The following is a 56,026-nucleotide window of genomic DNA, read 5'->3' as shown; positions in this document are numbered from 1 at the left end:
ACGCCGCACGATATGTCAGTGTGCGAAGCCCAGCAGACCCCCGACGCGCAGTTCAGTGTGCGCAGGCCCAGGGCGCCTTCGCCGTCGCGCTCGCCGCCTGCGCCCGCAGGGTCCGGACGGCCTCCGCCGGGTCGCCCGCGCCGTAGACGGCGGAACCGGCCACGAAGACGTCGGCGCCGGCCTCGGCGCAGCGCTCGATGGTGGTCGCCGAGACACCGCCGTCGACCTGGAGCCAGAGGTCGAGGCCGTGCTTGGAGATCAGCTCCCGGGTGCGGCGGATCTTGGGCAGCATGATGTCGAGGAAGGCCTGGCCGCCGAAGCCGGGCTCCACCGTCATGATCAGCACCATGTCGAGCTCGGGCAGCAGGTCCTCGTACGGCTCGATCGGGGTGGCCGGCTTGAGGGCCATCGAGGCCCTGGCGCCCTTGGCGCGGATCTCCCGGGCCAGCCGGACGGGTGCGGCGGCCGCCTCGGCGTGGAAGGTCACCGAACCGGCGCCCGCCTCGACGAACTGCGGGGCCCAGCGGTCGGGCTGCTCGATCATCAGGTGGCAGTCGAGCGGGATGTCGGTGGCCCGGGACAGCGACTCGACGATCGGGACACCCAGGGTGAGGTTGGGGACGAAGTGGTTGTCCATCACGTCCACGTGCAGCCAGTCCGCGCCGCGTACCGCCTCCGCCTCCTCGGCCAGGCGGGCGAAGTCGGCGGACAGGATGCTGGGGTTGATCTGCGGCATTTCCGGGTACCTCACAGCTCGGTGCGGACGGCGGGAGCGGCCGCCTCGTCCATCATCCTCCCTGCGGCCCGGGACGGGTGAGCCGCGCCCCCTCGCGTGACTCGCGTCACAACACCCGTGCGCCGCCACCGCTCCGGTGCATAGTCACAAAACCAGTACGCAACACCGACAGGCAACACCAGTACGCAGCGGCCGCACCAGCACGACCCGGAGGCGGCCACGACGACCGGAAGGTACCCGATGGCCGAGCTCGTGCACCCCGCCCGCGCACTCTGGTGGCTCTTCGAGCCGGTGCACGCCCTCACCTACTTCTCACCCGAGGGCAGGGCGGCGTACGAGGCGGCGGGCCTGCGGGGCAGCTGGCGCGGGTACTTCGCCGGGCGGTCGGCGCCGCTGGGCCCGGTGGGGGCCACCCCGGTGATCGCGGCGTTCTTCAACTTCGCGCCCGGCATGGTCGAGCGGGCGCTGCCGGACATCTGGCAGCGCGCGAGTCCGGAGGACGCCCTCCGGGCCCGGGTCTCGGGCGCGACGGCGGCGCTGGAGCGGGTGCTGGAGACGGTGAAGCCGGAGCTGATCGAGCGTTCGGTGACGCTGCTGGAGCGCGCGGTCGACGGGCTCGACTGCTGCGGCCGGGTGCTCGCCGCCGCCAACGCCGCACTGCCGCGCCCGGAGGGCCAGTTGGCCCGGCTCTGGCACGCGACCACGGTGCTGCGTGAGCACCGGGGTGACGGGCACATCGCGGCGCTGATCACCGAGGGGCTGGACGGCTGCGAGGCCCTGGTGGTCCGCTCGGCGCTCGACGTCCGCCGCGAACAGCTCCAGCCCTTCCGGGGTTGGACGGACGAGGAGTGGGACGCCGCCACCGAGCGCCTGACCGCCCGGGGCTGGCTGCGCCCGGACGGTTCGATCACGCCCGAGGGCCGCCGCCGTCACCAGGCCCTGGAGGCCGGCACCGACCTCGCCGCCGCCCGGGTCTGGTCGGACTTCCGCCGCAGCGAGCTGGACCAGCTCGCCGCCGCCCTCACCCCGATCTCCACGGCCTGTCGGGCCGAGCTGCCCCCGGTCAACCCGATCGGCCTCCCCAGCAGCAGCTGACCGGCCGACCCGCCGGACCGGAACCGCGTGCGGCCCTCCGCGCGTGTAGGAGGTCGGGCCCGGGGATCGACAGGGGGAACGATGGCACCGGACAGGGATCGGATCTGGCGGCTGACCGCCGTGCTCCTCGCGCTGGCCGGAGCCGTCGGCGGCGCACTGTTCTTCTGGTCCTGGGGCTCGCCCGGGGCCGCCCTGCCCGTGCTGCCGCTCCTGCTGGCGAGCCCGGCCGCGCTGATCCTCGCGTTCCTCTGCTCTCTCGTGGGCTGGAACGACGACGAGGCGATCTCCGGCCGTGTCACCGTCACCCTGCTGCTCACCGCGCTGCTCTGCGTCTCGGCGGCGACCGCGAACTACGCCTACGCCTCCGTCCACGACTGGCAGCGCACCCCGCTCGCCGTCACCGCCACCCTGACCGAGTGCCGGGTCGACGTCAGCCACGGCGACGGCGACTCCGGCCACACCGAGAAGGACAGCTGCGTCTACCACTGGACGGTGGACGGCCAACAGCACAGCGAACGCCGGGAATCCCCCGGCGCGGAGCAGGACGGCAACCGCCTCCGGATCTGGCTGAACCCGCAGACCGGTGAGATCGCCGACCACTCACTCACCGACGTCGTCCTGTGGTGCGCGCTCGCCTTCCTCACCGGAGGCCTGGCCCTCCTCGGAGCGTGGGACCGGGTGCGCGCCAACCTGCGTGGACCCGACCCCTCCTGACGCTGCGCCAGTGTCTCGTGGCAGTACCGGGATGCACCCGAACCACCCGCCGAACCGGGCCCTGCGACCGTCTGTTCGGCGCGGACTTGAAGGCGTATCGTCACATCCCGCACGTGGCAAGATACCTACCAGTAACCGGGGGAATCATGGCACTGGACCTTCCACCTGAACTGCAACCCGTACTCGGCCTGTTGGGGGTCGAGTGGCCGCAGGTCAACGAGGACGAGATCAACCGCTTCGCCGACGAGATCCGCAAGCTGGCCTCGGCGATCGACTCCACCCAGATGGCCGCCGACAAGGCCGTCGCCAAGCTCGGCGAGGTCTACCACGGCTCCTCCGCCGACCAGTTGACCCAGGCCTGGGGCGCAATCTCGAAGTTCTCCGGCCTGGTCGTGGAGGCCTGCGGCGTCATCGCCAACGCTCTCAGCGCGGCCGCCCTGGTGGTCGAGCTCTGCAAGGGCGGGGCGATTGCCCAACTCGCCGTCACCAGCGGCGGATTGGCCACCGCTGCGGCCACCGCGCCGTGGACCACGCCGGCCGTGCTCGCAGCCGGCAAGCAGATCGTCTCGCAGGTCCTGGAGACGGCCGTCACCGAGCTCGGACACGCCCTCGCCCAGCCCGTCGCCGACCTGGTCGACACGGCCGTGAAGGCGGTCACCGGCGGTGACTCCGGCAAGTCCGGCAGCTCCACCGGCCAGGGCTTCGGCGTCGATCTGGCCCAACTGGCCTCCTGCGCCCTCGAACTGCGCGGCCACGCCGACGACGTCGACTCCAACGGCAGCGCCTTCCTGCAGATCTTCGACGGTATGGACCTCGGGCAACCCGGGGAGATCATCGGCAAGGTGGTGATCGAGGCGGCCGAACAGATCGCCACCACCGTCGGCACCGAGGTGATCAAGCGACTGCTCAGCTCCCTCCGGGGCACCGCCGACGGGATGGACCAGGTCGGCAAGAACCTCACCGAGAACGAGGACGCGCACTCCCAGCTGATGAGCAACCTGCTCACCTCGCCGACCCCCACCGCCGCTCTCAGCCCGCTCCAACTCACCGGCGGGGCAAAGACACTCGATGCCTCCGGCACGCACCCGACCTCCCACACCGGCATCGACAGCCTTCACCCCCAGGTCGACCTGGCCGGTGCCGACGGCACCGTGGACCCGAGCCCGGCGGACGGCACACCGGCCACCGTCGCACTCCAGCAGGAGCACCCGGGCACCGGCCCCGCCATGCCGCCCGGCGGTCGGCTCTCCCCCCAGCCCACCCCGGAGACGGGCCCGTCCCACTCCACCACCGGGTCGGGCACCGTAGGCGCCAGGAGCACGGCCGCCGCACCCGGCTCGGCCACCCCCGGTGCGTACGGCCAGCCGGTCCCCGCCACCGGAACCAGCACCGGCACACGGCCGGGGCAGGGCACCGGCACCCTCACCCGGGCCGCCCTCACCCGGCCGCCGACGGACGAACGCGAGGACGAGGACGAGCAGACCGCCGCCGTCCCCGACCTCCCGACCGACCCCCCGGCGGAGGACCCCGACTCCGAGTACTGAGCCCGCGGCCCCCTGACCTCCGGCCGGCCCCGGGGGTCAGCCCGGCAGCCGGAGGTGCGTGCGGCCGCCCTCGTGGTCGAGGATCGCGAGCAGCTCGGCGGGGCCGCCGTGCGCACCGAAGGCGTGCGGGATCATGGTCGAGAACTCGGCCGCCTGACCCGTCTCGACCAGGATGCGGCGGTCGGCGAGGGCCAGCTCGACGGTGCCGGAGAGCACGGTGAACCAGTCCCGGCCGGGGTGGGCCTTCAGCTGCGACGTGCCGGCCGGGGCAGGGCGGGTGAGGCGCATCTTGGCCACCGTCACGGCGGGCTCACGCTTGAGCATCCAGAGCGTGAGCCCGCGCGCCGCGTCGTGCCGGGCCCGGATCACCACGTCACTGTCGTCGACGGGCTCCACGAGTTGGTCCAGCGTGGTGTCGAGCGCGCGGGCGATCGCGGTGAGCTGGTCGAGGCCGATCCGCCGGTGGCCGGTCTCGATCCGGCTCAGGGTGGACGGGCTGAGGAAGCAGCGGGCCGCGAGGTCGTCCAGCGAGAGGCCCATGGCCACCCGCAGGCCCCTGATCCGCTTGCGCACGAGGGTGTCGACGTCGCTGTCTTCTTGCTTCATACGCAAGATGTTATGCGAGAGGCGCAAGTGGCTCGTAGGGTCGAAGCATGACCCACTCCCACGCATCCCACTCGCACGCATCTCACTCGCACGCATCTCACTCGCACGGCGCCGTCCCGCACGGCGCCGTCCCGAACGACGCCGAGCTCGCCCCACTGCTCGACCTCGACGCCGAGGTGCTGCACGCGTACTACGCCGAGCTCTCCGACTGGCTCACCGGCCACGCCGCCGAACTGCCCGGCCTCACCGTCCGCCGGGCGGTCGACCTGGGCGCCGGGACCGGCACCGGCACCTTCGGCCTGCTGCGCCAGTTCCCCGAGGCCGAGGTGACGGCTGTCGACGGCTCGGCCGAGCTTCTCGGCCGCCTCGCCCGCCGGGCGCAGCAGTTGGGCCTCGCCCACCGGGTCAGCACCGTCGAGGCCGACCTGGACGGCTCGTGGCCGGAGCTCGGCGAGCCCGACCTGATCTGGGCCTCCGCCTCCCTGCACCACCTGGCCGACCCGGGCCGGGGTCTGCGCCAGGCGTTCGCCGCCCTGCGGCCCGGCGGGCTGCTGGCCGTGGTCGAACTCTCCGGCTTCCCCCGGTTCCTCCCCGACGACATCGGCCTCGGCACCCCCGGCCTCGAAGCCCGCTGCGACGCCGCCCTCGCCGAGCAGCACGCCGAGGGCCTCCCGCACCTGGGCGCCGACTGGGGCCCACAGCTCACCGAGGCCGGGTTCACCCTCACGGCCGAGCGGCACTTCACCATCGGGCTCTCCCAGCCGCTGCCCGAGGCCACCGGCCGCTACGCCCAGGCCCGGATGCTCCGCCTCCGCTCCGCACTCGACGGCCGCCTGGGCGCCGACGACCTGGCCGTGCTGGACCGACTGGCCGACGAGCACGACCCGCAGGGCGTCCTGCACCGCACCGATCTCACCGTGCGCACCGACCGCTGGGCCTGGCTCGCCCGCCGCCCCCTCGACTCCTGAGCCACTCGCGGACCTACTCGTCGAGGGCCTGGTACGCCGAGGTCCAGAAGTCCCGGAAGACCGGCGGAGGTTCGGGGGAGGCCAGCAGACGCTGGGTCATCAGCACACCCACCAGGTCCTCCGTCGGGTCCGCGTAGCCGGAGGTGCCGATGCCGCCGTCCCAGCCGAACCGGCCGGGGGTGGCCCAGACGTCGTCCCGCCGTACGGTGACGCCGCAGCCGAAACCCCAGCCCCGGCCGTCCCCGAGGAAGCTGTCGGCCCGCTGCTGGGGCGTCAGTTGGTCGCTGGTCATCAGGTCCACCGACGGGCGGGAGAGGATCCGGCCGGAGCCGTACCGGCCCTTCGCCAGTAGCATCCGCGAGAACGCGAGGTAGTCGTCGACGGTGGAGACCAGGCCGCCGCCGCCGGAGGCGAAGACCGGCGGGCTCGCCCAGGAGCTGGACGCCGGGTCGTCGTGCAGGGTGAGGGTGCCCGTCCGGGGGTCGGCCCAGTAGCTGGTGGCGAGGCGCGGCAGGCTGCTCGCGGGGACGTGGAAGCCGGTGTCGGCCATCCCGAGCGGCCCGAGGATCCGCTCCCGCAGGACGTCGCCGAGAGGCTGCCCGGTGGCCCGCTCGATCAGGATGCCCAGCACGTCGGAGCCGGTGTGGTACTGCCAGACCGTGCCCGGCTGGTGCATCAACGGCAGGGCTCCGAGCCGCCGCAGCCACTCGTCCGGCTCGATCTGCGGCGGGCGCTCACCGGGCATCAGCCCGGCCTCCGCCATCGCGCGCTGGATCGGGTAGCTGCCCGGCGGGGCCATCACCACCCCGAAGCCCATCCGGAAGGTGAGCAGGTCCCGGAGGGTGATCGGGCGCCGGGCCGGGCCGGTCTCGTCGAGCGGGCCGTCGAGGCTCCTGAGCACCTGACGGTCGGCGAGTTCGGGCAGCAGCGGATCGACCGGGTCGTCGAGCCGCAGTCGGCACTCCTCCACCAGCGCCATCGCCGCGACCGCCGTGACGGGCTTCGTCATCGAGGCGATCCGGAAGAGCGTGTCCCGCCGCATCGGCGGGCCGTCGATCGCCATCCGCCCGACCGCCTCGACCTGCACCTCGCCCTGCCTGCTCACCAGGGCCACCAGGCCCGGGAGTTCGCCGCGATCGACGTGCCCCGCCAGCACCTCGCGCAGCCGCCCGCGCCGGGCCTTCGAGAATCCTCGGCCACCCATCATGTGCGCCTCACCTCTGACCAACTCCCGTCCCCTGCCGACACACCAGGACCAATCCCTGACAACTACCCGTCCACCACCAGGTCTCGCACCGTCGCGATGGTGTCGGCCTCCGCCGGTGTCTTGTCCGCCCGGTACCGCACGACCCTGGCGAAGCGCAGCGCGAGCCCGGCAGGGTAGCGGGGGCTGCGCTGGAGGCCGTCGAAGGCGATCTCCACCACCAGTTCGGGCCGCACCCGGACGACGTCGGCGCCGCGGCTGCGCTCCGTCCCGGTCTCGCGGGCGAGCAACTGCTCGGTCTGCCAGGCGAGTACGTCGTCGGTGAGGCCCTTGAAGGTCTTGCCGAGCATCACCCAGGGCTCCAGCGCCGGGTCGTCGTCGTTGCGCGCGCCGAGGTGGAGATTGCTGAGGCGGCCCCGGCGGCCGCCGCTGCCCCACTCCGCCGCGAGCACCACCAGGTCCAGCGTGTGCCGGGGCTTGACCTTGATCCAGCCCGCACCGCGCCGCCCGGCGGCGTACGACGCGGCCGGGTCCTTCACCAGCACCCCCTCGTGCCCGTGCGCCAGCGCGTCCTCGAAGAACGCCGCCGCCTCTCCGGGGTCGGCGGTGACGGCGTGCGGCACCCGCAGCCCCTCCGGGGTCACCTCGGCGAGGGCGGCCCAGCGCAGCTCGCCCGGGAGGTCGATCAGGTCGGTGCCGTCGCGGTGCAGCAGGTCGAAGAAGAACACCCGCAGCGGGGTCTCGGCGCGCAGCCGTTCCGGGTCCTGCCGGGAGGCCGTCCGGGCGGCGGTGACCTGGAAGGGGCGCGGGCGTCCGTCGGGGCCGAAGGCGATCGCCTCGCCGTCGAGCACCGCCGACCGTACGGCCAGGGCGCGGGCGGCCTCCACCACCTCGGGCACCCGGGCGGTGATCTCGTCCAGGCTGCGGGTGAAGACCCGCACCTCCTCGCCGTCCCGGTGCACCTGCACGCGGATGCCGTCGAGCTTCCACTCCAGCGCCGCGCGCCCAGTGCGTTCCAGGGCAGCCGTCACGTCGGGCGCCGAGGCCGCGAGCATCGGCCGTACGGGGCGGCCCACTTCGAGGCCGAAGGCGCGCAGCGCCGGTGCCCCGCCCGCGAGTGCGGCGGCCGCGACGGCCCGCGCCGAGCCCCGGAACATGAGCGCCCTTCGCACCAACGCCGCCGGCACCCCGGCTGCCTTGGCGACGGCGTCGGCCATCACCGCGTCGAGTGCGCCCTGCCGCAGTTCGCCGACCAGCACGGCCCGCAGGAAGTCCTGCTCCTCCGCCGTGGCGCGCCCGAACAGCCCGGCCAGCAGCCGGTGCCGCTCGGCCTGCGCGCCCTTCCCGTGCACGGCGGCGATCTCCACCAACGCGTCCTCGGTCTCCGCCACCCCGAGGGTCGCCTCCCCGGCAGGCTCGGGCAGCTCCTGCAACCCGGCGTAGCCGACGCCCACCCGCAGCCGCCGCGACTCCCCCGACAGCAGCGCCACGGCCGCCGGCAGCTCGTCCGCCCCCAGCTCCGCGAGGCACTCCGCGAGCAGCGCGATCTTCACATTCCGCGCCGGCTCACCGGCCACGGCCCGCGAGGTCCCGGCCAGACGCTCCAGCAGCATGCCTCCATGCTCCGTCACACTCCGCCCACCGGCGCGGGGGACTACGCGAAACGGAGAGCCGCCGAGCGGCTGCTACCCGAACTCGTCCAGCAGCCGGTAGAACGCCAGCCGCGAGGCGTCCGGCACCGGCCCGCCGTAGCGGGCCAGGAAGCGGGCGGCGCTGCGCTCGCCGTACTGCGGGTTGAGGCGGGTGTCGGCGAGGCTGCGGGCGGCGACCGCGAGGTCGGCGGCGCGGTCGGCGACACCCAGACGGCCGAGGTCGATCAGGGCGGTGACGGCCAGCCTCCGGGGGTCGAGCAGGACGTTCGGCACGCAGAGGTCCCCGTGGCAGACCGCGAGATCCTCACGACCGGGGGCGGGGGCGGTCCGCTCCAGCTCCGCGAGCAGATCGGGGCGCTCCCCCGAGGCCCGCGCCGCCGGGAGCGTCACCGCGAGCGGGGAGTCCGCCTGCGGACCGACCAGTGAGTTTCTACTTCCCGTACGGGCCGAGCACGATGCCGCGCCCGGCGAAGAAGCGTGGCAGGTCGTCCCAGGGCACGGGGGCGAACTGCTGGGAGTCGCCGGGGAAGCCGGACGGGTTGTGGATGACCAGGGCGTCGGGGGTGCTGCCGACGGCGAGGACGAGGTGGCCACCGAGGCGCGGCGGGTGCGGGTCCAGGGTGCGGATGGAGGGGTGCACGGAGAGCATCACGAGCTGCCCGGCCGCGAGCAGTCCGGGCAGTTCGTCGGCGGTCAGCGGCGCGCGGGCCTCGGCGTGCAGGCCCCAGCGCTCGCGGGCGTACGTGGCGAACGGGGCGTGGATCAGCCCGTCGAGGCGCCCGTCCGGATGGCGTACGTAGGCCCCGGCGGCCCGGCACTCCTCGGCGAGGGTGACCGCGGGCGGCGCGATGCCCCACCAGTGGTCGAGGGCCATCCGCAGGCAGGCCACGCCGCAGATCCGCCAGGACCAGTACTCGTACTCCTCGGCGCTGACGGCGCCGGAGCGCTCCCAGCGGGGGTCGTCGGCGGCGAGGCTGGTGCCGGCCAGGATGTCCGGCACCAGCTCGGGTGACTCCCACTGGGCGTAGTAGGGCACCTGATGGACGGTCGTGTCATTGGTAGGCGGCACGCCTCCCATTCTGCGGGAGGCCCCGCCGTGCGGCGCTTCCGGGCCTCTTCGACCGACCGGCTACCAGGCGTAGTCCTCGGGGGCGGTGCGGCGGCCGGGGAAGATCTCGTCCAGCCGGTCGAGGGTCTTCTGGTCGAGCGTGAGGTCGACGGCCCGGACGGCGGCGTGCAGCTGGTCGAGGGTGCGCGGGCCGACGATCGGGGCGGTGACGGCGGGGCGGGAGAGCAGCCAGGCGAGGGCGATGTCGCCGGGCTCCTGGCCGAGCTCGGCGGCGAAGTCCTCGTACTGCTGGAGCTGCTCGCGCCGGGCGGCGAGGGCGTTGGCCGCGTGGCCGGAGGTCCGCCGGACTCCCTCGTTCTCCTTGCGCAGGACGCCGCCGAGCAGGCCGCCGTGCAGCGGCGACCAGGGGATCAGACCGAGGCCGTAGTACTCGGCGGCGGGGATGACCTCCAGCTCGATGCTGCGCTCCAGCAGGTTGTAGAGGGACTGCTCGCTGGTGAGGCCGAGGAAGTTGCGGGAGCGGGCGGCCTCCTGGGCCTGGGCGATGTGCCAGCCGGCGAAGTTGCTGGAGCCGACGTAGATGATCTTGCCCTGGGCGACCAGCACCTCCATCGCCTGCCAGATCTCCTCCCACGGCGTGGACCGGTCCACGTGGTGCATCTGGTAGAGGTCGATGTGGTCGGTCCGCAGCCGCCGCAGGCTGGCCTCGACCGCGCGGCGGATGTGCAGGGCGGAGAGCCTGCCCTCGTTGGGCCAGTCGCCGAGCTGTCCGTAGACCTTGGTGGCGAGCACGGTCTTCTCGCGGCGGCCACCGCCCCGGGCGAACCAGCTGCCGATGATCTCCTCGGTGTGCCCCCGGTGCTCGGCCGAGCCGTAGGTGTTGGCCGTGTCGAAGAAGTTGATGCCCTGTCCGTGGGCGGCGTCCATGATCAGGTGGGCGTCGGCCTCCTCGGTGTGCGGGCCGAAGTTCATCGTGCCGAGGCAGAGACGGGACACGTTAAGGCCGGTACGGCCGAGGTTGGTGTACTCCATACCCGTCACCCTCAGCCGTACCGGTCGGTACTGTCCAGCAATTACCGCCCCGGACGGCCCAATGGCCCTTCGCGCCAGAACAATTCGAGCCAACTACGCATGCGTGGACGGGTGGGCCGTCGGCCAGGAGCCGATCTCCCAACCGGCATACACCCCCACCCTTGCATCCTCCAGGCACCGCAACCCCACGGTCACCCGGCGGACCGATCCTTCGCCGGCCTGCGAGAACGCGACAGCCGCCTCGAACTCCTCACCCCCGCACGGGCACATGACCCAATCAGGATCCACGTCCTCCCAGAAATCCTCGCTGTCCGCGATGAACATCCGAATGCAACAAGCCGAGCAATCAAGCGCAACACCGCCCTCGACGCCACCAACGAGAGGGAGGAACTCGCGGCCGCTGCATCCGCACACGCAGTGCACGATCTTCACGGCACGGCCGTCGCCAGCAGCCCGAAGGAGCTCAGCGAGCTCCACCGAGACACCCTCGCCAACCTGGTCATCAGCATGCACGAGCGCATCCTCCAAGACTCTTCGTACCGGCGGTTCGGTGTGCGGATCAGGCGTAGTAGCCCTGGAGGTCCGCGACGATGTCGGTGCGGCCGCTGTGGTTGTAGATGTTGATGCAGCCGTCGCTGTCGAGCGGGACGAGTGTCAGGTTGGCCACCGTCGTTCCCGGGAGCAGGTTGAGGCTCGAGGTGGTCGGGCGGGCGCCGCTGCCGTAGGTGGTCAGGTAGGTGCCGGCGGTGGCGCCGGTGCCGGTGAGGTTGAGCAGGACGGCCTGGGCGTTGGCCGGGACGCCGTTGGTGCCGGCGATCTTCAGGCGCAGGGTGCTGTCGGGGCCGACCGGGGCCGTGGGGGTGCCGATGTCGTGGCGGGTGTCCAGTACGCGGACCGGCGACTGCGCGATGTACGAGGAGCTCGGGGAGGCGACCGTCCCGTACCAGCCCTGGAGGTCGACGATCAGGTCCGTGCTGCCGCTGTGGTTGTAGAAGGTGGCGTTGCCCTTGCTGTCGACGGGGACCACGACCAGGTTGGAGACGGTGGAGCCGGCGGACGGGTTGAGGTTCGAGACGGTGGGGAGCGCGGTGCCGGCGGCGTGGGCGGTGATGAAGGTCTCGGCGGTGGCGTTGGTCGCCGTCACGTGGGCCAGGACGGCGGTGGTGTAGTCGTCCAGGCCGAGGTGCACGGTCAGCGAGCCGCCGGGGCCGATCTTGGCTGCGGGCGCGCCGGTGCCGTAGCGGGTGTCGACCACCCGCTTCGGGCCGTTGGCCTCGAAGTAGCCCGCGCCGGTCACGTACGCGTCCGGGGTGTAGTAGCCCTGGAGGTCGGCTATCAACTGGATGTTGCCGAAGCGGTTGTAGAGGTCCACGTAGCCGTCGGCGCTCACCGGCACGGTGACCTGGTTGACCACGGTCCTCCCGGCGGGGAAGTTCAGGTTGGACACGGTGGGGCGCTCGGTGCCGTCCGGGTACGCCGCGACCCAGCCTCCGGCGGTGGCGCCGGTCTCGGTCAGGTTGAGGGTGACGGCCGTGACCCGGGCCGCGTTGACCCCGTTCGCCCCGGTGACCTTGAACCGCACGACGCTGTCGGGGCCGACCGCACGGGCGGGCGCGCCGATGCCGTAGCGGGTGTCGACGATGCGCACGGGTGTCACGGGCACGAACTGGGAGCCGACCGTTATCGGCCGGGAGATGGTGGCCGTCTGTCCGCCCTGGTCGGTGATGGTCGCGGTGACGGTGTACGAGCCGGGCGCCCGGTAGTCGTAGTCGGCGTAGAGGTCGGAGCCCGCCTCCTGCGGCGGCCTGCCGTCGCCGAAGTCGAGGAGGGCATGGGCGATCGGCCACGGGGCGGTGGTGCCACCGAGGTTGACGTACACGGAGAGCGGTCGGCTGACCTGGCCCCCGCCGACGAACATCGCGGGCCGGATCGGCCCCGGCTGCGTCACGCTGAAGTTGGTCGCCGCCGACCGCACGGCCCCGAACGGCAGGTGGGCAGTGACCTTCGGGGAGGCGTAGGTGCCCGCCGTGCTGAAGGCGTGGGTGACGGTCGGTACGGCCGAGTCCACCGTGGGGGTGCCGTCGCCGAAGTCGAAGGTGTAACTGACGGGCGAGTTCCACGGGTTGCTGACCGCAGCCGTGAACGTGACCGGCGCCTGCGCCGGTCCGGACGCGGCGGACGGTGTCAGCGACGTGATCTGGAACGGGTCCTGCATCTCGACCGCGCCCCGGTCGTTGTAGCCGACGCCGGTACCGGTGGGCGCCTGGCCGGGCACGCCGATACGCGGGTTGCCGTAGAAGTCGGTGTCGAGCTCGCCCGGAGCAGCGGCGTCGGCCGAGTCCAGGGCGGGCGAGCCCGACTGCGGCGCGTACGGCTGGATCCCGCCCGCGTTCAGCTTCGGGTCGCCCTGAGCGTCGTGGGCGCCCTGCCCGGTGGCCGAGGCCAGCGCGAGCGGGTCGGAGTAGTCGGCTCCACCCCAGGAGTACGGCTTCAGATCCGCGTTCGGGAAGACGACGTTGTAGTCGAGCGTGCTACCGGGAGTGGACCCGGCGGCGACGGACACCTCGGGCCCGCCGGGCGGGCAGCCCTGCCGCACGGCCCCGTCCTTGCGGAACACGTTGTTCTCCACCACCGAGCCGGTGGACGCTCCGGCCAGGACGACCCCCGAACCGCAGTTCCCGAAGGTCGTGTTGCTGGTGACCACCGTGCCCGGCGCGTCGGCGACGCTCACCCCGCCACCGGAGTTGCCGAGGAGCAGACTGGTCGTCACGGTGGTGGCGGTCGCACCGGAGACGTACACGCCCGGCCCCAGCGCCGAGGCGATCTTGGCGCGGGACACGGTGACGTGATCGGACCCCGCCCCGACCAGGACACCGCTCGGCGCCCTCGAACCTGCGGGCACCGGAGCGGCGTTGCTGCCGGTGAAGACCCCGTCCAGTGTCACCCGCGAGGAGTTCGACACCACGATGTCGTCGGAACTGGTCGTCAGGTTGAGCGCCTTCAGGAGGACGTCGTGCACGCCGTCGAGGACGAAGGCGTGCGCCCCACGGTAGTTGACGTACGTCGCAGGCTGGTTCGACCCCCACCTCGTCCCGCCGGTGATGGTGATCGGCCGACCGGGGGCACCGGACCGCGTCAGATCGACCTCGCCGTCGTACACGCCGGCGGCTATCTGCACGGTCTGCCCCGGCTCCGCGACGGCCACCGCGGCGGTGACGGTGCAGTACGGGGTCTCCCTCGACCCGGCGGCTGCTGCGGTGTCCGAACAACGGACGGACTGGCTGTCGTTGTTGACGTACAGCGTGCTGCCGTCCGCGTGAGCGGCCTGAACCACCGTCACGGAACCGGCGGTCAGCGCCGCCGTGGCGACGCCGAGAAGAATCTTCCTGCGCAAAAGTTGGTCCCCCTGGGAATGCGCGTGCCGCCGACCTGACCGATCAGCCCGAGCCCGACACCGAAAACGATCAGATAGTACGCCGCAGCAGCGCCAGGTACATCGCGTCGGTCCCGTGCAGGTGCGGCCAGAGCTGAACGTCCGGGCCGTCGCCCAGTGCGGGGACACCGGGGAGCAGCGGGCGGGCGTCGATCCACTCCAGACCGGCGTCGGCCCGCATGACGTCGTCGACGACGGCGCGGGTCTCGGCCAGGTGCGGCGAGCAGGTCGCGTAGCCGACGACGCCGCCGATCCGGGTGGCGGCCACGGCCGCACGCAGCAGGTCGCGCTGGAGCGGCCCGAAGGCGGGGATGTCGTCGGGGCGGCGGCGCCAGCGTGCCTCGGGCCGTCGGCGCAGGGCGCCCAGGCCCGAGCACGGCACGTCGACCAGCACCCGGTCGAAGGCCTGCTCCTGCCAGGCGCGCTTGGTGCCGTCGGCGGCGATCACCACGTACGGCCCGGGGTTGCCGTCCAGCGCGCGGGCGACCAGGCGGGCGCGGTGCGGCTGCTTCTCGCTGGCGACCAGCGCGGCGCCGCGCTCGGCCGCCAGGGCGGCGAGCAGGGCGGCCTTGCCGCCGGGCCCGGCGCAGCCGTCGAGCCAGAGCCGGTCCGGCCCGTCCAGCGGGGCGGCGGCGAGCGCGGACGCGACGAGCTGGCTGCCCTCGTCCTGCACCCCGGCCCGGTTCTCCTTCACCGCGTCCAGGCCGCCCGGGTCGCCGCCCTCGGCGAGCCGCACGGCGTACGGCGACCAGCGCCCGGCCTGCGCCTCGGGCAGCGACGCGAGCAGTTCGGCCGCGTCGGAGCGGCCCGGCCGGGCGACCAGCGTGACCTCGGGGCGTTCGTTGTCGGCGTGCAGCAGCTCCTCGATCGCGGCCCGGCCGGACGCGCCGGGCTGCCAGCGGCCGAGCGAGTCCCAGAGCGCGGAGACCACCCAGCGCGGGTGGGAGTGCACGACGGCGAGGTGGTCCTCGGCGTCCTGCTCGTACGGCGGCGCGACCTGCTGCACCCAGGCGTCGAGCTCCTGCGCGCTGATCTTCCGCAGCACGGCGTTGACGAACTTCGCCCGCCCGTCGCCGAGCACCACCCGGGCCAGCTCGACGGTGGCGGACACCGCCGCGTGCGAGGGGATGCGGGTGGTGAGCAGCTGGTGGGCGCCGAGCGAGAGCACGTCCAGCACCGGCGGGTCGACCTCGCGCAGCGGGCGGTCGATGCAGGCCGCGATGATCGCGTCGTAGGTGCCCCGGAGGCGCAGGGTGCCGTAGACGAGTTCGGTGGCGAGGGCGGCGTCCCGGCGGTCCATGCCCTTCTGCTCGGCCTCGCGCAGCAGCGAGGGGAGGATCAGGTTGGAGTACGCGTCACGCTCGTCGACGGCCCGCAGGGCCTTGAAGGCGACGATCCGGGCCGGGTCCTTCTTCGGACGGCGGTGCGGGCGGGCGGGGCGCTTGGCGCTGGGGGTGGTCACGGGGAGCCTCAAAAGGTGCTGGCGGATTTACGGGTGTACAGAAGTGCAGTGGTATCAGACGAGGTGTTCGCCGGAGTCGATCCGGACGCCTCGGGCCCAGTCTGCCGCGCGCATCGGCTTCTTGCCCTGCGGCTGGACCTCGCCGAGTTCGATCTCGTGGCTGCCGGTGCCTACGCGGACGCTGTTCTTGCCGACGGCCAGCTCGCCGGGGGCGAGCTCGGTGGCGTCGACCAGCAGCTTGACGGGGCCGGAGAGCTTGAGCCGCTCGTCCCGGAAGGTCGTCCAGGCGCCCGGCGCGGGGGCGCAGCCGCGTACCAGGCGGTCGATCCGCAGGGCGGGGTGGGCCCAGGTGATCCTGGCATCCTCGACGTTGATCTTGGGGGCGAGGGTGATGCCGTCGGCGGGCTGCGGCACGGCGTGCAGGCTGCCGTCGGCGATGCCGTCCATGGTCGCGGTGAGCAGGCGGGCGCCGGCGTGCGAGAGGCGGGTGAGCAGCTCGCCGCTGGTGTCGGTCGGGCGGATCTCCTCGGTGATGATGCCGAAGACCGGGCCGGAGTCGAGGCCCTGCTCGATCAGGAAGGTCGAGGCGCCCGTCACCTCGTCACCCGCGAGCACGGCGTGCTGGACGGGTGCGGCGCCGCGCCAGGCGGGCAGCAGCGAGAAGTGCAGGTTGACCCAGCCGTACTTGGGGATCTCCAGCGCGCCGGGGCGCAGCAGCGCGCCGTACGCGACCACCGGGCAGGCGTCCGGGGCGAGCTCGGTGAGCCGGGCCAGGAACTCCGGGTCGCTCGGCTTCGCGGGCTTGAGGATCTCGATCCCGGCCTCCTCGGCGCGCTGGGCGACGGGGCTGGCGACCAGCTTGCGGCCGCGCCCGGCGGGGGCGTCGGGGCGGGTGACCACCGCGACGACCTCGTGCTCGGAGGCGAGCAGGGCGTCCAGGGCGGGAACGGCGACCTCGGGGGTGCCGGCGAAGACGAGGCGCATGCAGGTGCCTTACCTGTCGGGGTGTCGGGGACGAATGTGGGAAGGGTGTGGGACGGCGGTCAGCGGACGGCGCCGAAGGTGCTGTGCGGGGAGATCCGGACGGTGGGCGCCGGGCCCTCGCCCCACTCCGCCTCCCGGATGGCCTTGAGCGCGGCCTTGCGGCGCTCACGGTCGAGCCGGTCGATGAAGATGATGCCGTCCAGGTGGTCGGTCTCGTGCTGGAGGCAGCGGGCCAGCACCTCGGTGCCCTCGATCGTCACCGGGTCGCCGTACATGTTGAAGCCCTTGGCGACGACGCCGTACGCGCGCTTGGTGTCGAAGCGCAGACCGGGCAGCGAGAGGCAGCCCTCGGGGCCGTCCTGCTCCTCGTCGCTGAGGCTCAGGTCGGGGTTGATCAGGTGGCCGACGACACCGCCCACGTTGTACGTGAACACCCGCAGCGAGATGCCCAGTTGGGGGGCGGCGAGGCCGGCGCCGGGGGCGTCCAGCATGGTCTCGGTGAGGTCCTTGACCAGGCCGCGCAGCTCCTTGTCGAAGGTGGTCACGGGCCGGGCGGCGGTACGCAGCACCGGGTCGCCGAAGATCCGGATCGGCTGGATCGGCATGGCGGCTGGCTCCTGTGTCGACGTCGGCGGGGAGATGCGGGGACGCCACAGCTCACCGGGAAGTCTATGCAATCCGCGCCGCCCGTTCGGCCGCACTTCTGGCATGCCCCGTCATCTGGCATATCCCTTATCGCCTGCGCGCGTGACCCCGGCCCCTGGTCCGGCGTTGGTCAAGTGAGATTGACCGGGACGCGCGGCGTCCCGTCCGGCAGCACCCTACGGAGAGGTGGCACCACGGCCATGGCCGAGCAGATCAACCACGACGCGCGGGCGAGGGCCAGCCTGCACCTGCTGGTGCGGGACATCGAGCGGGTGCGGCGCCAGGTCGACGCCCTGCGGACGCTCACCGCCCAACTGGGCAACGTCTACCGGCCCCGGCGGCCCAGCACCTCCGCCGGGTTCGTGGTCTACGGGCGCGCCCCCGCGCCGACGGTGCGCCTGGCCCAGGAGCTGCGGGAGAGCGTGGAGACGCTGGTCGGCGCAGCGGTCGAGTTCGACCGCGCGCTGGGCTTCTCCTGGGACTCCGTCGGCTCCGCGCTCGGTGTCACCAAGCAGGCCGTGCACCGCCGCTACGGCATGCGGCGCCCCACCTCCGAGCTCCTCACCGGCGCCGTGCCCGCCCCGGCCCGCCCGGTCGAAGAGGCTCCTCCTGCCCTCGCCCGCACCGTCCCCGCCGCCCGCCAGGGCGGCCTCGACCGCCCAGGCATCCCCCTCCGGGGTTAAGGGCTCGACGCAGCCGGTGAGCCCCCAGGGGCGCGGGGCCATGCTTGATCTACTGCGTGCACGAAACGGGAGAGACGGGGCCGCACCTTCCGTACTCGTGCACGCAGTAGATCAAGCATGGCCCCGCGCCTCTGCCCACTAGCCGATGTCCGTCGGGTCGATCCGGATCTTCACCACGTCCGGCGTCCGGAGTGCGATCCGCGCGATCTGGGCCGCCTTCAGGGCGGCCGCCAGCGCTGCGCCCTGGCCGGGAGCGACCCGCAGCAGTGCCCGCTCGACCTCCTCGCCGCGTCCGCCCGGCACCGGCACGGGCCCCAGCACGTCCGTCCCCTCCGGCAGCCGGGCCAACGCGATCAGGTCGGCGACGGCGTGCGGGGCGCCCGTGAGCGAGGCCATCCGGGAGACCGGTGGGAAGTGCAGCTGGGCCCGCTCCTCCAGTTCGAGCGCCGCGTGCCCGGCCTGATCCCAGCGGACCAGCGCCTGCACCGGCCGGGCGGTCGGCTCGGCCACCACGACGACCGTCCCGCCCTCCCCGGCGGGGCGTACCAGCGAGGCTGCAGCCGTCCAGAGCCGCAGCGTCTCCTCCCCGGCCCGCAGATCGGGCCGGGTGAGCAGCGCCCAGCCGTCGAGCAGCAGCGCCGCCGCATAGCCGCCCTCGGCGACCGGCTCGGCACCCGGCGTCGCGATCACCAACGCCGGCTCCCCGCTCACCACGGCGAGCACCGCATCGCGCCCGGACGTCCGCACCGGCACCCGGGGGAACGCCTTCCCCAGCTCCTCCGCCGTCCGCTTGGCGCCGACCACCTGCGCCCGCAGCCGGAACGAGCCGCACTCGACGCAGTGCCACTCCCCCTCCGCCTGCCCGCACCAGGCACAGGCCAGCACCGCGCCCGCGCCCTGCGCCTCCAGCGGCCCGACGCAGTGCCGGCACCGCGCGGGCGTCCGGCACCGGGCGCAGGCCAGCCGGGGCACGTAGCCGCGCCGGGGCACCTGGACGAGCACCGGCCCGCTCGCCAGCGCGTCCCGCGCGGCCTCCCAGGCGGGGCGCGGCAGCCGTGCGGTCTGCGCGGCGGCGTCCCGCCCCTGGTCGAGGTCGGTGACCGTCCGCACCCGGGGAGCGACCGCACGGACGGTCTCCCGCTCGGCGGCCAGCGGCCGGGCCCAGCCGGTGCGCAGCAGCTGCGCCGCCTCGACCGTCACCGAGAGACCGCCGAGCAGCACGCCCGCGCCCTCGTCGGCGGCCCGCAGCAGCGCGACCTCGCGGACGTGCGGGTGCGGGGCGCGCGGGTCGCTGTGGTTGCCGTCGCCGTCGGACCAGATGACGACCAGGCCGAGATCACGTACGGGGGCGAACATCGCCGCCCGCGTCCCGATCACTGCCCGCACCGAGCCCCGGCTGGCGGCGAGCCAGCGGCCGTACCGCTCCTTCGGGCCGAGGTCGGCCGACAGGGTGGCGTGCCGACCGGGGCCGATCAGCCCGGTCAGCGCCTCGTCCACGCGAGCCGCCGCCTTGCCGTCGGGCAGCACGACCAGCGCGCCGCGCCCGCCCGCGAGCGTGGCGGCGACCGCGCGGGCGATCTCCTCCGGCCAGGTCGGGCCGGGGAGCGCGGACCAGACCGCGCGGGGCGCGCCACCGGCCGCGAGCGCCGCCAGATAGTCGGGGCCCTGTGGGTAGCGCTGCCAGCTGCCGGGCTCGGGGGCGGCGGGCGGCGGCAGCGGCGCCGGGGAGGGCTCGGCCTCGGCCTTGGCGTGCCGGGGCGGCACCGCGAGCTGGAGCACGTCGGCCAGCGAGCCCGCGTACCGGTCCGCCACGGTGCGGCAGAGCCGCAGCAGCTCCGGGGTCAGCACCGGCTCGGGCGAGAGCACCTGCGCGAGCGGGGCGAGCGGGCCCTTGTAGTCGCTCTCGGCCAGTCGCTCGACGACGAAGCCGTCGTGCAGCTCCCCGCCCTCGCGCCGCCCGGAGGCCACCACCCGGGCGCCGAAGCGCACCCGCACCCGCACACCGGGGCGGGCCTCCTCGGCCATCGTCGCGGGCACCGCGTAGTCGAAGAACTGGTCGAGGTGCAGCAGACCCTTGTCGACCACCACGCGGGCGACCGGCAGCTCCTCGGCCAGCTGCGCGCCGCGCCACGTCCGGGGCTTGGCCTTCCGGACCGTCTCCCGGATGAAGGCCAGCTGCTCACCATCTCCGCTGCTGCTCACGGCCCCAGTCTCCCCTACCCCACCGACACCGAACGGCGGCCACCCCCACCAGGGGGTGACCGCCGTTCGGATGCGGAACCTATGTGGAACCTAGCCCTTGACGGCCTTCTTCAGAGCCTCGGCGCGGTCGGTGCGCTCCCAGGTGAAGTCGGCGTCCTCGCGGCCGAAGTGGCCGTACGCGGCGGTCTTGGAGTAGATCGGGCGCAGCAGGTCGAGGTCGCGGATGATCGCGGCCGGACGGAGGTCGAACACCTCGCTGACGGCCTTCTGGATGTCCAGGACGGGCGCGGTCTCGGTGCCGAAGGTCTCGACGAACAGACCCACGGGCTCGGCCTTGCCGATGGCGTAGGCGACCTGGACCTCGGCGCGGCGGGCGAGCCCGGCGGCGACGATGTTCTTGGCGACCCAGCGCATCGCGTAGGCGGCCGAGCGGTCGACCTTGGACGGGTCCTTGCCCGAGAAGGCGCCGCCGCCGTGGCGGGCCATGCCGCCGTAGGTGTCGATGATGATCTTGCGGCCGGTCAGGCCGGCGTCGCCCATCGGGCCGCCGATCTCGAAGCGACCGGTCGGGTTGACCAGCAGGCGGTAGCCCTCGGTCACGAGCTTGATGCCCTGGTCGGCGAGCGCCTTGAGCTCCGGCTCCACGACGAACTCGCGGATGTCCGGGGTCAGCAGCGAGTCGAGGTCGATGTCGCTCGCGTGCTGCGAGGAGACCACGACGGTGTCGAGGCGGACGGCCTTGTCGCCGTCGTACTCGATGGTGACCTGGGTCTTGCCGTCCGGGCGCAGGTACGGGATGGTCCCGTTCTTGCGGACCTCGGAGAGGCGCTTGGCGAGGCGGTGCGCCAGCGTGATCGGCAGCGGCATGAGCTCGGGGGTCTCGTCGCTGGCGTAGCCGAACATCAGGCCCTGGTCGCCGGCACCCTGCTTGTCGAGGTCGTCCTCGTCGCCCTCGACCCGGGCCTCGTACGCGGTGTCGACACCCTGCGCGATGTCCGGGGACTGCGCACCGATCGAGACCGAGACGCCGCAGGACGCGCCGTCGAAGCCCTTCTTCGACGAGTCGTAGCCGATCTCGAGGATCTTGTCGCGCACGAGCTGCGCGATCGGCGCGTACGCCTTCGTCGTCACCTCACCGGCGATGTGCACCTGGCCGGTGGTGATGAGCGTCTCCACGGCGACCCGGGAGGTCGGGTCCTCCTTGAGGAGAGCGTCGAGGATGGTGTCGCTGATCTGGTCAGCGATCTTGTCGGGGTGTCCCTCGGTCACGGACTCCGAGGTGAACAGGCGGCGAGACACAGCGCTCCCTGATGGTTGCAGCGGCTGCTGACTGAACGCCCAGGGCAGTCCCCTGGGCATCCGGAAAGACTTGATGCTGTGGAGTGTAACGGGCAGGTACCTGCCTGCGGCACTCCTTCTTGCACCTTGGTCATTTCCGTGAGACGTGACCCGCCCCACGTGACGGCTCAGGCCAGGCGGGCGGCGACCGCGTCCCAGACCGTCTCGGCCAGTGATTCCTTGGGTCCGTCCGGGATTTCGGTCTCGCTGCCGTCGGCGCCGAGCAGCACCGCCTCGTTGGTGTCCCGCCCGAAGGCCTTACCTGCGCCCACCTCGTTGACGACCAGCAGGTCGCAGCCCTTGCGGGCGAGCTTGGCCCGGCCGTTGGCGAGCACGTCGTCCGTCTCGGCGGCGAAGCCGACCACCAGCTGGCCGGGGCGCGCGCGGTGCGCGGAGAGCTCGGCGAGGATGTCGGGGTTGCGGACGAGGGCGACGGGCGCGGGGTCGACGCCGTCCACCTTCTTGATCTTTCCGGAGGCGTACTCCGCGGGGCGGAAGTCGGCGACGGCCGCGGCCATCACCACCGCGTCGGCGTCGGCCACCGCCTTCAGCGCGGCCTCGCGCAGCTCCAGCGCGGTGGAGACGTGCACCACATCGACCCCGGCCGGGTCCGGCAGGGTCGCGTTGGCGGAGAGCAGCGTGACGCGGGCCCCCCGGGCGGCGGCGGTGGTGGCGAGCGCGTAGCCCTGCTTGCCGGAGGAGTTGTTGCCCAGGTAGCGGACCGGGTCGAGCGGCTCGCGGGTGCCACCGGCGGAGATCACCACGTGCCGACCGGCCAGGTCGGGCGCCTGTACGCCCCGGGCGAGGACCCGACGGCATGCCTCGAAGATCGCGGCGGGCTCGGGCAGCCGGCCCTTGCCGGTGTCGACACCGGTGAGCCGCCCGACGGCGGGCTCCAGCACGATCGCGCCCCGGCGGCGCAGGGTGGCGACGTTCTCCTGGGTGGCGGGGTGCTCCCACATCTCGGTGTGCATCGCGGGGGCGAAGACGACCGGACAGCGCGCGGTGAGCAGCGTGTTGGTGAGCAGGTCGTCGGCCAGGCCGTGGGCGGCCTTGGCCATCAGGTCGGCGGTGGCGGGGGCGACGACGACCAGGTCGGCGGTCTGCCCGATCCGCACGTGCGGCACCTCGTGCACGCTCTCCCAGGTCTCGACGGCGGCCGGGCGGCCGGACAGCGCGGCCCAGGTCGCCTCGCCGACGAAGTGCAGCGCGGCGGCCGTCGGCACGACCGTCACCCGGTGCCCGGATTCGGTGAGGCGACGGAGCAGCTCGCACGCCTTGTACGCGGCGATCCCGCCGCTGACGCCGAGGACGACACGGGGTGCGTCGGGCCGGTCCGTACTCATGCTTCGTCCTTCTCCTCCGGTCGAGCTCCGGTCGAGCTCTGGTCGGGCTCACCGCAACATTACGGCGCATCAGCTTCAGGACGCACTGTGGCCCGGCGCACACCCGGGAACACCGGGCACAAATACGAAAAGGCCCGCCGGAACGAATTCCGACGGGCCCTGACGACGACGATCAGGCAGCCTCGATGGCCTCGGCCGTGAGCATGCCGGCGTTGATCTCGCGGAGCGCGATCGACAGCGGCTTCTCGTGCACGTGGGTGTCGACCAGCGGGCCGACGTACTCAAGCAGACCCTCGCCGAGCTGCGAGTAGTACGCGTTGATCTGACGCGCGCGCTTGGCCGCGTAGATCACCAGGCTGTACTTCGAGTCGGTGGCCTCGAGCAGCTCATCGATCGGCGGGTTGATGATGCCCTCGGGCGCGGTCATGGAAGAGGACACGCTGAAACCTTCCGAAAAGGTGGCAAAAAAGGAACTGATCAGATCATCTGCGTTGTTACGCGCAGTGAAGAGGTCAGGCTACACCGAGCAAGGCTAGCAGCTCGCCCGTTACCTGCTCGACCGAGTGGTTGACAAGGGTCGTGTCGAACTCGCTCTCGGCCGCCAGCTCGATCTTCGCCGCCTCCAGGCGCCGGTCGATCACGTCCTGCGACTCGGTGCCCCGGCCGGTGAGCCGGCGGACCAGCTCGTCCCAGCTCGGCGGGCCCAGGAAGACCAGCAGTGCCTCGGGCATCGACTCGCGCACCTGCCGCGCACCCTGGAGATCGATCTCCAGCAGGACGGGGACGCCGGTCTCCAGCTTCTCCAGCACCGCCTGGCGCGGCGTGCCGTACCGGTTGCCGGCGAAGACGGCCCACTCCAGCAGCTCGCCGTTGGCGATCAGCTTGTCGAACTCGTCGTTGTCGACGAAGTAGTAGTGGACCCCGTGCTGCTCGCCGGGCCTCGGGTGGCGGGTCGTCGCCGACACCGAGAGCCATGCCTCGGGATGCTGCTGCCTCATATGAGCGACGACCGTGCTCTTGCCGACCCCCGAAGGGCCGGAGAGCACGGTCAGCCGCGGACGTTCACTCATGCACCGATTATCCCGGATCGCGGACGATCCGGGGACCACGGGGGCCGGTTCGGCAGCGATTCAGGACGCGGTCGTCCCGAACTCCCGCTCCAGCGAGGCGATCTGGTTCGTCCCGAGACCCCGCACACGGCGGCTCTCGCTGATCCCCAGACGCTCCATGATCTGCTTGGCGCGGACCTTGCCCACGCCGGGAAGGCTCTCGAGCAGAGCCGACACCTTCATCTTGCCGATGACCTCGTCGTCGGTCTTGCCCGCCTTGATGACGTCCTGGAGAGAGGCGCCGGCGTGCTTCAGCTTGTTCTTGATTTCGGCGCGCTTCCGGCGAGCATCAGCAGCCTTGGCGAGCGCCGCGGTGCGCTGTTCAGGGGTAAGGGGCGGAAGAGCCACGCCGTTCACCTCGGGGTGTGGAAGGAAGGGATGAGCTATGACTGGTTTGGTGCCAGGAACACCGACTGCAGGGGAACCCAACGGCTCTGACCTGCAAGAGCAACGGTGTGCGCCGCCCTTCGATGACCTACCGCCGGACACTACCCAACTTGAGCCGCCGCGTCAGGAAAAGAACACGAAAAGTCCTGGTCAGCCGGGGCCGACCAGGACCTATCAGGGCAAATCTACCGAGTCTGACGCCAAGTGTGACGCCGCTCACTTCGCCAGTACGGCGCCGATCTCCTCGACGAAGCGCGCCGAAGCGGCCCGCAGCGCCGCCACCGAGGGCCCGTGCTTGAGGACGTCCCGGCTCACGCTGGGTACGACGTTGTGCACGCTGGCCCCGAACACCCGGGGCAGATCGGCGGCCGTCGCCCCCTGCGCGCCGACCCCGGGGGCCAGCAGCGGGCCGTTGATGGCGAGGTCGACCCCGGCCTCGGCCAGCGTCGCGCCGACCACCGCGCCGAAGGAGCCGAGCGACTCCGCGCCCTCGTTCTCCGCCGCCAGCCGCCGCAGGATGTTCTGCGCGACGCTCTCGCCGTCCGCCCCGACGGCCCGCTGCACCTCGTGGCCCTCCGGGTTGGAGGTCAGCGCGAGCGCGAACAGCCCGGCGCCGCTCTTGCGAGCCAGATCGATCGCGGGCTGGAGCGAACCGAAGCCCAGGTAGGGGCTGACGGTGAGCGCGTCCGAGAAGAGCGGACTGCCGGGCGAGAGGAAGGTCTCGGCGTAGGCGGCCATGGTCGAGTCGATGTCGCCGCGCTTGGCGTCCATCACGACCAGCGCGCCCGCCGCACGGGCCTCGGCCACGCTCTGCTCCAGCACGGCGATGCCCCGGCTGCCGAAACGCTCGAAGAAGGCGGCCTGCGGCTTCAGCACGGCCACCTCCCCGGCCAGCGCCTCGACCACGGTGCGGCTGAACTTCTCCAGCCCGGCGAGGTCGTCGCCGAGCCCCCAGGCCGCCAGCAGCGAGGCGTGCGGGTCGATCCCGACGCAGAGCTGCCCACGGGTGTCGAGGGCGTGGCGCAGACGGGCACCGAAGGGAGCGGGAGTCATGGGAGCCTTTCAGTCGGTTCAGTCGGTGGTGGCGCGGTGGGCGTGCCCCACTGCGTCGGTGTACGAGGCGAAACCCCGGGCCGCCAGCTCGCCGCGCAGCTCGTCGAGGATGCGCAGCGGTGCGGCCGGGTCGTTGAAGAGGACGGTGCCGACGGCCAGGCCGCCCGCGCCGGCCATCGCGAACTCCAGGGCGTCCCGGCCGGTGCGGATGCCGCCCATCCCGAGGATCGGCACGTGCGGGATGCGGCCGGCGGCCATCGCCGCGTACACCTGGTACACGCAGCGGACGGCGATCGGCCGCACGGCGGGCCCGGAGAGGCCGCCGGTGCCGCCGGCCAGCACCGGGCGGCCGGTGTCGAGGTCGACGGCCAGGCCCAGGGTCGTATTGATCATGGAGAGGCCGTCCGCGCCGGCCTCCACGCAGGCGGCGGCGATCTCGGTGATCGAGGTGACGTCCGGCGAGAGCTTGGCGTAGACCGGCAGCCCGGCGTCGGTGACGGCGCGCACCGCCCGGACGACGTCGTAGGAGGTCGCCGGGTTGCGGCCGAAGACGAGGCCCCGGTCGGCGACGTTCGGGCAGGAGATGTTGAGTTCGAGCCCGATCACCCCGGGCTGCCCGTTCAGCTGCCCGGCGACCTCGGTGAACTCCTCCAGCCGCTCCCCCGCGACGGAGACCAGCACCCGGGCTCCGCGCTCGGCCAGCCAGGGCAGCTCGTGCTTGACGAAGGCGGCGATCCCCGGGCCCTGCAGCCCGATCGAGTTGAGCATCCCCGAGGGGGTCTCCGCCATCCGGGGCGTGGCCAGGCCGGAGCGGGCCTGGGCCATGATCGTCTTGGTGGTGACGGAGCCCAGCTCGTCCAGCGGGACGAACTTGGCCAGCTCCCGCCCGTACCCGGCGCAGCCGGAGGCGGTGGTGAGCGGGTTCGGCAGCGTGAGCGGGCCGAACGGCACACTGAGGTCGACGTCCTGCGGCTCCATCAGCTGCTCACTCCCATCGCGGCGGCGCCTTCCAGATCGTCCGGGACGGTGCCGATGTCGGCCCAGCGGACCTTCGCACCGTCGAAGACCGGCCCGTCGGTGCAGGAGCGGACGAAGCGGCTGACGCCGTCCTCGCCGACCACCGGCAGGACACAGGTCATGCAGATGCCGACCCCGCAGGCCATCGACTCCTCCACCGCCGTCCAGCAGCGGGCGCCCGCCTCCAGGGCGATCGCGCTGACGGCCCGCAGCATCGGCATCGGCCCGCAGGCGTGCACCACCTGCGCGCCGATCGCCGAGATCGCCTGCGCGAGCGGGTCCGTGGCGCGGCCCGGCAGGCCCGCCGAGCCGTCCTCGGTGACGACCAGCACGTCCTGGGTCAGCGCGCGGGCCTGCTCGACCCCGTACAGCCGGTCGGCGGTCACGGCGCCCAGGATGAAACCGACCTGGCCGCCCCGCCGCTTGATCTCCTCCGCGAGGGCGAACAGCGGCGCGCTGCCGTAGTCACCACCCACCAGCAGCGCACTGACCGGCCCCTCCGGCAGCGGGAAGGGCGTGCCGAGCGGCGCGATCAGGCTCAACCGCTCACCCTCCCGGGCCCGGACGAGCTCCCTGGTGCCCTCGCCGTACTCGGCGACCACCAGCTCGACCGTCCCGGCCTCGGCATCCGCCCGATGGATCGAGAAGGCCCGCCGCAGCAGCATCGACGAGCCGGCCCCACCCACGGCCAAGGTCGCGAAGTGCCCCGGCCGCACTCTCCGCGCCGCCTCGGGCGCCCGCAGCACCAACCGGTGGTACGCGCCCTCAACGGTGCGGGAGAGCACCTCGGCATCGGTCTGGACTGGGTGGGCCATCTCGTTCACCTCTCGGCCGGCCTGTACGCCTTGCGCTCCGAACTCTCCCAAACCGGTACGGCACCTGTCATATCCACGCGACGGGCTCCCCCAGGGGCGCGGGGGCCGGCCGGCTGCGCCCAGCTACTTCGCGGAGCCGACCGCCTCGGCGATGGTGCGGAAGCCGCTGCGCCGCAGGTGGGCCGAGAGGCCCTTGTGCATCCGCCGCATCCAGAACGGCCCCTCGTAGATGAAGGCGCTGTAGCCCTGCACCAGGTCCGCGCCGTGGACGATCCGGTCCCACGCGTCGTCGGCGGTCTCGATGCCGCCGACGGCGATCAGCGTCAGCCGGCCTTCGGTACGGGCGCGCAGGCGCTTCAGCACCTCCAGCGAGCGCTGCTTGAGCGGGGCGCCGGAGAGGCCGCCCATGCCGATCTCCTCGACCCGCTCGGCCGACTCCTTCAGGCCGTCCCGGCCGATGGTGGTGTTGGTCGCGATGATGCCGTCCAGGCCCAGGTGGAGGGCCATGTCGGCGATCTCGTCGATGTCCTCGTCGGCCAGGTCGGGGGCGATCTTGACCAGCAGCGGCACGTGGTGCGAGGTGGCCCGGTCGGCGGCCTGACGGACGTCCCAGAGCAGCGGGCCGAGCGTGCTGACGGTCTGGAGGTTGCGCAGGCCGGGGGTGTTCGGCGAGCTGACGTTGACGACCAGGTAGTCGGCGTACTGGGCGAGGCGCTCGGCGCTCTTCACGTAGTCGGCCGTCGCGTCGGCCTCCTCGACGAGCTTGGTCTTGCCGATGTTGATGCCGATGACCGGGGTGTTGCTGGTGTGTGCACGGGCGGCCAGCCGGGCGGCGACCCGCTCGGAGCCCTGGTTGTTGAAGCCCATCCGGTTGATCAGCGCGCGGTCCTCGACCAGGCGGAACAGCCGGGGCTCGGGGTTGCCCGGCTGCGGCTCACCGGTGATCGTCCCGATCTCCACGAAGTCGAAGCCGAGCATCGACAGCCCGTCGATCCCGACGCCGTTCTTGTCGAACCCGGCCCCGAGCCCGAACGGCCCCGGCAGGTCCAGCCCGAGCGCGGTCGTCCGCAGCGCGCGGTCCTGCGGCGCCAGCACCAGCTTCACCAGCTGACGCAGACCGGGCACCGAAGCGGCCAGCCGGATCCAGAAGAAGGCCAGGTGGTGGGCCTTCTCGGGGTCCATCTTCTTGAAGACGAGATCGAACAGCAGCTTGTACAAAGCGGAAGCCTCCCTGGCACCCAACACGGCAACGGGCATGGATGTGGGGGGCACCAGAGCTCGGTGCCCCCCACTAGGGTCGTGCTACTTGCGGCCTGCGTTGATGATCGCCGCGTGCTCCTGCAGCGACATCACACCGACCTCGCCGCGCAGAAGGTTGTCGATGCCTTGGACGGCGGCGCCCATGGCTTGGACGGTGGTGAGGCAGGGGACGCCGCGGGAGACGGCGGCGGTGCGGATCTCGTAGCCGTCCAGGCGTCCGCCGGTGCCGTACGGGGTGTTGATGATCAGGTCGACGTCGCCGTCGTGGATCAGCTGCACGATGGTGCGCTCACCGCTGGGGCCGGGGCCCTCGGAGTGCTTGCGCACCACCGTCGACGGGATACCGCCACGCTGCAGCACCTCGGCCGTGCCGGAGGTCGCGAGGATCTCGAAGCCCAGCTCGACCAGCGCCCGCGCCGGGAACACCAGGTTGCGCTTGTCGCGGTTGGCGACGGACACGAACACCTTGCCCTTGGTCGGCAGCGCCCCGTACGCACCCGACTGCGCCTTCGCATACGCGGTCCCGAAGACGGTGTCGATGCCCATCACCTCACCGGTGGACCGCATCTCCGGCCCCAGCACCGTGTCCACACCACGCCCGTGGATGTCCCGGAACCGGGACCACGGCATCACCGCCTCCTTCACCGAGATCGGGCAGTCCGCCGGCAGCGTCCCGCCGTCGCCCTCCGCCGGGAGCATCCCCTCCGCGCGCAGCTCGGCGATGGTCGCACCCAGCGAGATGCGGGCGGCGGCCTTGGCGAGCGGCACGGCGGTGGCCTTGGACGTGAACGGCACGGTCCGCGAGGCGCGGGGGTTGGCCTCCAGCACGTAGAGGATGTCCCCGGACATCGCGAACTGGATGTTGATCAGACCGAGCACCCCGACACCACGCGCGATCGCCTCGGTGGAGGTGCGCAGCCGCTTGATGTCGTAGCCGCCCAGGGTGATGGGGGGCAGGGCGCACGCGGAGTCGCCGGAGTGGATGCCGGCTTCTTCGATGTGTTCCATGACGCCGCCGAGGTAGAGCTCGGTGCCGTCGTAGAGCGCGTCGACGTCGATCTCGACCGCGTCGTCGAGGAACCGGTCGATGAGGACGGGGTGTTCGGAGATCAGGCCGGCGTGCCGCTCCAGGTAGGAGGCGAGGGACGGCTCGTCGTAGACGATCTCCATCCCGCGTCCGCCGAGGACGTAGGACGGCCGGGCCAGCACCGGGTAGCCGATCTCGTCCGCGATGGCCTTGGCCTCGTCGAAGGAGAACGCGGTGCCGTGCTTGGGCGCCGGCAGCCCGGCGTCGCGCAGCACCCGGCCGAACGCGCCGCGCTCCTCCGCCAGGTCGATCGCCTCGGGCTGGGTGCCGACGATCGGCACGCCGTTGTCCTTGAGCGCCTGCGCGAGACCCAGCGGGGTCTGCCCGCCCAGCTGCACGATGACACCGGCGAGCGGCCCGGCCGCCTTCTCGGCGTGCACGATCTCCAGCACGTCCTCCAGCGTGAGCGGCTCGAAGTAGAGCCGGTCGGAGGTGTCGTAGTCGGTGGAGACGGTCTCCGGGTTGCAGTTGACCATGACGGTCTCGTACCCGGCCTCGGAGAGCGCGAAGGAGGCGTGCACGCACGAGTAGTCGAACTCGATGCCCTGCCCGATCCGGTTCGGCCCCGACCCGAGGATGATCACGGCGGGCTTCGAACGCGGCGCGACCTCCGACTCCTCGTCGTAGGACGAGTAGAAGTACGGGGTCTTGGCGGCGAACTCCGCGGCGCAGGTGTCGACGGTCTTGAACACCGGCCGGATGCCGAGCGCGTGGCGGACCTCACGGACGACGTCGGCCTTCAGGCCGCGGATCTCACCGATCTGCAGGTCGGAGAAGCCGTGCCGCTTGGCGTGGCGCAGCAGCTCCGGGTCCAGGCGCTCGGCGTCGGCGAGTTCGGTGGCGATCTCGTCGATCAGGAACAGCTGGTCGACGAACCACGGGTCGATCTTCGTGGACTCGAACACCTCCCCGGGGGTGGCGCCCGCCCGGATCGCCTGCATCACGGTGTTGATCCGGCCGTCGGTCGGGACCTGCGCCAGCGTCAGCAGCTCGGCCTTGTCGCCCGGGTCGCCGGTCCAGGTGAACTGCGAGCCCTTCTTCTCCAGCGAGCGCAGCGCCTTGTTCAGCGCCTCGGGGAAGTTGCGGCCCATCGCCATCGCCTCGCCGACGGACTTCATGGTGGTCGTCAGGGTGGCGTCGGCGCTCGGGAACTTCTCGAACGCGAACCGCGGGACCTTCACGACAACGTAGTCCAGCGACGGCTCGAAGGAGGCCGGGGTCTTCTCGGTGATGTCGTTGGGGATCTCGTCGAGCGTGTAGCCGACGGCGAGCTTCGCGGCGATCTTGGCGATCGGGAAGCCGGTGGCCTTGGAGGCCAGCGCGGAGGAGCGGGACACCCGGGGGTTCATCTCGATCACGATGATCCGGCCGTCGACCGGGTTGATCGCGAACTGGATGTTGCAGCCGCCGGTGTCGACACCGACCTCGCGGATGATCGCGATGCCGATGTCCCGCAGCGTCTGGTACTCCCGGTCGGTGAGCGTCATCGACGGGGCGACGGTGATCGAGTCACCGGTGTGGACACCCATCGGGTCGAAGTTCTCGATCGAGCACACCACCACGACGTTGTCGTTGCGGTCGCGCATCAACTCCAGCTCGTACTCCTTCCACCCCAGGATCGACTCCTCCAGCAGCACCTCCGTGGTCGGGGACAACGCCAGACCCTGACCCGCGATACGCCGCAGATCCTCCTCGTCATGCGCGAAACCCGACCCCGCACCACCCATCGTGAACGACGGCCGCACCACCACCGGGTAACCCCCGAGGGTCTCCACCCCCGCCATGATCTCGTCCATCGTGTGACAGATCACCGAACGCGCCGACTCACCATGCCCGATCTTCGCGTTCACCGCCTCCACGACACCCTTGAACAGCTGCCGATCCTCACCCTTGTGAATCGCCTCGACGTTGGCGCCGATCAGCTCGACGCCGTACTTGGCGAGGGTGCCGTTCTCGTGCAGCGAGATCGCGGTGTTCAGCGCCGTCTGGCCGCCCAGCGTGGGCAGCAGGACGTCGGGGCGCTCCTTGGCGATGATCTTCTCGACGAACTCGGGGGTGATCGGCTCGACGTATGTCGCGTCGGCGATCTCCGGGTCGGTCATGATCGTGGCGGGGTTGGAGTTCACCAGGACGACCCGCAGGCCCTCCGCCCGCAGCACCCGGCACGCCTGCGTGCCCGAGTAGTCGAACTCAGCAGCCTGGCCGATCACGATCGGGCCGGAGCCGATCACCAGAACGGACTTGATGTCAGTGCGCTTCGGCACGGGTCAGCTCCCTGCGGTGGTGCGGGCCGGGGCGCCGGCCATCAGGTCGACAAAGCGGTCGAAGAGGTAGGCCGCGTCGTGCGGACCGGCAGCTGCCTCCGGGTGGTACTGCACGCTGAAAGCGGGCGTGTCGAGGCACTGGAGCCCCTCGACCACACTGTCGTTCAGGCAGACGTGGCTGACCTCGGCGCGGCCGTACGCGGTGTCGCTCACCTTGTCCAGCGGTGCCTCCACGGCGAAGCCGTGGTTGTGCGCGGTGACCTCGACCTTGCCGGTCGTGCGGTCCTGCACCGGCTGGTTGATGCCGCGGTGGCCGTACTTGAGCTTGTACGTCCCGAAGCCGAGCGCGCGGCCCAGGATCTGATTGCCGAAGCAGATGCCGAAGAACGGCGTCTTCCGCTCCAGCACGCCCTGCGCGACGGCGACCTGGTGGTCGGCGGTGGCCGGGTCACCGGGGCCGTTGGAGAAGAACACCCCGTCGGGCGCGACGGCATAGAGCTCGTCCAGCGTGGAGTTGGCGGGGAAGACGTGCACCTCGATGCCGCGCTCGGCCATCCGGTGCGGGGTCATGCCCTTGATGCCGAGGTCCAGCGCGGCGACGGTGAACTTCTTCTCGCCGATCGCCGGGACGACGTACGTCTCCTTGGTGGCGACCTCGGCGCACAGGTCGGCGCCCTTCATCTCCGGGGCGGCCTGCACCCGGGAGAGCAGCACGGCGGGGTCGTCCAGCTCGGGGCCGGAGAAGATCCCGACGCGCATCGCGCCGCGCTCGCGCAGGTGGCGGGTGAGCGCGCGGGTGTCGACGCCGCTGATGCCGACGATGCCCTGCGCCGTCAGCTCGTCCTCGAGCGAGCGCTGCGAGCGCCAGTTGGAGGAGACCCGGGAGGGGTCACGGACGACGTACCCGGCGACCCAGATCTGCTGCGACTCCGGGTCCTCGTCGTTGACGCCGGTGTTCCCGATGTGCGGGAAGGTCATCACGACCACCTGGCGGTGGTACGAGGGGTCGGTCAGCGTCTCCTGGTAGCCGGACATGCCGGTGTTGAAGACGGCCTCGCCGAACGTCTCGCCGACGGCGCCGTACGCCTGGCCGCGGAAGGTCCGGCCGTCCTCCAGGACGAGCACGGCAGGCACACGCTCCCGCCTGAGGCGCTGTGTGGTGGGGGCAGGTGCGGTCATTGGGCGGCCTCTTCCGTCTTCATCGTCGTACGTGTCACGAGAGCATCGACCGCCGCGACCCAGGCGGCGTGCTCATCAGGGTGGTCGGCCCGGAAGCCGGAATCCAGCGCCGTGCCATGGTGCGTCCAGGTGACGACCAGGAGCCCGGCCGGGACGACCTTGCCCGCGATGCCGGAGTCCTGCCGGGCGCCGGTCAGCTGCCCGGCGGGGATCCACAGGTCGGTGTCACCGGGGCGGCGGGCCAGCAGGCCCTGCTCGGTGAGGGTCAGCTCGGCCAGGCTGCGGGTGCCCAGGCCGTGCGCGACGACCCGGTCCAGCCAGTTCCCGGCGGTGGTGGTGCCGTGGTAGCGGCCGGAGGCCGTGAGCAGCGCCTCGCCCGGGTCGGCCGGGACGGCGGGCAGCTCGGGGATGTGGGACTGGAGCGTGCGGCGCCAGTTCCAGCCCTGGCGCATCAGCCAGTAGACCAGGCCGATCACGATCAGCAGCCCGACCGCCGAGCCGATGTAGCCGGGCCAGTCGGTGACCTTGGCCTGTTCCTGCGCCAACCCCTGGGCCAGCTCCGTGGTGCTCACGAGAGATCACCCTGGTCGACCAGCTCGCCCGCCAGCACGGTGGGCATGCCGCGCAGGAAGGTGGCGTGCACCCGGCCGGGCAGTTCGAGGCCCCGGAAGGGGGTGTTGCGGCTGCGGGTCGCGAAGGTGGCGGCGTCCACCACCGAGCGGTGGGCGGGGTCGAAGAGCACCAGGTTGGCGGGCTCGCCGACGGCGATCGGGCGGCCCTGGCCGGTCAGCCGGCCGATCCGGGCCGGGCGGTGCGACATCCGGTCCGCGACGCCCTCCCAGTTCATCAGGCCGGTGTCGACCATGGTCTGCTGGACGACCGACAGCGCGGTCTCCAGGCCGACCATGCCCATCGCGGCGACGGCCCAGGCGCAGTCCTTGTCCGCGTCGGGGTGCGGCGCGTGGTCGGTGGCGACGGCGTCGATGGTGCCGTCGGCCAGCGCCTCGCGCAGGGCCAGCACGTCGGTCTCGGTGCGCAGCGGCGGGTTGACCTTGAAGACCGGGTCGCCGGAGCGGACCATCTCGTCGGTGAGCAGCAGGTGGTGCGGGGTGACCTCGGCGGTGACGTCCCAGCCCTGGGACTTGGCCCAGCGGACGATCCGGACGGAGCCCACGGTGGAGAGGTGGCAGACGTGCAGCCGGGCGCCGAGGTGGCCGGCGAGCAGCACGTCGCGGGCGATGATCGCCTCCTCGGCGACGGCGGGCCAGCCGCCGAGGCCGAGCTCGGCGGAGACGGTGCCCTCGTTCATCTGGGCGCCCTCGGTGAGGCGCGGCTCCTGGGCGTGCTGGGCGACGACGCCGTCGACGCTCTTGGCGAACTCCAGGGCGGCGCGCATCAGCACGGCGTCGTCGACGCACTTGCCGTCGTCGGAGAAGACCCGGACGCCGGCGGCGGAGCCGTGCATGGCGGCGAGCTCGGCGAGTTCCTTGCCCTCCAGGCCGACGGTGACGGCGCCGACGGGGTGGACGTCGCAGTAGCCGGAGTCCCGGCCGAGCTGCCAGACCTGCTCGACGACGGTGGCGTTGTCGGCGACCGGCGTGGTGTTGGCCATCGCGTGGACGGCGGTGAAGCCGCCCTTGGCGGCGGCCTGGGTGCCGGTGAGGACGGTCTCGGCGTCCTCCTTGCCGGGCTCGCGCAGGTGAGTGTGCAGGTCGACCAGGCCGGGCAGGAGGATCAGGCCGGTCGCGTCGATGTCGATGTCCGCCTCGACCGTCGGGCCGGGGCCGATCTGCTGGATGACGCCGCCGTCGACGAGGATGTCCTGCGGGGCGCCGCCCAGGATCTGGGCGTTGCGGATGAGGTAGCTGCTCACAGGTTGTTCTCCGGGTGGTCGGTCTTGGCGGCGTGCTGGTCTGCGGCGAGGGCCTGGGAGGAGCGGGCCGCGTAGTCGCGGTCGCCCACCAGGACAGCATCGCGTCCGTCGATATCGGAGAGCTGTACCTGGACCGCTTCGCGCAGCGATGTCGGCAGGTTCTTGCCGACGTAGTCGGCGCGGATCGGCAGTTCGCGGTGCCCGCGGTCGACCAGGACGGCGAGCTGCACGGCGCGCGGCCGGCCGATGTCGCTGAGGGCGTCCAGGGCGGCGCGGATGGTGCGGCCGGAGAAGAGCACGTCGTCGACCAGCACGACCAGCTTCCCCTCGATCCCGCAGGGCGGTATCTCGGTGTGTTCCATGGCACGGGCGGGCTTGAGTTGGAGGTCGTCCCGGTACATCGTGATGTCCAGGGTGCCCAGCGGGATGTCGCGGCCGGTGATCTGCGCGAGCTTGTCGTGCAGGCGGCGGGCGAGGTGGACACCGCGGGTGTGGATGCCGAGCAGGACGACGTCCTCCGCGCCCTTGGCGCGTTCCACGATCTCGTGGGCGATCCGGGTGATGACCCGGGCGACGTCGGTGGCGTCCAGCACCTGGTGCGGTGGACGCATATTGTCAATGCGTGTGGTCATGCCGAAGCCGACCTCCTTCCCCGCCTCACGGGACGGGCCTTAAAGGATGTCTGGGGGTTGGCCACCGGTCGCGCCGGAAGCCGTGCCCATCCTAACAGTGCGATGACCAGCACTGATGCCATACCGCTCCGCCCGGTGACAACCGCAGGTCAACGCGGCGCGTCGGTGACAGCTGGGGTGAACGGCGCAGGCTATTCGCACGACTGCCCCATTCGGCTTGACGCAACTACCTCACTCTACGTAACCTCACAGTGAGTTACGAGACAGCCGTCCAACCCACCGGTAGCACGGCGGTCGGCGGTCAACCCACCGCCGGGGCTCGTGACCACACTCAACGCGAAATCTCGTCCGGGGAGACCAATGTCCAGCGACTACGCGAAGCAACTCGGGGGCAAGCTCCGAGCGATCCGCACACAGCAGGGGCTCTCCCTGCACGGCGTCGAGGAGAAGTCCCAGGGGCGCTGGAAGGCGGTCGTGGTCGGCAGCTACGAGCGCGGCGACCGTGCAGTGACGGTGCAGCGCCTGGCCGAGCTCGCGGAGTTCTACGGCGTCCCTGTTCAGGAGCTGCTGCCCGGCGGCACCCCGGGCGGCGCGGCCGAGCCGCCGCCGCGCCTGGTGCTCGACCTGGAGAGACTGACTCAGGTCCCCTCCGAGAAGGCCGGCCCGCTGCAGCGCTACGCCGCGACGATCCAGAGCCAGCGCGGTGACTACAACGGCAAGGTGCTGTCGATCCGCCAGGACGACCTGCGCACGCTGGCCGTGATCTACGACCAGTCGCCGTCCATCCTCACCGAGCAGCTGATCAGCTGGGGCGTGCTCAACCCGGACGCCCGCCGCGCCGTCCGTGACGAGGACGTGAACTGACCTTCTGCGAATTGCAGAAACGTCACGCCCGCTCTTCGCCACCCCTGGGCACTCTCAGCAGACCGTGCCCAGGCTGAACCCCGGCCGCGCGCCGACCTCCCCGAGGTCGGCCGCCGCCGGGGTGTAGTCGTGTCCGGCGCTCTCCCAGGCCCAGGCGACCTGCCGGTACTCCCCGCAGGCCCCGGCGCCGCCCTGCGAGCCGGCCAGCAGCGCGAAGCCCGGCAGTTCGCGGGCCAACCCCGCGCAGAGCACGGCGCAGACCAGGTCGAGGTCCTCGTCGTTGAGCCGTACGACGCCGTCCTCCCAGTGCAGGATGCGCGCCTCCGCCTCCAGCCGCCCGCCCGGCGCCTCGACCGAGCAGCGGAACTGGAACACCCCGTACCCGGCCCCGACCAGCATCCGCCGGAAGATCTCGGCACCCCGCTGGTACGCCTGCCGGACGGCCGACTGCTGCCGCTCCTCGAGGCCGAGCAGCCCGCCGTCGAGCAGCAGGTCGGCGTGGCAGAGCGTCAGGCCGCTCTCCCGGGCCCGGACGAGGCGCGGGATGAAGTCGCCGACCAGCTCCTCGCCCTGGTAGGTCAGCAGCTGAGTCTGGAGCGCCGGGTTGACGAGGTAGCGGTCCCGGGAGGTCTGCTCAGCCGGGTCGAGGCGGTGCAGCAGGCAGAAGTCGGCGAAGTCCCCCGGGTGGAACATCCGCGCCTGCACCGCGCCGAAGGCCCGCTGGGCCTCGGCGAGCAGCACGGCGGTGTCGAGCAGGTAGCTGTCGTAGTCCGGGGCGTCCGCGAGGCGCCAGGGGCGGGCCTGGGCGAAGTCCTCGGCGCTGGTCAGGATGCCGGTCAGGAACGCCTGGTCCTCGCGGCGGGCTGCCCCGGCGGGGGCGGCGCAGCGGGAGGTGCGGGGGTTGCGGCCGTTGCGAGGCATCGGTGGCTCCTGGGTGGCTCGGCAGGTGCGGCGTCAGGGCCGCTGCCCCTCTTCCTCCCCTCCCCCGACGGCCGCACACGTACCAGATGTCACAGGCCTGTAACTGAACGTGACATACCGATCCACGTGCCGAGCCCGCCCGGACGTGCTGCTACCGGGCCCGGGGGGCTCTGGCCAGCTGGCGGGACTGCGCGACGAGGCGGCCGGAGTCGTCCCAGATCTCGGCGTCCTCCTCGAAGTAGCCGTCGGCCAGGTTGCGGGTGGCGTGGCTGACGAGGAGCCAGCCGGGGCGGGGGCGGGCCCGCAGGTGGACGGTGAGCTCGATGGTCGGCGCCCAGCCGGGGAGGCCGAGGTCGAAGGTGACGGGTGGCAGGGCGTCGGCGGCGAGCAGCAGCATCAGCGGGTCGGGCTCGCGGCCGTCGGCGAGCTTGAACCATCCCTGGATGCGGCCCTCGCCGGAGGGCTGGCCGACGGCCCAGCCGACCGTCGCGGGGTCGAGCCGCAGGTCGAGCCGCTGGAGCAGGGCGGCCTGCTCGATCAGCTGCTTGGGGGCGTGCTCCATGCCGATGCACTTCTCGGGCGGCGGCAGCTGCGGCGGGCGGGCGCTGGTGCGGATGTCGCTGCCTTCGGCGGAGAGCTCGCCGTAGGTGGCGAGGACGCGCAGGCGCTCCTCGCCGTCCTGGTACATCGAGGCGGCACCGGTGGAGAGGCTGCGGCCCTCGCGGACCACGTCGGTGTGCACCTCGACCGGGCCGGAGCGGGCGGCGGAGAGGTAGTAACCGCTGATCGAGACCGGGTCGGGGTGTCCGGCGGCGCCGTGCCGGAGCGAGAGGGCGTGGCCCGCGACGGCCAGCAGCAGCCCGCCGTTGATGCCGCCGCCGATCTGCCAGCCGGGGTCGAGCTCGCCGTCGTAGCGGCCCGGTCCGCCCTGGGCGGGGGTGAGGGCGATGCCCTGGTCGAACTCACTGCGGATCGCGGTGGTCATGGGTGGTACGCCCTTCACTCCAACGGTTACCGGTCAGTAGCCAACATACGCCAGAGCCCGCCGCGCACGGGAGCCCCCTGGTACGCGCGAAGGCCGCCCCGGGGCGGGGCGGCCTTCGATGTCGAGTGCGGGGCTGGTCAGGCCCGGCGGATGGAGGGCTTGAGCTCCATGAAGCGCGCCAGCAGACCGTTGACGAAGGCCGGGGAGTCGTCCGTGGAGTACTCCTTGGCGATCTCGACGGCCTCGTCCACGACGACCGCGTCCGGGACGCCGTCCTCCCAGATCAGCTCGTACGCGCCGAGCCGCAGGACGTTGCGGTCCACCACGGGCATCCGGTCGAGCGTCCAGCCGACGGCGTACTGGGAGATCAGCTCGTCGATCCGACGGGCGTACTGGCAGTACCCCTCGATCAGCTGCATGGTGTACTCGCCCACCTGCGGCGTGCCCTCGTCCGGCTTCGGGTCGCGCGCGCGGCCCACCCAGTCAGCGAGTACCCGCTGCGGGTCGACACCACGATGGTCGGCCTCGAAAAGGATTTGGAAGGCCCTGGTACGGGCCTTGCTACGTGCAGCTGACACGGACTTACTTCACCCGGCCGAGGTAGCTGCCGTCGCGGGTGTCGACCTTGATCTTCTCACCGGTGACGATGAAGAGCGGGACGGCGATCTCGGCACCGGTCTCCAGGGTGGCGGGCTTGGAGCCACCGGTGGAGCGGTCGCCCTGGACACCGGGCTCGGTGTGCGAGATGACCAGCTCGACGGAGGCCGGCAGCTCGATGTAGATGGCAGCGCCCTCGTACATCGCGACCAGGGCCTCGAAGCCCTCGAGCAGGAACTTGGCGGCGTCGCCGACGACGTCGCGGCCGACCATGATCTGGTCGTAGGTGTCCGTGTCCATGAACACGAACTGCTCGCCGTCCATGTAGGAGAACTGCATCCCACGCTTGTCGACGCTGGCGGTCTCGACCTTGGTGCCGGCGTTGAAGGTCTTGTCGACGACCTTGCCGGTCAGGACCTCCTTGAGCTTCGTGCGCACGAAGGCCGGGCCCTTACCGGGCTTGACGTGCTGGAACTCGACGACGGACCACAGCTTGCCCCCGTCCAGCTTGAGGACCATGCCGTTCTTGAGATCGTTCGTGGAAGCCACGGGCGCACTTACTCCTGATATAGCTGTCAAGGAACCAAGGGGTGCGGCCTGCTCCCGCAGCAGCGGGTCACAGGGCGAGGAGCTCCTTGGTGGTGATGGTGAGCAGCTCGGGCCCGCCCTCTTCGAGAGGGCGCACCACGAGGGTGTCCTCGATCCGGACCCCGCCCTTCCCCGGGATGTGCACCCCTGGGCCGACGGTTACCGGCACGCGATTGTCCAGTTTACCCATGTCCGCGGGGCCGAGGCGCGGCGCCTCCCTGACCTCCAGTCCGATCCCGTGTCCGAGCGGGTGCACAGAGCCCTCCGCATGGCCTGCCGCCTGGAGGATCTCCCGGGCCGCCTGGTCGGGTGCGTGCTGTGCCACGCCCGGCGCGAGCGTCTCGCGGGCGGCCCGCTGGGCGCGGAAGACCAGGCGGTGCAGCTCGACCTGCCAGGGGGCGGGAGCCGCTCCGATCACGAACGTCCGGGCCGTCGAGACGCCGTACCCCCGGTACATCGCGCCGAGCACGACGGTGAGGAAGTCGCCCTCCTCGACCCGGCGGTCGGTCGGCTGGTGGCTCTCCTGGCCGGAGTGGCTGCCGGTGCCGACGGAGACCGGGAAGGCGGCCCGGTCGGCGCCGTGGTCGATCATGCGGCGCTCCAGCTCCATCGCCAGGTGCCGTTCGGTGCGCCCGACCAGGATCGACTCCAGCAGCTCGCCGAGCGCCTGGTCGGCGATCTCGGCGGCGATCCGCAGGTCGGCGATCTCGTGCTCGTCCTTGACCACCCGCAGCCGCTCGACGGCCTGTCCGAGATCCAGCAGCCGGATGCCCTGGGCCAGCCGGCCGACGGCCCGGTGCCGCAGCACGGTGAGGTCGTGCTCCTCGACCGCCAGATCGCGCACCCCGAGCCGGGTCGCGGCCTCGGCGGCGGCGAGCGCGGTGTCGCCGCCGCCGGGCACCGGCAGCTGGGAGGTGCTGGGGTCGACCAGGTGCTCGCCGGTGTCGTCGGGCGGCAGGTCGTCCGGGAGGGCGAGCACGGCGCGCTCGCGGGTCAGCAGCAGCGTCGCGCCGCAGGGCGCGCAGCCGGTGAGATAGCGGACGTTCGCAGCGCGCGTGACCAGCGAGGCGTCGGCCCCCGACGCACTGCAGTGTTCCCTCAGGCGCTCACGCCGGACCGCGTACGCATCAGCCATGCCACCGAGCCTACGGAGGGTGGCCGCCTCCTGCCCGTCGGAGCGGACCGACGGCGCGGCGGTCGGAGTCATATCGTCCGGCTATTGGGCTGACCGGGTGTCAGGGATTCACCAGCTCAGCCCAGTTGGCGCAGAATGGCGGAGGCCCTGCCACCCGTACGGCGACATCCGGGCCCTCCCCCGTCGACCCCGCTCCTGGAGTACCTCCCTTGGCCGTCTATGGCATGACCCGGTCACTCAAAGTGAACGCACCGGGCGCCCCCAGTGCCCCGTCGCTCGGCTATGCGCTCTTCGCCAGCCGCTGGCTCCAGGCCCCGCTCTACTTCGGGCTGGTCGCCGCGCAGGGCGTGTACGTCGTCCAGTTCTTCCACGAGCTCTGGCGGCTGATCTCCGAGGTGATCAGCGGGGAGGTCGGCGAGAGCCAGGTGATGCTCACCGTGCTGAACCTGGTCGACGTGGTGATGATCGCCAACCTGCTCATCATGGTGATCGTCGGCGGCTACGAGACCTTCGTCTCCCGGATCGGCCTCCAGGGCCACCGGGACCAGCCGGAGTGGCTCTCGCACGTCAACTCCAACGTGCTGAAGGTCAAGCTGGCCACCGCGATCGTCGGGATCTCCTCGATCCACCTGCTCCAGATGTTCGTCAACGTGCAGCACACCCCGCGCGACTCCCTGCTCTGGGGCACGGTGATCCACATGGCGTTCATCTGCTCCGCCGCGATCCTCGCCTTCATGGCCGGGCCGCTGGACCAGCCCCACCACGGCCACCCGGCCCAGCCCGCCGCCCAGCCGCTCCCGGAGCAGGCCGCAGCCACCGGCCACTGACGCCGCTACTGCTCCTCGACCGCGCCCTTGGCGGACCAGCGGTGCTCGACCTTGGCCAGCCGCCAGTAGGCCAGGGCTGCGGCCCAGACCACCACGAAGAGGCCGACGATCGCGAAACCGACGTTGTCGAGGCTCAGCTCGGCGACCCAGCCCGTCACCGGGTCGGTGAGGCCGAACTTCTCGTGGGCGACGCCGACCAGCTCGATGGTGCCGATGACGAAGGCCACCGCGATCGACAGCCCGGTGATGGTGAGGTTGTAGTAGACCTTCCGGACGGGGTTGGAGAACGCCCACTGGTAGGCGAAGTTCATGAACGTGCCGTCGAGGGTGTCGAAGAGGCTCATCCCGGACGCGAAGAGCAGCGGCAGGCAGACGATCGCGTACCAGGGCAGCCCGGCGGCGGCGCCGGAGCCGGCCATCACCATCAGCGTGACCTCGGTCGCGGTGTCGAAGCCCAGGCCCAGCAGCATGCCGACGGGGAACATCTGCCCCGGGCGGGTGATCGAGCGGGTGGCCCGGCCCAGGATGCGGTTCATCATGCCGCGCGAGTTGAGGTGCTGCTCGAGCTCCGCCTCGTCGTACTGGCCCGCCCGCATCGCCCGGAAGACCCGCAGGATGCCGGTCAGTGCCGCCAGGTTGAGGGCGGCGATCAGGTAGAGGAAGGCGCCGGAGGTGGTGGTGCCGATCAGGCCGAGCACCTTGTGCGTGGTGGACTCGTCGTTCATCAGCGTCCCCGCCAGGGCCGCTCCCCCGGCGACCAGGCCGGCCATCACCACGACCATCGAGGAGTGGCCGAGGGCGAACCAGAAGCCGACCGAGACCGGGCGCTTGCCGTCCGCCATCAGCTTGCGGGTGGTGTTGTCGATCACCGCGATGTGGTCGGCGTCGAAGGCGTGCCGCATGCCCAGGGTGTAGGCGGTGATCCCGAGGCCGACACCGAAGACCTGGGTGCCGACCTTGTAGTTCGCGGGCACCACCAGGAAGAACAGCGTGCCGAAGGCCAGCACGTGCATCAGCAGGATCACGGCGATCAGCCCGGCGGTACGGACGGTGTCCTCGCGCTTCCAGCGGAAGCCGGTGGCCTCACGGCCCGGTATGAGTCTCGGGGCAGCACTGATTTCGGGCAGGGTCATCTGCGGTCACGCTCCAACACCTCGTGGATCACTTCGTGAAGTGCCGTGGCCGGTCTCCTGGCTGACAGGTCGATGCGCCCGCACCCGGCCTTCCCAGCCGCCTCACGACGGCCAGTGACCCCCCTGACCCTGGGCGGGGTGGGGATGGTGCGAGCACTACCTGATCACAGTGGCGAGGGCCGCTCCGGGCTGAGACCCCTGGGGGCCTGTCACCGGTCTTCCCGAGCACCACGGCGTGCACCACCGTAGGGGTGACCGAGCATCAGCTGCAAGCCTGCACACCTGCGCAGGTGTGTGAATCGCACCGCTCGGGAGCCGCCCGGCGCGCGGGTGCCAGAATGCTGGGTATGCATCTCGTCCCCTCCGACCGCGCCGCCCACCGGACCATCGACGGCCACCGGGTCTGCGACGCCATCGCCGCCATCGGCGACGCCGGGCACGTCCGGTCCTGGGCCGAGCGCTTCGCGCTGCTCGCCGACCCCGGTCGGCTCGCCCTGCTGCTCGCGCTGCACGAGACCGGCCCGCTCGCCGTCTCCGACCTGGCCGTCGCGACCGGGATGCGCGACCCGGCGGTCTCCCAGGCCCTCCGCCTGCTCCGAGCCGGCGGCCTGGTCGAGGGCGAGCGGGACGGCCGGATCGTGCGCTACCGCCTTGTCGACATGTCGATCGCCGAGGTGCTCGAGCACGGCGTGCTCGGCTACCGGGAGGCCTGAGCCTGCTCGGACGGCCCGGACGGGTCAGACAGGGCGGCCGAGAGCGCGTCGAGGGCGGCCGGGTAGGCCCGCTCGGACGGCGCCGCGAAGCCGACGAGCAGGCCCTGCGGGCGGCCGCCCGGCTCGTGGTGCAGCTCGGTGAGACCGCGGACGGCGACACCCCGCCGGGCGCAGCCCGCCATCAGCCGCTCTTCGGCCGGGTCTTCCGCAGGGAGTGTGACGAGGGCGTGCAGCCCGGCGGGCACGCCGTGCACGGTCAGGGCGGGGTGGGCGGCCAGCCGGTCGAGGAGGAGCTCGCGGCGGCGGCGGTAGCGCAGCCGGGCGGCGCGGATCTGGCGGTCGTAGGCGTGGGTGGTGATCAGGTCGGCGAGGACGAGCTGCCCCAGGGTCTCGGTGTACATGTCCGCCGCCTGCTTGGCCCGCACCACCGGCGCCACCAGGTCCGGCGGCAGGACCATCCAGCCGAGCCGGAGGGCCGGGCCGAGGGTCTTGGACGCCGTACCGCAGTACACGACGTGCCCGGGTGCCATCCCCTGGAGGGCGCCGACGGGCTGGCGGTCGTAGCGGAACTCGCCGTCGTAGTCGTCCTCCACGATCAGTCCGCCGGTGGCACGGGCCCACCCGCACAGGGTCTGACGGCGGCGCGGGTGCAGCGGCACGCCGGTCGGGTACTGGTGCGCAGGCGTGAGGAAGGCCGCCCCGACGTCCGCCGTCAGCTGCTCGACGCGGGCGCCGTGGGCGTCGACGGGCAGGGCGAGGGTGCGGAGGCCGGAGCGTTGGACGACCGCGCGGTAGACGTTGTGGCCCGGGTCCTCGGCGGCGACTCGGTCGGCGCCGCCGCTGCGCAGCACCTCGCAGAGCAGGCCCACGGACTGGTAGTACCCGGAGGTGACGACGACGCGGTCGGGGGTGGTGAGCACGCCCCGGGTGCGGCCGAGGTAGTCGGCGAGCGCGGTGCGCAGCTCGATCCGGCCCTGCGGGTCTCCGGCGCCGAAGGCCTCCGGCCGGACCCGGGTGAGCACCCGACGGGTGGCGGCGAGCCAGGCGCGGGCGGGGAAGGCGCTGACGTCGGCAGCCCGGGGCGCAGGTCGTGCGCGGGCAGCGTCGGTGCCGGTGCCGGCAGCACCGGGGCGGGAGCCCGGGGCGGCACGTCGGCCACGGTGGTGCCCGACCCGGGGCGCGCCGTCAGGTAGCCCTCCTCCGCAAGCTGGTCGTAGGCGGCGGTGACGGTGCCGCGCGAGAGCCCCAGCTCCTGGGCGAGGCCACGGGTCGAGGGCAGCAGCTGCCCGGCGGCCAGGCGCCCGCCCCGGATCGCCCCGCGCAGGGCGGCCTCCAGCCCGGCGCGGCGCCCGCTCGCGGCGTCGAGGTCGACGTGCAGATCCAACCGGGAACCGGACCAGTCATTCGGCATGGAACTGGATCTTATCCATGGTCCGGTAGCCCTCTAGGTTCGTCGGCAGGAGCTGTACGGAGAGGGAGCTGAGGATGGAACGGATCGCCGTTGTCGGGCTCGGTGCGATGGGCGCGCCGATCGCCCGCCGTCTGCTGGGCCAGGGCTGTGAGGTCACCGTCTGGAACCGGTCGCCGGAGCGCGGCGCCGCGCCGGCCGAGGCCGGGGCGACGGTCGCCGGGACTCCGGCGGACGCCGCCCGGGGAGCAGAGGCGGTGATCGTCATGGTGTCCGACCCGGACGCCCTGCGGGAGGTGACCGAGGGCGGGCACGGGATCGCCGCCGGGGCCGGGCCGGGGAGCGTGGTCGTGCAGATGTCGACGGTGTCGCCCGCCGCCGTCACCCGCCTCGCGCGGGTGCTGCCGCCCGGCGTGGAGGTGCTGGACGCGCCGGTGCTCGGCAGCGTGGGCGAGGCGGCGGCGGGCGAGCTGCGCATCCTGGTCGGCGGCCCGCAGGCGCTGGTCGACCGGTGCAGGCCCCTGCTGGAGCGCCTGGGCTCACCGCTGCACCTCGGGGCCGTGGGCGCGGGCACGGCGGCGAAGCTCGTCGCCAACAACGTGCTCTTCGGCGTGCTCGGCGTACTCGGCGAATCCCTGGCCCTGGGCGGGGCGTTGGGGCTGCGGCCGGACGCCCTGTACGAGGCCCTGGGCGTGACACCGCTGGCCGCGCAGGCGGAGCGGCGACGCCCCGCCGTCGAGGCGGCGGACTACCCGGCGCGCTTCGCGCTCGCCCTGGCACGCAAGGACGCCGACCTGGTCGCCGCCGCAGCCGACAAGCTGGGCCTCGACCTCGGCCTCACCGCCGCCGCACGTGCCTGGCTGGCCGGTGCCGAACAGGCGGGGCGGGCCGGGCAGGACTACTCCGCCGTCCTCGCCCACATCCTGGAGCAGGCCACGAAGGAGGTCCGCCGGTGATCGTGATCGCTCAGCTCAGCGACCTCCACCTGGACGGCGGGCAGCGCAGCGCCGACCGCACCAGGGCGGTGATGGCCGAGCTGGAGGACCTCCCGTACGACCTGGACGCCGTCCTGGTCACCGGGGACATCGCCGACCACGGCCTCCCGGCCGAGTACGAGCAGGCCCGTGAGCTGCTGGCCTCGCGGCACCCGGTGCTGGTCTGTCCGGGCAACCACGACGAGCGCGGCGCCTTCCGGGAGCACCTGCTCGGGCAGCCGGCGTCGGCGTCGCCCGTCAACCAGGTGCACCACGCGCCCGGCTTCGCCGTCGCGCTCTGCGACTCGTCGGTGCCGGGAAAGGACGAGGGCTTCCTCGCCGACGAGACGCTGGCCTGGCTGGACGGCGAACTCGCCCGCACGCCGGCCGGGGTGCCGGTGCTGGTCGGCTTCCACCACCCGCCGGCCCCGCTGCACAGCCCGTACGTCGACGGCATCCGCCAGTACGGCGAGCAGCGGCTGGCGGAGCTGGCGGGCCGTCACCCGGCGGTGGTCGCCTTCCTGGCCGGGCACGCCCACGCCGCGGCGGCGACGACCTTCGCCGGCCGCCCCCTGCTCGTGGCGCCCGGCGTCGTCTCGACGCTCCGGCTCCCGTGGGAGCGCCGCACCCACCCGGAGGACCACGTCCGGCTCGACCAGCCGCCCTCGTTCGCCTTCCACGTCCTGGACGACGGCGGGCGGCTGACGACCCACTACCGGCAGGTCACCGGCCGAGGCTGAGGTAGTCGTGCAGGGAGGCCTTGAAGGCCGCGACGAAGGCCGTGCGGGTGGGCTCGTCGAGGAGGTCGAGGGAGAGGTACGGGTTGAGGTCCTCCAGCTCGACCAGCAGGAGGCGGCCGTCGGCCGTGCGGCAGGCGTCGACGCGCTGGATGCCGTGGCTGAGGGTGTTCCAGCGGACGAAGCGGTCGGCGAAGGCGAGGTCCTCGGCGGTCGGGGTGTAGCGCTCCAGCCGCCAGCGGCGCTCCTGGTCGGGGGCGTACAGGGCGTACTGGAAGGCCTGGTCGACGTAGTAGAAGGAGACCTCGTACGTGAAGTCGATCCGGGGCTGGAGCAGCATCCCGGGGTGGGGGCGGGCGTGCAGCTGCTCGGGGGTGAGGATCTCCAGGCCGATCGAGTCGGCGCCCTCCTTGGGCTTCGCGACGTAGGCGTCGGCGGGCGGGAGGCCGTCGGGGGTCTCGGCGGTGGGGATGACGGGGTGGCCGTCGGCCGTGAGATCCAGCAGGTACTGCTTGCCCGCCATGTCGGCCCGGCCGGTCAGCGGGTTGTAGACGCGGATGCGGCGGGCGCGGGCCTCGGCCACGAAGGCGTCGTACTGCTCGCGGTAGTGGATGACCGGTCCGCTGTTGCGGACCACCACGGCGTCGACCTCGCCCATCAGGGCTGCCGCCTCGGTCGGGTGGCAGGGGGCCACCGCGAAGTCCGTCCGCAGCTCGGCGGTGAGCCACCTGTCCTCGTCGCCGTAGGCCCGGCCCCGGGCCGGGTAGGCGAAGTCGGTGACGTAGAGCAGGCGGGGGCGGGGGCTAGGCATGCGGGCCACTGTACTCAGGGGTGCAGGACGACCTTCCCGAGGTTGGACCTGCACTCCAGCAGGTTGGCGGCCTCGGCGGCCCGGTCGAGGGGGAAGGCCGTGGTGACCGGGCGGAGGCGGCCCTCGGCGAGGTGGGCCCAGAGTTCGGTGCGGTGGGCGGCGACCAGGCCGGGGCGGAGCCGGGAGAGGCGGGCCATCGAGAGTCCGGTGACGGTGTGCATGCCGCGCAGCAGGGCGCCCGCGTCGAGCGTGCCGCCCGCGCCGCTGTTGACGACGAGCCGGCCGAACGGGACGAGGGCCTCGGCCGCCCGCTGGAGCGTCTCGCCTCCGACGCCGTCGACCACCAGGTCGACGGGTGCCACCCGGTCGAGGTGCTCGTACTCGACGACCTCGTCGGCGCCCAGCTCGCGGAGGAAGGCCTCCTTGCCCGGGGCGCCCACCGCCGCGACCACCCGGCTCGCGCCGAGGGCGCGGGCCAGCTGCACCGCGAGGTGGCCGACCCCGCCCGCCGCCGCCGTGATCAGGACGGACTCGCCCGCTTCGAGCCGCCCGGCCCGCAGTGCGGCCAGCGCGACCAGCGCGCTGCGCGTCACCGCGAGGGCGTCGCCCGCCGGGACGTGCTCGGGCACCGGGGTGACCAGTGCGGCGGGCACGGCGACGAGTTCGGCGTACAGGTCCTGGAAGACCACGCCGCCGACGCGGTCACCGACCCGGTACTCCGTCACCTCGGGGCCGACGGCGACGACCCGGCCGACCACGTCGCCGCCCGGGGAGTGCGGCAGCGGCACCTCCCCGAAGCCGCGCAGCATCTTCAGGACGGGAAGGGTGACCCCGGCGGCCTCGACCCGGAGCAGCAGCTCACCGGGGCCGGGGACGGGTGCGGGGGCCTCGCCGGGACGGAGGGCCGAGGGGCCGTCGTACGAGTGGAAGCTGACCTTGCGCATGGAGGTGCCCGCCCTTCGATGGATGTCGTTGGTGATCCCAACGATAGGGGCAGAATCATGGGTGTGTCCAACGTTTTCGGCTAGGCTGCGCCCATGACCGACCCCGCGCTCAGCCGCCTCCAGGCCCTCCCCAGCTGGCTCCTCGGCCGGGCCGCCGCGCTCGGCCACCGGCTGGTCGCCGAGCGGCTCGCCGAGGCCGGGCTGCGGCTGCCGCACCACGCCGTGCTCGCCGCCGTGGCCGAGTACCAGCCCGTCGCACAGGCCGAGCTCGCACGGCAGGTGAAGATCGACCCCAAGGACATGGTCACCGTGCTCAACGAGCTGGAGGCCAGGGAGCTGCTCACCCGCACCCGCGACCCGCAGGACGCCCGCAAGAAGCTGATCACCCTCTCCCCCGCCGGGCGCGACGTGCTCCGGCACACCGAGGAGCTGGGCAGCCGCGCCAACGCCGAACTGGTCGCCGCACTCACCCCCGCCGAGCAGGACCAGCTGGGCGGCCTGCTGCGGCGGATCATCGCGGGCGGCTGACCGGGAATCAGGACACCGACCGCCCGGTTGGCGACAGGTGACCGAGTCACCCACAGACCCGGTCACCTGTCGACCGAAGGTGGATGTCTGATGTCCAGCAGCTCGCACGCGCGCGCCGTGGATGTGCTTCTCCGTCCGTTCTCCATAGGGAGCATGACCCTGCGGAACCGGATCGCGATGGCGCCGATGACCCGCGAGCGCTCCCCCGGCGGCGTGCCGGGCGCCGACGTCGCCGAGTACTACGCCCGCCGGGCGGCGGCCGCCGTCGGCCTGGTCATCACCGAGGGCACCTACGTCGACCACGACTCGGCCGGTACGAGGGACGGCGTGCCGCGCTTCCACGGCGAGGACGCCCTCGCGGGCTGGGCGAAGGTCGCCGACGCGGTGCACGCCGACGGCGGGAAGATCGTGCCGCAGCTGTGGCACGTCGGCATGGCCCGCGTCGCCGGCGCGCCGCCCGTCCCGGCGGCGCCCCGCGTCGGGCCGTCCGGCATCCCGCTGGACGAGTCCGAGCCGGGCCACGCGATGACCCAGCAGGACCTGGACGACGTGGTCGCGGCCTTCGCGGCCGGGGCCGCCGCCGCCGAGGCCAGGGGCTTCGACGGCATCGAGATCCACGGCGCGCACGGCTACCTCGTCGACCAGTTCCTCTGGGAGCGGACCAACCGGCGTACCGACGCCTACGGCGGCGACATCGCCTCCCGGAGCCGGTTCGCCGCCGAGATCGTCGCCGCCTGCCGCCGGGTCGTCTCGCCGGACTTCCCGATCATCTTCCGGATGTCGCAGTGGAAGATCGGCGGCTACGACGCACGGATCGCCGTCACTCCGCAGGAGCTGGAGGCCGTCCTCACCCCGCTCGCCGAGGCCGGCGTCGACGCCTTCCACGCCTCCACCCGGCGCTACTGGGTGCCCGAGTTCGACGGCTCCGACCTCAACCTCGCGGGCTGGGTGAAGAAGCTCTCCGGCCGCCCCACCATCAGCGTCGGCTCGGTCGGCCTGGACGGCGAGTTCACCGACGCGTTCCGTGGCAAGGGCAGCGGCATCGAGGGCATCGACGGCCTGCTCGACCGGATGGAGCGCGACGAGTTCGACCTGATCGCCGTCGGCCGCGCCCTGATCGGTGACCCCGACTGGGCCGTCAAGATCCTCCGAGGCCGCACCGACGAGCTCACGCCGTTCTCGGCCGAGGCGATCGGCGGCCCGCTGTACTGAGTGCAACTGGCGGCGGAGAAGCCTCAGCGCTGCTGGCAGGCAGGGCACCAGAAGAGGTTGCGGGCGGCGTGGGTCTCCGTCCGCACCTCGGTGCCGCAGACCAGGCAGGGCATGGCGGCCCGGCGGTAGACGTAGACCTCGCCGCCGTGGTCGTCCACCCGGGGTGGGCGGCCCATCGCCTCGGGGGTGTGCTCCGGGCGGACGGTGTCGATCCGGCCGGCGCCCGCGCCGTCGTGCATCAGGGCCACCAGATCGGCCCAGATCGCGTCCCACTCGGCGGCGGTCAGGTCGCGGCCGGGGCGGTGCGGCGCGATCCCGAGGCGGAAGAGCACCTCCGCGCGGTAGACGTTGCCGACGCCCGCCAGGACCTTCTGGTCCATCAGCAGCGCGGCGATGGTGGTCGCACTTCGGGAGACCCGGCGCCAGGCGGCGGCGCCGTCCGCGCCCGCACGTAGTGGGTCCGGCCCCAGCCGGGCGTGCACGGCGTCCTTGTCGGCCGGGGTGAGCAGCTCGCAGGTGGTCGGGCCGCGCAGGTCGGCGTACGCGTCGTCGTTCTCCAGCCGCAGCCGGATCTGCCCGACCGGCGCGGGGGCCGGGCCCTCGCCGAAGGTGAAGCCGCCGTACAGCCCGAGGTGGATGTGCAGCCAGGCATCCTCGAAGCCGAGGAAGAGGTGCTTTCCGTGCGCCTCGGCCTCGGTGAGCACCCGGCCGTCTATCAGCGCCGCCCCCTCCGCAAACCGCCCCTGCGGGCTGGACACCCGCGCGGGCCGGTCGCCGAACGCCCTGGCGTTCTCAACGGCCAGGCGGTGGATGATGTGGCCTTCGGGCACGGGCGTCAGCTCCCCCGGGAGTTCCTGCTACGACCCCTCCATCATCGCAGCCCGCAGTGACACCGAACTTCACACAACTGGCCAGCCCGCCAGGGGCGCGGGGAACTGCGCGAAACGGGAGTAACGGGCCAGTGCCTTCCGAATCGCGCAGTTCCCCGCGCCCCCGATGGCTGGCCTTCAGCGCAGCAGCTTCGACGTGATGACCTGGTCGAGGGCGGTGGCGGTGGCGGCGATGTCGAGTTGGGAGTTGTCGATGATCGGGAGGCCGGAGTTGTACCAGCCGGCCATCCGGCCGTGGATGCGGGCGACCTCGTCGTCGGTGAGGCGACGGTTGCCGTTGCGGCGGGCGTTGCGGGCGAGGACGGAGTCGAGGCCGGGGAGCAGGACGACGGGGATCATGCCGGGGCCGATGTGGCGCCGCCAGCCGCCGAGGCCGACGGCGGGGCGGTCGGGGAAGACGGCGTCGTCGATGATGCAGGAGATGCCGTTGGCCAGGTAGTTGCGGCAGGCGAAGCCGCAGGTGCGGCGGGCCAGGCGGTACTGGGCCTCGGAGGCGTGGTTCCAGCCGGACTGGGGGTTGGCGAAGCCGGCCTGCACCCACTCGCGGACGTCGTCGAGGCTGACGTGGGCGGTGGGGGTGGGGCGGCGCTCGGCCCAGTGCCGGGCGACGGTCGTCTTGCCTGCGCCGGCCGGGCCGATCAGCAGGACGGCCAGCGGGCCGTAAGCGGCCTGCGGCTGGTGCACGGGGCCGCCGGGTGCCATCGGGAAGTGGCCGGTCGGCGGCAGTTGGGACGGCGGGGGCGCGAGGGGCCTGGGTGGCACCGGGGAACCCCCTGTGTACTGCGTCACTGCACCTCCCGACCGGCCTCGGCTCCCGGACGGGACGATACACGTCGGCCCGGTGGCGGGCACAGTCCGCCACCGGGCCTGACCTGCTGTCAGCGGGTCGCCAGCTGCTCCGCGATGGCGCGAAGGGCCAGCTCGTAGGAGCCGAGGCCGAAGCCGGCGATGGTGCCGGAGGCGACGGCGGCGATCACCGAGTTGTGCCGGAACTCCTCGCGGGCGTACGGGTTGGAGATGTGCACCTCGATCAGCGGGGCGGTCCGCTGGGCGGCGGCGTCCCGCATCGCGTACGAGTAGTGCGTGAACGCGCCGGGGTTGATCACCACGGGGGTGCGCTCGTCGGCCGCGCTGTGCAGCCACTCGACCATCTGCTGCTCGGAGTTGGTCTCGCGGACCTCGACCTCGAAGCCGAACTCCTTGCCGAGCGCGGTGCAGCGCTCGACCAGCCCGGCGTAGGAGGTCGCGCCGTACACGTCGGGCTCCCGGCTGCCGAGGCGGCCGAGGTTGGGCCCGTTCAGCACGACGACGCGCGTCGCGGCGGCCGTCACGACGAGACCTCCGCGTACGCGCCGACCAGCAGCGACGGGTCCGGGCCCTCCAGGACGGAGGTCTTGCCGAGTCCGTCGAGCACGATGAAGCGCAGCAGGTCGCCGCGCGACTTCTTGTCGATCTTCATGGCGTCCAGCAGCTTCGGCCAGGCGTCCGCCCGGTAGGTCAGCGGCAGGCCGACGGAGGCCAGCACGGTGCGGTGCCGGTCGGCCGTCTCGTCGTCCAACCGCCCGGCCAGGCGGCCGAGTTCGGCGGCGAAGACCATGCCGATGGAGATCGCCGCGCCGTGCCGCCACTTGTACCGCTCGTTGCGCTCGATGGCGTGGCCGAGGGTGTGGCCGTAGTTCAGGATCTCCCGGCGGCCGGCCTCCTTGAGGTCGCCGGAGACGACGTCGGCCTTGACCTGGATGGCGCGGCGGATGAGCTCGACGGTGTGCTGCCCGGCCGGGGTCTTGGCGCCCTCCGGGTCGGCCTCGATCAGGTCGAGGATCACCGGGTCGGCGATGAAACCGCACTTGATGACCTCGGCGAGGCCGGAGACGTAGTCGTGCTTGGGCACCGTCTCCAGCGTCGCCAGGTCGGCGAGCACGCCGACCGGCGGGTGGAAGGCGCCGACCATGTTCTTGCCCTCGGCGATGTTGATGCCGGTCTTGCCGCCGACGGCGGCGTCGACCATGCCGAGCAGCGTGGTCGGCATCGAGACCCAGCGCACGCCGCGCAGCCAGGTGGCCGCGACGAAGCCCGCCAGGTCGGTGGTGGCGCCGCCGCCGAGGCCGACGATCACGTCGCTGCGGGTGAAGCCGGTCTGCCCGAGCACCGACCAGCAGTACGCGGCGACCTCGGCGCTCTTGGCCTCCTCGGCGTTGGGCACCTGGAGCAGGATCGCCTCGTAGCCCTCGGCCGCCAGGTCCTCGCGGATCGCCTCGCCGGTGGCCTCCAGCGCCTCGGGGTGGATGATCGCGACGCGGCGGGCCTGGTTGCCGATCAACCGGCCGAGCTCACCGAGCAGCTGGCGGCCGACCAGCACGTCGTACGGGTCGTGGCCGGCGCTGCCACCGACGTGGATGGTGACGGTGTCGCTCATGCGTTCTTCTCCAGTGCTTCGAGTGCGGCGTCGGCGACCTGCTCCGGCGTCCGCCCCTCGGTGTCGATCACGGCGGTGGCCACCTCCAGGTAGAGGGGGCGGCGGGCCTCCATCAGCTCGCGCCAGGCGGCGCGCGGGTTGACCGCGAGCAGCGGGCGCGGCGCGTCCAGGCCGACCCGCTTCACGGCGTCGCCGAGCGCGACCTCCAGGTAGACCACCTTCAGGCCCGCCAGCAGCGTACGGGTGGCCTCGGCCAGCACCGCGCCGCCGCCGAGCGCGAGCACGCCGTCGTGGGTCTCGGCGGCCGCGCGGACGGCCCGCACCTCCAGCTCGCGGAAGTGCGGCTCGCCCTCGTCGATGAAGATCTCCGGGATGGGCTTGCCCGCGAGCTGCTCGATGTCGGCGTCGGTGTCCCGGAAGCCGACGCCGAGGCGGTCGGCGAGCAGCCGCCCGACGGTGCTCTTGCCTGCGCCGGGCGGCCCGACGAGCACCACGACCGGTGCGGTCATCGGACGATCAGGTTGTCGAGGTAGCCCTGCACGTTACGGCGGGTCTCGGAGACGTTGTCGCCGCCGAACTTCTCGCTCACCGCGTCGGCCAGCACCAGCGCGACCATCGCCTCGGCGACGATCCCGGCGGCCGGCACGGCGCAGACGTCGGAGCGCTGGTGGTGCGCCTTGGCGGCCTCACCGGTGCGGACGTCGATCGTCTGGAGCGCGCGCGGGACGGTCGCGATCGGCTTCATCGCGGCGCGCACGCGGAGCAGCTCGCCGGTGGAGAGGCCGCCCTCGGTGCCGCCGGAGCGGCCGGAGGTGCGCCGGACGCCGTCCGGGCCGGGGACGATCTCGTCGTGGGCCTGCGAGCCGGGGACGCGGGCGAGGTCGAAGCCGTCGCCGACCTCGACACCCTTGATCGCCTGGATGCCCATCAGCGCGGCCGCCAGCTTGGCGTCCAGGCGGCGGTCCCAGTGCACGTGGCTGCCGAGGCCGGGCGGGAGGTTGTAGGCCAGCACCTCGACGACGCCACCGAGGGTGTCGCCGTCCTTGTGGGCCTGGTCGATCTCGGCGACCATCCGCTTGGAGGCGTCCGCGTCCAGGCAGCGCACCGGGTCCTCGTCGAGGCGGGCCTCGTCGGAGGGCAGCGGCAGCACCCCGGCGGGGGCCTTGGCGGCGGCCAGCTCGACCACGTGCGAGACCAGCTCGATGCCGCAGGTCTCCTTGAGGTAGGAGCGGGCGACGACGCCGAGGGCGACGCGGGCGGCCGTCTCGCGGGCGCTGGCGCGCTCGAGGATCGGGCGGGCCTCGTCGATCGAGTACTTCTGCATGCCGGCCAGGTCGGCGTGGCCGGGACGGGGCCGGGTCAGGGCCTCGTTACGGGCCAGGCTGGCCAGGATCTCGGGGTCGACCGGGTCGGCCGACATGACCTGCTCCCACTTCGGCCACTCGGTGTTGCCGACCATGATGGCGACGGGGCTGCCCATCGTCAGGCCGTGGCGGACACCGCCGAGGAAGGTCACCTCGTCCTGCTCGAACTTCATCCGGGCGCCACGGCCGTAACCGAGCCGCCTGCGGGCCAGTGCGTCGGCGACCATCTCGGTCGTCACCGGCACTCCGGCCGGCAGACCCTCCAGCGTCGCGACCAGTGCGGGGCCGTGCGACTCCCCCGCCGTCAGCCAGCGCAACGTACCCAACGGAGCTCCTTCGTCAGCGGCCCTGCGCGGCGGCGGGCCGACCAGGCGGTCGTCCGGCGGACCCCGGGTGCAGCCGGTGCCCGCGCTCTGACCCCGATCTTTTCATGCCCGGCGAGCGGCCGGGTGCACGGTCCGGGTTGCGGACAGCGGGTGTCCAGGACGGTTGTCCGACCGATCGGCCCAGCGGGGTAAGGCAATCGGTGGGCGACCGGCCTGCCTGCAAGTACATCGCGCTGATCAATAGCTGATCTGCTTAATGTCCATCTCTGTCAACTTCCACGCACCACCGAGCGCGCGCCACCGAGCGGGGTCAGGCGGAGCGGAGCGCTGCCTCGCCCGCGGCCCGCATCGCCGCCAACGGCCCCTCGCCCGCACCCACACCCGTGAACTGCTCGAACTGCAGCACCGCCTGATGCACCAGCAGGTCCAGCCCGCCCAGCACCACCGCGCCGCGCTCGGCACAGGCCACGACCAGCTTGGTCGGCCACGGGTGGTACAGCACGTCGAACAGCGCCCCGGGCGCGTCCGGCACGGCCGCCGCGAAGGCGTCCGTCGCCCCGGCCGGCGTGGTCGAGATGGTCAGCGGCGCCGCCAGGGCCTGCGCCGACTGCTCCCACTCCGCCGTCCGCAGGGCCAGGCCGAGCCGCTCGCCGAGCGCCCGCATCTCGGCGGCCCGCTCCGGGCTCCGGACGTAGACCGTCACCTCACCGGTGCAGACCTGCGCGAGCGCCGCCAGCGCCGAGGAGGCGGTGGCACCGGCGCCGAGCACCGACGCCGCCTCGACCTGCTCGATCCCGCGCTCCCGCAGGGCGTTGACCAGGCCGGGCACGTCCGTGTTGTCGCCCCGCAGGCTGCCGTCGGCCGCCCGGACGACGGTGTTGACGGCGTCCACCGAAAGCGCCGCCGCGCTGATCGAGTCCAGCAGCGGCATGATCGCCCGCTTGAGCGGCATCGTCAGCGACAGCCCGGCCCAGCCGGGCCCGGCGAACTCACCCGAGACGAAGCCCGCCAACCCGGCCTCGTCCACCTCGAAGCGGTCGTACGCCCAGTCGGCCATCCCGAGCGCCGCGTACCCGGCCCGGTGCAGCACGGGCGAGAGCGAGTGCGCGATCGGCGAGCCGAGTACGGCGGCCCGGTGCTGCGGTGTCACGGTGGTCCATCCCTCTACTTGCACATGCCGGATTCGTCGAAGCCCTTGTTGTTGGCGGTGCACCACTCCTTGACGTCCTTCTTGAACGCGTCGAAGGTCGCGGAGAACCGCGTG

General features: G+C 72.5%; 54 protein-coding genes, 2 pseudogenes and 1 riboswitch (1 of these 57 running past the window's edge). Of the genes and pseudogenes, 12 read left to right on the top strand and 44 right to left on the bottom strand.

The features are described 5' to 3' along the window. Positions 1-52 precede the first annotated feature (52 nt). A complete protein-coding gene (gene rpe / locus ACR68M_RS30255) occupies positions 53-736 on the bottom strand; it encodes a ribulose-phosphate 3-epimerase (protein ID WP_441247329.1) in 684 nt (227 codons plus the stop codon). 240 nt (positions 737-976) lie between these two features. On the opposite strand from rpe, the gene ACR68M_RS30250 reads away from it, so the two are divergent. From ACR68M_RS30250 to ACR68M_RS30240, 3 genes are all read left to right on the top strand, one after another. Next, complete coding sequence (locus tag ACR68M_RS30250) at positions 977-1,831, top strand: SCO6745 family protein (RefSeq protein WP_441247328.1); 855 nt, start codon at positions 977-979, stop codon at positions 1,829-1,831. A gap of 81 nt (positions 1,832-1,912) precedes the next feature. Beyond that, entirely contained in the window at positions 1,913-2,545 is a 633-nt protein-coding gene (locus ACR68M_RS30245; RefSeq protein WP_441247327.1) for a hypothetical protein, read from the top strand. 146 nt (positions 2,546-2,691) lie between these two features. Next, a complete protein-coding gene (locus ACR68M_RS30240) occupies positions 2,692-4,089 on the top strand; it encodes a hypothetical protein (RefSeq protein ID WP_441247326.1) in 1,398 nt (465 codons plus the stop codon). 36 nt (positions 4,090-4,125) lie between these two features. Here ACR68M_RS30240 and ACR68M_RS30235 read toward each other — a convergent pair whose 3' ends face one another. Beyond that, positions 4,126-4,695 carry an XRE family transcriptional regulator gene (locus tag ACR68M_RS30235; RefSeq protein ID WP_441247325.1) on the bottom strand — a complete coding sequence of 190 codons (570 nt, stop codon included), beginning with the start codon at positions 4,693-4,695 and terminating at the stop codon, positions 4,126-4,128. A 47-nt stretch (positions 4,696-4,742) separates the two neighbouring features. Between ACR68M_RS30235 and ACR68M_RS30230 the strand changes: the two genes are divergently transcribed. Further along, the gene (locus ACR68M_RS30230) at positions 4,743-5,663 is read left to right on the top strand and encodes a class I SAM-dependent methyltransferase (RefSeq protein WP_441247324.1); all 921 of its coding nucleotides are present in this window, start codon (positions 4,743-4,745) and stop codon (positions 5,661-5,663) included. A 13-nt stretch (positions 5,664-5,676) separates the two neighbouring features. On the opposite strand, the gene ACR68M_RS30225 is transcribed toward ACR68M_RS30230, so the two are convergent. From ACR68M_RS30225 to def, 10 genes and pseudogenes are all read right to left on the bottom strand, one after another. Further along, positions 5,677-6,870 carry a serine hydrolase domain-containing protein gene (locus ACR68M_RS30225; protein ID WP_441247323.1) on the bottom strand — a complete coding sequence of 398 codons (1,194 nt, stop codon included), beginning with the start codon at positions 6,868-6,870 and terminating at the stop codon, positions 5,677-5,679. 62 nt (positions 6,871-6,932) lie between these two features. After that, positions 6,933-8,480: an ATP-dependent DNA ligase gene (locus ACR68M_RS30220; RefSeq protein WP_441247322.1), complete on the bottom strand. Its 1,548-nt coding sequence runs from the start codon at positions 8,478-8,480 to the stop codon at positions 6,933-6,935. Positions 8,481-8,552: 72 nt separating this feature from the next. Beyond that, a pseudogene (locus tag ACR68M_RS30215) lies at positions 8,553-8,924 on the bottom strand (phosphotransferase); the annotation flags it as partial. 25 nt (positions 8,925-8,949) lie between these two features. Beyond that, positions 8,950-9,597 carry a C39 family peptidase gene (locus tag ACR68M_RS30210; protein ID WP_441247321.1) on the bottom strand — a complete coding sequence of 216 codons (648 nt, stop codon included), beginning with the start codon at positions 9,595-9,597 and terminating at the stop codon, positions 8,950-8,952. 51 nt (positions 9,598-9,648) lie between these two features. After that, on the bottom strand, positions 9,649-10,620 hold the full coding sequence (locus tag ACR68M_RS30205) for an aldo/keto reductase (RefSeq protein ID WP_441247320.1): 972 nt from the start codon (positions 10,618-10,620) through the stop codon (positions 9,649-9,651). Positions 10,621-10,713: 93 nt separating this feature from the next. Next, positions 10,714-11,148: a hypothetical protein gene (locus ACR68M_RS30200; protein WP_441247319.1), complete on the bottom strand. Its 435-nt coding sequence runs from the start codon at positions 11,146-11,148 to the stop codon at positions 10,714-10,716. Between the two features lie 31 nt (positions 11,149-11,179). Then, positions 11,180-14,014, bottom strand: coding sequence for a PKD domain-containing protein (locus tag ACR68M_RS30195; RefSeq protein ID WP_441247318.1), 2,835 nt, complete (start codon positions 14,012-14,014; stop codon positions 11,180-11,182). Between the two features lie 70 nt (positions 14,015-14,084). Continuing rightward, the gene (locus ACR68M_RS30190; protein ID WP_441247317.1) at positions 14,085-15,515 is read right to left on the bottom strand and encodes an RsmB/NOP family class I SAM-dependent RNA methyltransferase; all 1,431 of its coding nucleotides are present in this window, start codon (positions 15,513-15,515) and stop codon (positions 14,085-14,087) included. Positions 15,516-15,569: 54 nt separating this feature from the next. Further along, positions 15,570-16,499, bottom strand: coding sequence for a methionyl-tRNA formyltransferase (gene fmt, locus ACR68M_RS30185; protein WP_441247316.1), 930 nt, complete (start codon positions 16,497-16,499; stop codon positions 15,570-15,572). A 59-nt stretch (positions 16,500-16,558) separates the two neighbouring features. After that, positions 16,559-17,104, bottom strand: a complete 546-nt coding sequence (gene def, locus ACR68M_RS30180) for a peptide deformylase (RefSeq protein ID WP_441247315.1) — start codon at positions 17,102-17,104, stop codon at positions 16,559-16,561. A gap of 240 nt (positions 17,105-17,344) precedes the next feature. On the opposite strand from def, the gene ACR68M_RS30175 reads away from it, so the two are divergent. Continuing rightward, positions 17,345-17,827 carry a hypothetical protein gene (locus ACR68M_RS30175; RefSeq protein WP_441247314.1) on the top strand — a complete coding sequence of 161 codons (483 nt, stop codon included), beginning with the start codon at positions 17,345-17,347 and terminating at the stop codon, positions 17,825-17,827. A gap of 138 nt (positions 17,828-17,965) precedes the next feature. On the opposite strand, the gene ACR68M_RS30170 is transcribed toward ACR68M_RS30175, so the two are convergent. From ACR68M_RS30170 to pyrR, 15 genes are all read right to left on the bottom strand, one after another. Then, a complete protein-coding gene (locus ACR68M_RS30170; RefSeq protein WP_441247313.1) occupies positions 17,966-20,029 on the bottom strand; it encodes a primosomal protein N' in 2,064 nt (687 codons plus the stop codon). 90 nt (positions 20,030-20,119) lie between these two features. After that, positions 20,120-21,328, bottom strand: a complete 1,209-nt coding sequence (gene metK / locus ACR68M_RS30165; protein ID WP_441247312.1) for a methionine adenosyltransferase — start codon at positions 21,326-21,328, stop codon at positions 20,120-20,122. Between the two features lie 167 nt (positions 21,329-21,495). Then, positions 21,496-22,713, bottom strand: a complete 1,218-nt coding sequence (coaBC, locus tag ACR68M_RS30160) for a bifunctional phosphopantothenoylcysteine decarboxylase/phosphopantothenate--cysteine ligase CoaBC (protein ID WP_441247311.1) — start codon at positions 22,711-22,713, stop codon at positions 21,496-21,498. A gap of 172 nt (positions 22,714-22,885) precedes the next feature. Further along, positions 22,886-23,152, bottom strand: a complete 267-nt coding sequence (gene rpoZ, locus ACR68M_RS30155) for a DNA-directed RNA polymerase subunit omega (protein WP_030240625.1) — start codon at positions 23,150-23,152, stop codon at positions 22,886-22,888. Between the two features lie 73 nt (positions 23,153-23,225). Continuing rightward, complete coding sequence (gmk, locus tag ACR68M_RS30150; protein ID WP_441247310.1) at positions 23,226-23,783, bottom strand: guanylate kinase; 558 nt, start codon at positions 23,781-23,783, stop codon at positions 23,226-23,228. Between the two features lie 60 nt (positions 23,784-23,843). Then, positions 23,844-24,170 carry an integration host factor, actinobacterial type gene (mihF, locus tag ACR68M_RS30145; RefSeq protein ID WP_441247309.1) on the bottom strand — a complete coding sequence of 109 codons (327 nt, stop codon included), beginning with the start codon at positions 24,168-24,170 and terminating at the stop codon, positions 23,844-23,846. 255 nt (positions 24,171-24,425) lie between these two features. Further along, a complete protein-coding gene (gene pyrF, locus ACR68M_RS30140; RefSeq protein ID WP_441247308.1) occupies positions 24,426-25,262 on the bottom strand; it encodes an orotidine-5'-phosphate decarboxylase in 837 nt (278 codons plus the stop codon). Between the two features lie 18 nt (positions 25,263-25,280). After that, the gene (locus ACR68M_RS30135) at positions 25,281-26,240 is read right to left on the bottom strand and encodes a dihydroorotate dehydrogenase (protein WP_441247307.1); all 960 of its coding nucleotides are present in this window, start codon (positions 26,238-26,240) and stop codon (positions 25,281-25,283) included. Beyond that, positions 26,240-27,094, bottom strand: coding sequence for a dihydroorotate dehydrogenase electron transfer subunit (locus ACR68M_RS30130; RefSeq protein ID WP_441247306.1), 855 nt, complete (start codon positions 27,092-27,094; stop codon positions 26,240-26,242). The genes ACR68M_RS30135 and ACR68M_RS30130 overlap by 1 nt, the downstream gene beginning before the upstream one ends. A 123-nt stretch (positions 27,095-27,217) precedes the next feature. Beyond that, the gene (locus tag ACR68M_RS30125) at positions 27,218-28,312 is read right to left on the bottom strand and encodes a quinone-dependent dihydroorotate dehydrogenase (RefSeq protein ID WP_441247305.1); all 1,095 of its coding nucleotides are present in this window, start codon (positions 28,310-28,312) and stop codon (positions 27,218-27,220) included. 84 nt (positions 28,313-28,396) lie between these two features. Then, positions 28,397-31,705: a carbamoyl-phosphate synthase large subunit gene (gene carB / locus ACR68M_RS30120; protein ID WP_441247304.1), complete on the bottom strand. Its 3,309-nt coding sequence runs from the start codon at positions 31,703-31,705 to the stop codon at positions 28,397-28,399. Positions 31,706-31,708: 3 nt separating this feature from the next. Beyond that, on the bottom strand, positions 31,709-32,884 hold the full coding sequence (carA, locus tag ACR68M_RS30115) for a glutamine-hydrolyzing carbamoyl-phosphate synthase small subunit (RefSeq protein ID WP_441247303.1): 1,176 nt from the start codon (positions 32,882-32,884) through the stop codon (positions 31,709-31,711). Further along, a complete protein-coding gene (locus ACR68M_RS30110; RefSeq protein ID WP_441247302.1) occupies positions 32,881-33,456 on the bottom strand; it encodes a PH-like domain-containing protein in 576 nt (191 codons plus the stop codon). Before ACR68M_RS30110 ends, carA begins: the two co-directional genes overlap by 4 nt. Next, positions 33,453-34,757: a dihydroorotase gene (locus ACR68M_RS30105; protein WP_441247301.1), complete on the bottom strand. Its 1,305-nt coding sequence runs from the start codon at positions 34,755-34,757 to the stop codon at positions 33,453-33,455. Before ACR68M_RS30105 ends, ACR68M_RS30110 begins: the two co-directional genes overlap by 4 nt. Beyond that, positions 34,754-35,389 (bottom strand): bifunctional pyr operon transcriptional regulator/uracil phosphoribosyltransferase PyrR, encoded by a 636-nt coding sequence (gene pyrR / locus ACR68M_RS30100; RefSeq protein WP_441247300.1) that lies wholly within the window; start codon positions 35,387-35,389, stop codon positions 34,754-34,756. The genes ACR68M_RS30105 and pyrR overlap by 4 nt, the downstream gene beginning before the upstream one ends. 360 nt (positions 35,390-35,749) lie before the next feature. Here pyrR and bldD point away from each other — a divergent pair, with 360 nt between their 5' ends. Beyond that, entirely contained in the window at positions 35,750-36,253 is a 504-nt protein-coding gene (gene bldD, locus ACR68M_RS30095) for a transcriptional regulator BldD (protein ID WP_441247299.1), read from the top strand. A gap of 54 nt (positions 36,254-36,307) precedes the next feature. On the opposite strand, the gene ACR68M_RS30090 is transcribed toward bldD, so the two are convergent. The 5 genes from ACR68M_RS30090 to ACR68M_RS30070 form a co-directional block, all read right to left on the bottom strand. Beyond that, positions 36,308-37,174 (bottom strand): hypothetical protein, encoded by an 867-nt coding sequence (locus ACR68M_RS30090; RefSeq protein WP_441247298.1) that lies wholly within the window; start codon positions 37,172-37,174, stop codon positions 36,308-36,310. Positions 37,175-37,325: 151 nt separating this feature from the next. After that, positions 37,326-38,159 (bottom strand): thioesterase family protein, encoded by an 834-nt coding sequence (locus ACR68M_RS30085; RefSeq protein WP_441247297.1) that lies wholly within the window; start codon positions 38,157-38,159, stop codon positions 37,326-37,328. Positions 38,160-38,296: 137 nt separating this feature from the next. Continuing rightward, positions 38,297-38,737 carry a transcription antitermination factor NusB gene (nusB, locus tag ACR68M_RS30080; RefSeq protein WP_441247296.1) on the bottom strand — a complete coding sequence of 147 codons (441 nt, stop codon included), beginning with the start codon at positions 38,735-38,737 and terminating at the stop codon, positions 38,297-38,299. Positions 38,738-38,741: 4 nt separating this feature from the next. Continuing rightward, on the bottom strand, positions 38,742-39,305 hold the full coding sequence (gene efp / locus ACR68M_RS30075; protein WP_441247295.1) for an elongation factor P: 564 nt from the start codon (positions 39,303-39,305) through the stop codon (positions 38,742-38,744). 67 nt (positions 39,306-39,372) lie between these two features. Next, positions 39,373-40,479 (bottom strand): M24 family metallopeptidase, encoded by a 1,107-nt coding sequence (locus tag ACR68M_RS30070; RefSeq protein ID WP_441247294.1) that lies wholly within the window; start codon positions 40,477-40,479, stop codon positions 39,373-39,375. A gap of 242 nt (positions 40,480-40,721) precedes the next feature. Between ACR68M_RS30070 and ACR68M_RS30065 the strand changes: the two genes are divergently transcribed. Continuing rightward, the gene (locus tag ACR68M_RS30065) at positions 40,722-41,306 is read left to right on the top strand and encodes a TIGR00645 family protein (protein ID WP_441247293.1); all 585 of its coding nucleotides are present in this window, start codon (positions 40,722-40,724) and stop codon (positions 41,304-41,306) included. Between the two features lie 5 nt (positions 41,307-41,311). Here the strand turns inward: ACR68M_RS30065 and ACR68M_RS30060 are convergent, their stop codons facing one another. Continuing rightward, complete coding sequence (locus ACR68M_RS30060; RefSeq protein ID WP_441247292.1) at positions 41,312-42,439, bottom strand: HoxN/HupN/NixA family nickel/cobalt transporter; 1,128 nt, start codon at positions 42,437-42,439, stop codon at positions 41,312-41,314. Positions 42,440-42,469: 30 nt separating this feature from the next. Further along, a riboswitch (cobalamin riboswitch) is annotated at positions 42,470-42,687 on the bottom strand. Positions 42,688-42,786: 99 nt separating this feature from the next. Between ACR68M_RS30060 and ACR68M_RS30055 the strand changes: the two genes are divergently transcribed. Then, positions 42,787-43,152, top strand: coding sequence for an ArsR/SmtB family transcription factor (locus tag ACR68M_RS30055; protein WP_441247291.1), 366 nt, complete (start codon positions 42,787-42,789; stop codon positions 43,150-43,152). Here ACR68M_RS30055 and pdxR read toward each other — a convergent pair. Then, positions 43,137-44,563, bottom strand: a pseudogene (gene pdxR / locus ACR68M_RS30050) (MocR-like pyridoxine biosynthesis transcription factor PdxR). The gene ACR68M_RS30055 and the pseudogene pdxR sit on opposite strands and share 16 nt — an antisense overlap. 74 nt (positions 44,564-44,637) lie before the next feature. Between pdxR and ACR68M_RS30045 the strand changes: the two are divergent. Together ACR68M_RS30045 and ACR68M_RS30040 are read left to right on the top strand one after the other, a co-directional pair. After that, positions 44,638-45,516: an NAD(P)-dependent oxidoreductase gene (locus ACR68M_RS30045; protein WP_441247290.1), complete on the top strand. Its 879-nt coding sequence runs from the start codon at positions 44,638-44,640 to the stop codon at positions 45,514-45,516. Further along, complete coding sequence (locus ACR68M_RS30040) at positions 45,513-46,274, top strand: metallophosphoesterase (RefSeq protein ID WP_441247289.1); 762 nt, start codon at positions 45,513-45,515, stop codon at positions 46,272-46,274. Before ACR68M_RS30045 ends, ACR68M_RS30040 begins: the two co-directional genes overlap by 4 nt. Here the strand turns inward: ACR68M_RS30040 and ACR68M_RS30035 are convergent. Together ACR68M_RS30035 and ACR68M_RS30030 are read right to left on the bottom strand one after the other, a co-directional pair. Beyond that, positions 46,258-47,082 (bottom strand): hypothetical protein, encoded by an 825-nt coding sequence (locus ACR68M_RS30035; RefSeq protein WP_441247288.1) that lies wholly within the window; start codon positions 47,080-47,082, stop codon positions 46,258-46,260. The genes ACR68M_RS30040 and ACR68M_RS30035 overlap by 17 nt on opposite strands. A gap of 14 nt (positions 47,083-47,096) precedes the next feature. Then, positions 47,097-48,026, bottom strand: coding sequence for a quinone oxidoreductase family protein (locus ACR68M_RS30030; RefSeq protein WP_441247287.1), 930 nt, complete (start codon positions 48,024-48,026; stop codon positions 47,097-47,099). 93 nt (positions 48,027-48,119) lie between these two features. On the opposite strand from ACR68M_RS30030, the gene ACR68M_RS30025 reads away from it, so the two are divergent. Beyond that, positions 48,120-48,554, top strand: coding sequence for a MarR family winged helix-turn-helix transcriptional regulator (locus tag ACR68M_RS30025; protein ID WP_441247286.1), 435 nt, complete (start codon positions 48,120-48,122; stop codon positions 48,552-48,554). A 90-nt stretch (positions 48,555-48,644) separates the two neighbouring features. Next, positions 48,645-49,766, top strand: coding sequence for an NADH:flavin oxidoreductase (locus ACR68M_RS30020; RefSeq protein WP_441247285.1), 1,122 nt, complete (start codon positions 48,645-48,647; stop codon positions 49,764-49,766). 23 nt (positions 49,767-49,789) lie between these two features. Here the strand turns inward: ACR68M_RS30020 and ACR68M_RS30015 are convergent, their stop codons facing one another. The 8 genes from ACR68M_RS30015 to mltG form a co-directional block, all read right to left on the bottom strand. Further along, positions 49,790-50,596: an Fpg/Nei family DNA glycosylase gene (locus ACR68M_RS30015; RefSeq protein ID WP_441247284.1), complete on the bottom strand. Its 807-nt coding sequence runs from the start codon at positions 50,594-50,596 to the stop codon at positions 49,790-49,792. Positions 50,597-50,773: 177 nt separating this feature from the next. Further along, positions 50,774-51,538, bottom strand: a complete 765-nt coding sequence (locus ACR68M_RS30010; RefSeq protein WP_441251753.1) for an AAA family ATPase — start codon at positions 51,536-51,538, stop codon at positions 50,774-50,776. After that, positions 51,535-51,987, bottom strand: coding sequence for a type II 3-dehydroquinate dehydratase (gene aroQ, locus ACR68M_RS30005; RefSeq protein ID WP_441247283.1), 453 nt, complete (start codon positions 51,985-51,987; stop codon positions 51,535-51,537). Before aroQ ends, ACR68M_RS30010 begins: the two co-directional genes overlap by 4 nt. Beyond that, positions 51,984-53,072, bottom strand: a complete 1,089-nt coding sequence (gene aroB, locus ACR68M_RS30000) for a 3-dehydroquinate synthase (protein WP_441247282.1) — start codon at positions 53,070-53,072, stop codon at positions 51,984-51,986. The genes aroQ and aroB overlap by 4 nt, the downstream gene beginning before the upstream one ends. Then, positions 53,069-53,581, bottom strand: a complete 513-nt coding sequence (locus ACR68M_RS29995) for a shikimate kinase (protein ID WP_441247281.1) — start codon at positions 53,579-53,581, stop codon at positions 53,069-53,071. Before ACR68M_RS29995 ends, aroB begins: the two co-directional genes overlap by 4 nt. Further along, on the bottom strand, positions 53,578-54,762 hold the full coding sequence (gene aroC, locus ACR68M_RS29990; protein WP_441247280.1) for a chorismate synthase: 1,185 nt from the start codon (positions 54,760-54,762) through the stop codon (positions 53,578-53,580). The genes ACR68M_RS29995 and aroC overlap by 4 nt, the downstream gene beginning before the upstream one ends. A gap of 310 nt (positions 54,763-55,072) precedes the next feature. After that, entirely contained in the window at positions 55,073-55,912 is an 840-nt protein-coding gene (locus ACR68M_RS29985) for a shikimate dehydrogenase (RefSeq protein WP_441247279.1), read from the bottom strand. 14 nt (positions 55,913-55,926) lie between these two features. Next, positions 55,927-56,026, bottom strand: partial view of an endolytic transglycosylase MltG gene (mltG, locus tag ACR68M_RS29980; protein WP_441247278.1) — the end only. The gene runs 1,808 nt beyond the window's last position; only the last 100 of its 1,908 coding nucleotides appear in the window; its start codon lies off the right edge, out of view — the gene reads right to left on this strand; the stop codon is at positions 55,927-55,929.

The sequence above is a fragment of the Kitasatospora sp. McL0602 genome (assembly GCF_052076145.1).
Classification (GTDB): Bacteria; Actinomycetota; Actinomycetes; order Streptomycetales; family Streptomycetaceae; genus Kitasatospora.
This window is presented reverse-complemented; position numbering and strand designations above follow the sequence as displayed.

Coding starts and splice junctions, on each gene's coding strand:
- rpe (WP_441247329.1), bottom strand. CDS start 736: ATGCCGCAGATCAACCCCAGCATCCTGTCCGCCGACTTCGCCCGCCTG.
- ACR68M_RS30250 (WP_441247328.1), top strand. CDS start 977: ATGGCCGAGCTCGTGCACCCCGCCCGCGCACTCTGGTGGCTCTTCGAG.
- ACR68M_RS30245 (WP_441247327.1), top strand. CDS start 1,913: ATGGCACCGGACAGGGATCGGATCTGGCGGCTGACCGCCGTGCTCCTC.
- ACR68M_RS30240 (WP_441247326.1), top strand. CDS start 2,692: ATGGCACTGGACCTTCCACCTGAACTGCAACCCGTACTCGGCCTGTTG.
- ACR68M_RS30235 (WP_441247325.1), bottom strand. CDS start 4,695: ATGAAGCAAGAAGACAGCGACGTCGACACCCTCGTGCGCAAGCGGATC.
- ACR68M_RS30230 (WP_441247324.1), top strand. CDS start 4,743: ATGACCCACTCCCACGCATCCCACTCGCACGCATCTCACTCGCACGCA.
- ACR68M_RS30225 (WP_441247323.1), bottom strand. CDS start 6,870: ATGATGGGTGGCCGAGGATTCTCGAAGGCCCGGCGCGGGCGGCTGCGC.
- ACR68M_RS30220 (WP_441247322.1), bottom strand. CDS start 8,480: ATGCTGCTGGAGCGTCTGGCCGGGACCTCGCGGGCCGTGGCCGGTGAG.
- ACR68M_RS30210 (WP_441247321.1), bottom strand. CDS start 9,597: ATGGGAGGCGTGCCGCCTACCAATGACACGACCGTCCATCAGGTGCCC.
- ACR68M_RS30205 (WP_441247320.1), bottom strand. CDS start 10,620: ATGGAGTACACCAACCTCGGCCGTACCGGCCTTAACGTGTCCCGTCTC.
- fmt (WP_441247316.1), bottom strand. CDS start 16,499: ATGCGCCTCGTCTTCGCCGGCACCCCCGAGGTCGCCGTTCCCGCCCTG.
- def (WP_441247315.1), bottom strand. CDS start 17,104: ATGCCGATCCAGCCGATCCGGATCTTCGGCGACCCGGTGCTGCGTACC.
- ACR68M_RS30175 (WP_441247314.1), top strand. CDS start 17,345: ATGGCCGAGCAGATCAACCACGACGCGCGGGCGAGGGCCAGCCTGCAC.
- coaBC (WP_441247311.1), bottom strand. CDS start 22,713: ATGAGTACGGACCGGCCCGACGCACCCCGTGTCGTCCTCGGCGTCAGC.
- gmk (WP_441247310.1), bottom strand. CDS start 23,783: ATGAGTGAACGTCCGCGGCTGACCGTGCTCTCCGGCCCTTCGGGGGTC.
- pyrF (WP_441247308.1), bottom strand. CDS start 25,262: ATGACTCCCGCTCCCTTCGGTGCCCGTCTGCGCCACGCCCTCGACACC.
- ACR68M_RS30135 (WP_441247307.1), bottom strand. CDS start 26,240: ATGGAGCCGCAGGACGTCGACCTCAGTGTGCCGTTCGGCCCGCTCACG.
- ACR68M_RS30130 (WP_441247306.1), bottom strand. CDS start 27,094: ATGGCCCACCCAGTCCAGACCGATGCCGAGGTGCTCTCCCGCACCGTT.
- carA (WP_441247303.1), bottom strand. CDS start 32,884: ATGACCGCACCTGCCCCCACCACACAGCGCCTCAGGCGGGAGCGTGTG.
- pyrR (WP_441247300.1), bottom strand. CDS start 35,389: ATGACCACACGCATTGACAATATGCGTCCACCGCACCAGGTGCTGGAC.
- bldD (WP_441247299.1), top strand. CDS start 35,750: ATGTCCAGCGACTACGCGAAGCAACTCGGGGGCAAGCTCCGAGCGATC.
- ACR68M_RS30090 (WP_441247298.1), bottom strand. CDS start 37,174: ATGCCTCGCAACGGCCGCAACCCCCGCACCTCCCGCTGCGCCGCCCCC.
- ACR68M_RS30085 (WP_441247297.1), bottom strand. CDS start 38,159: ATGACCACCGCGATCCGCAGTGAGTTCGACCAGGGCATCGCCCTCACC.
- ACR68M_RS30070 (WP_441247294.1), bottom strand. CDS start 40,479: ATGGCTGATGCGTACGCGGTCCGGCGTGAGCGCCTGAGGGAACACTGC.
- ACR68M_RS30060 (WP_441247292.1), bottom strand. CDS start 42,439: ATGACCCTGCCCGAAATCAGTGCTGCCCCGAGACTCATACCGGGCCGT.
- ACR68M_RS30055 (WP_441247291.1), top strand. CDS start 42,787: ATGCATCTCGTCCCCTCCGACCGCGCCGCCCACCGGACCATCGACGGC.
- ACR68M_RS30045 (WP_441247290.1), top strand. CDS start 44,638: ATGGAACGGATCGCCGTTGTCGGGCTCGGTGCGATGGGCGCGCCGATC.
- ACR68M_RS30035 (WP_441247288.1), bottom strand. CDS start 47,082: ATGCCTAGCCCCCGCCCCCGCCTGCTCTACGTCACCGACTTCGCCTAC.
- ACR68M_RS30030 (WP_441247287.1), bottom strand. CDS start 48,026: ATGCGCAAGGTCAGCTTCCACTCGTACGACGGCCCCTCGGCCCTCCGT.
- ACR68M_RS30025 (WP_441247286.1), top strand. CDS start 48,120: ATGACCGACCCCGCGCTCAGCCGCCTCCAGGCCCTCCCCAGCTGGCTC.
- ACR68M_RS30020 (WP_441247285.1), top strand. CDS start 48,645: ATGTCCAGCAGCTCGCACGCGCGCGCCGTGGATGTGCTTCTCCGTCCG.
- aroB (WP_441247282.1), bottom strand. CDS start 53,072: ATGAGCGACACCGTCACCATCCACGTCGGTGGCAGCGCCGGCCACGAC.
- ACR68M_RS29995 (WP_441247281.1), bottom strand. CDS start 53,581: ATGACCGCACCGGTCGTGGTGCTCGTCGGGCCGCCCGGCGCAGGCAAG.